The organism is Spirillospora sp. NPDC029432 (assembly GCF_040703975.1).
Lineage (GTDB): Bacteria > Actinomycetota > Actinomycetes > Streptosporangiales > Streptosporangiaceae > Spirillospora.
In genome coordinates this window covers 56,145-113,815 of the sequence record NZ_JBEZWH010000009.1, presented here as the reverse complement: position 1 = coordinate 113,815, position 57,671 = coordinate 56,145, and the positions used below count along the sequence as shown (strand labels likewise).

36 protein-coding genes and 4 tRNA genes (2 of these 40 cut by a window edge) are annotated in these 57,671 nt (G+C 71.6%); 23 read left to right on the top strand and 17 right to left on the bottom strand.

Annotated features, from left to right (window positions below; genetic code table 11):
• Positions 1–1,901: the 5' portion of an AAA family ATPase gene (locus AB0881_RS09850; protein WP_366615785.1), read on the bottom strand. 301 nt of this gene lie to the left of the window's left edge; the window shows 1,901 of its 2,202 coding nt (coding positions 1–1,901); it begins with the start codon at positions 1,899–1,901; the stop codon falls past the left edge of the window.
• Positions 1,902–3,378: 1,477 nt separating this feature from the next.
• Between AB0881_RS09850 and AB0881_RS09845 the strand changes: the two genes are divergently transcribed.
• Together AB0881_RS09845 and AB0881_RS09840 are read left to right on the top strand one after the other, a co-directional pair.
• Entirely contained in the window at positions 3,379–4,101 is a 723-nt protein-coding gene (locus AB0881_RS09845; protein ID WP_366615784.1) for a CBS domain-containing protein, read from the top strand.
• Between the two features lie 172 nt (positions 4,102–4,273).
• Positions 4,274–6,151, top strand: coding sequence for a DNA/RNA helicase domain-containing protein (locus tag AB0881_RS09840; protein ID WP_366615898.1), 1,878 nt, complete (start codon positions 4,274–4,276; stop codon positions 6,149–6,151).
• 713 nt (positions 6,152–6,864) lie between these two features.
• Here AB0881_RS09840 and AB0881_RS09835 read toward each other — a convergent pair.
• The 6 genes from AB0881_RS09835 to AB0881_RS09810 form a co-directional block, all read right to left on the bottom strand.
• On the bottom strand, positions 6,865–10,029 hold the full coding sequence (locus AB0881_RS09835) for a DEAD/DEAH box helicase (protein ID WP_366615782.1): 3,165 nt from the start codon (positions 10,027–10,029) through the stop codon (positions 6,865–6,867).
• Positions 10,001–11,347 (bottom strand): ATP-binding protein, encoded by a 1,347-nt coding sequence (locus AB0881_RS09830; protein WP_366615781.1) that lies wholly within the window; start codon positions 11,345–11,347, stop codon positions 10,001–10,003. The genes AB0881_RS09835 and AB0881_RS09830 overlap by 29 nt, the downstream gene beginning before the upstream one ends.
• On the bottom strand, positions 11,344–13,428 hold the full coding sequence (locus tag AB0881_RS09825; RefSeq protein ID WP_366615780.1) for a TerB N-terminal domain-containing protein: 2,085 nt from the start codon (positions 13,426–13,428) through the stop codon (positions 11,344–11,346). Before AB0881_RS09825 ends, AB0881_RS09830 begins: the two co-directional genes overlap by 4 nt.
• Before the next feature lie 884 nt (positions 13,429–14,312).
• A tRNA-Val gene (locus tag AB0881_RS09820) sits at positions 14,313–14,387 on the bottom strand.
• Between the two features lie 30 nt (positions 14,388–14,417).
• Positions 14,418–14,488, bottom strand: a tRNA-Cys gene (locus tag AB0881_RS09815).
• Between the two features lie 26 nt (positions 14,489–14,514).
• Positions 14,515–14,586: transfer RNA gene (locus tag AB0881_RS09810), tRNA-Gly, on the bottom strand.
• A 131-nt stretch (positions 14,587–14,717) separates the two neighbouring features.
• Between AB0881_RS09810 and AB0881_RS09805 the strand changes: the two genes are divergently transcribed.
• From AB0881_RS09805 to sthA, 10 genes are all read left to right on the top strand, one after another.
• Positions 14,718–15,398 carry a winged helix-turn-helix domain-containing protein gene (locus AB0881_RS09805; RefSeq protein WP_366615778.1) on the top strand — a complete coding sequence of 227 codons (681 nt, stop codon included), beginning with the start codon at positions 14,718–14,720 and terminating at the stop codon, positions 15,396–15,398.
• The gene (locus AB0881_RS09800; RefSeq protein WP_366615776.1) at positions 15,395–16,402 is read left to right on the top strand and encodes a chorismate-binding protein; all 1,008 of its coding nucleotides are present in this window, start codon (positions 15,395–15,397) and stop codon (positions 16,400–16,402) included. The genes AB0881_RS09805 and AB0881_RS09800 overlap by 4 nt, the downstream gene beginning before the upstream one ends.
• On the top strand, positions 16,365–17,189 hold the full coding sequence (locus AB0881_RS09795; protein WP_366615774.1) for an aminodeoxychorismate lyase: 825 nt from the start codon (positions 16,365–16,367) through the stop codon (positions 17,187–17,189). The genes AB0881_RS09800 and AB0881_RS09795 overlap by 38 nt, the downstream gene beginning before the upstream one ends.
• A 69-nt stretch (positions 17,190–17,258) precedes the next feature.
• A complete protein-coding gene (locus AB0881_RS09790; RefSeq protein WP_366615773.1) occupies positions 17,259–18,668 on the top strand; it encodes an extracellular solute-binding protein in 1,410 nt (469 codons plus the stop codon).
• Positions 18,640–19,584 (top strand): sugar ABC transporter permease, encoded by a 945-nt coding sequence (locus tag AB0881_RS09785; protein WP_366615771.1) that lies wholly within the window; start codon positions 18,640–18,642, stop codon positions 19,582–19,584. The genes AB0881_RS09790 and AB0881_RS09785 overlap by 29 nt, the downstream gene beginning before the upstream one ends.
• Positions 19,581–20,423, top strand: a complete 843-nt coding sequence (locus tag AB0881_RS09780; RefSeq protein ID WP_366615769.1) for a carbohydrate ABC transporter permease — start codon at positions 19,581–19,583, stop codon at positions 20,421–20,423. The genes AB0881_RS09785 and AB0881_RS09780 overlap by 4 nt, the downstream gene beginning before the upstream one ends.
• Complete coding sequence (locus AB0881_RS09775) at positions 20,423–21,553, top strand: ABC transporter ATP-binding protein (protein WP_366615767.1); 1,131 nt, start codon at positions 20,423–20,425, stop codon at positions 21,551–21,553. Before AB0881_RS09780 ends, AB0881_RS09775 begins: the two co-directional genes overlap by 1 nt.
• 8 nt (positions 21,554–21,561) lie before the next feature.
• Positions 21,562–22,803 carry a CehA/McbA family metallohydrolase gene (locus AB0881_RS09770; protein ID WP_366615766.1) on the top strand — a complete coding sequence of 414 codons (1,242 nt, stop codon included), beginning with the start codon at positions 21,562–21,564 and terminating at the stop codon, positions 22,801–22,803.
• Entirely contained in the window at positions 22,800–25,667 is a 2,868-nt protein-coding gene (locus AB0881_RS09765; protein WP_366615765.1) for an alpha-mannosidase, read from the top strand. The genes AB0881_RS09770 and AB0881_RS09765 overlap by 4 nt, the downstream gene beginning before the upstream one ends.
• Positions 25,664–27,067, top strand: coding sequence for a Si-specific NAD(P)(+) transhydrogenase (gene sthA / locus AB0881_RS09760; RefSeq protein WP_366615764.1), 1,404 nt, complete (start codon positions 25,664–25,666; stop codon positions 27,065–27,067). Before AB0881_RS09765 ends, sthA begins: the two co-directional genes overlap by 4 nt.
• Here the strand turns inward: sthA and AB0881_RS09755 are convergent.
• Positions 27,064–27,480, bottom strand: coding sequence for an SsgA family sporulation/cell division regulator (locus AB0881_RS09755; protein ID WP_366615762.1), 417 nt, complete (start codon positions 27,478–27,480; stop codon positions 27,064–27,066). The two genes, sthA and AB0881_RS09755, sit on opposite strands and share 4 nt — an antisense overlap.
• A gap of 306 nt (positions 27,481–27,786) precedes the next feature.
• On the opposite strand from AB0881_RS09755, the gene AB0881_RS09750 reads away from it, so the two are divergent.
• Together AB0881_RS09750 and AB0881_RS09745 are read left to right on the top strand one after the other, a co-directional pair.
• Positions 27,787–28,224: a PGPGW domain-containing protein gene (locus AB0881_RS09750; RefSeq protein WP_366615761.1), complete on the top strand. Its 438-nt coding sequence runs from the start codon at positions 27,787–27,789 to the stop codon at positions 28,222–28,224.
• A 74-nt stretch (positions 28,225–28,298) separates the two neighbouring features.
• Positions 28,299–28,370: transfer RNA gene (locus tag AB0881_RS09745), tRNA-Val, on the top strand.
• Between the two features lie 67 nt (positions 28,371–28,437).
• Here the strand turns inward: AB0881_RS09745 and AB0881_RS09740 are convergent.
• A complete protein-coding gene (locus AB0881_RS09740) occupies positions 28,438–28,581 on the bottom strand; it encodes a hypothetical protein (protein ID WP_366615760.1) in 144 nt (47 codons plus the stop codon).
• 368 nt (positions 28,582–28,949) lie between these two features.
• Between AB0881_RS09740 and AB0881_RS09735 the strand changes: the two genes are divergently transcribed.
• On the top strand, positions 28,950–29,480 hold the full coding sequence (locus AB0881_RS09735; RefSeq protein WP_366615759.1) for a hypothetical protein: 531 nt from the start codon (positions 28,950–28,952) through the stop codon (positions 29,478–29,480).
• Positions 29,481–29,482: 2 nt separating this feature from the next.
• Here the strand turns inward: AB0881_RS09735 and AB0881_RS09730 are convergent, their stop codons facing one another.
• A complete protein-coding gene (locus tag AB0881_RS09730) occupies positions 29,483–29,620 on the bottom strand; it encodes a hypothetical protein (protein ID WP_366615757.1) in 138 nt (45 codons plus the stop codon).
• A gap of 264 nt (positions 29,621–29,884) precedes the next feature.
• Between AB0881_RS09730 and AB0881_RS09725 the strand changes: the two genes are divergently transcribed.
• The 7 genes from AB0881_RS09725 to AB0881_RS09695 all read left to right on the top strand — a co-directional run bounded on the left by AB0881_RS09725 (position 29,885) and on the right by AB0881_RS09695 (position 39,919).
• Complete coding sequence (locus AB0881_RS09725) at positions 29,885–31,564, top strand: ABC transporter ATP-binding protein (protein ID WP_366615755.1); 1,680 nt, start codon at positions 29,885–29,887, stop codon at positions 31,562–31,564.
• Positions 31,561–33,330 carry an ABC transporter ATP-binding protein gene (locus AB0881_RS09720; protein WP_366615754.1) on the top strand — a complete coding sequence of 590 codons (1,770 nt, stop codon included), beginning with the start codon at positions 31,561–31,563 and terminating at the stop codon, positions 33,328–33,330. The genes AB0881_RS09725 and AB0881_RS09720 overlap by 4 nt, the downstream gene beginning before the upstream one ends.
• A 287-nt stretch (positions 33,331–33,617) precedes the next feature.
• On the top strand, positions 33,618–34,943 hold the full coding sequence (locus AB0881_RS09715; protein ID WP_366615753.1) for an FAD-dependent monooxygenase: 1,326 nt from the start codon (positions 33,618–33,620) through the stop codon (positions 34,941–34,943).
• On the top strand, positions 34,940–36,064 hold the full coding sequence (locus tag AB0881_RS09710; protein ID WP_366615751.1) for a class I SAM-dependent methyltransferase: 1,125 nt from the start codon (positions 34,940–34,942) through the stop codon (positions 36,062–36,064). Before AB0881_RS09715 ends, AB0881_RS09710 begins: the two co-directional genes overlap by 4 nt.
• A complete protein-coding gene (locus AB0881_RS09705; RefSeq protein ID WP_366615749.1) occupies positions 36,061–38,067 on the top strand; it encodes a phosphopantetheine-binding protein in 2,007 nt (668 codons plus the stop codon). The genes AB0881_RS09710 and AB0881_RS09705 overlap by 4 nt, the downstream gene beginning before the upstream one ends.
• Complete coding sequence (locus tag AB0881_RS09700; protein ID WP_366615747.1) at positions 38,064–39,140, top strand: saccharopine dehydrogenase NADP-binding domain-containing protein; 1,077 nt, start codon at positions 38,064–38,066, stop codon at positions 39,138–39,140. Before AB0881_RS09705 ends, AB0881_RS09700 begins: the two co-directional genes overlap by 4 nt.
• Before the next feature lie 23 nt (positions 39,141–39,163).
• Positions 39,164–39,919: a class I SAM-dependent methyltransferase gene (locus AB0881_RS09695; protein WP_366615745.1), complete on the top strand. Its 756-nt coding sequence runs from the start codon at positions 39,164–39,166 to the stop codon at positions 39,917–39,919.
• Positions 39,920–40,096: 177 nt separating this feature from the next.
• Here the strand turns inward: AB0881_RS09695 and AB0881_RS09690 are convergent, their stop codons facing one another.
• Positions 40,097–40,852 carry an alpha/beta fold hydrolase gene (locus AB0881_RS09690; protein ID WP_366615743.1) on the bottom strand — a complete coding sequence of 252 codons (756 nt, stop codon included), beginning with the start codon at positions 40,850–40,852 and terminating at the stop codon, positions 40,097–40,099.
• 70 nt (positions 40,853–40,922) lie between these two features.
• Here AB0881_RS09690 and AB0881_RS09685 point away from each other — a divergent pair, with 70 nt between their 5' ends.
• Positions 40,923–41,885 carry an NAD(P)/FAD-dependent oxidoreductase gene (locus AB0881_RS09685; RefSeq protein WP_366615742.1) on the top strand — a complete coding sequence of 321 codons (963 nt, stop codon included), beginning with the start codon at positions 40,923–40,925 and terminating at the stop codon, positions 41,883–41,885.
• A gap of 56 nt (positions 41,886–41,941) precedes the next feature.
• Here AB0881_RS09685 and AB0881_RS09680 read toward each other — a convergent pair whose 3' ends face one another.
• From AB0881_RS09680 to AB0881_RS09655, 6 genes are all read right to left on the bottom strand, one after another.
• Positions 41,942–44,428: a methyltransferase gene (locus AB0881_RS09680; protein ID WP_366615740.1), complete on the bottom strand. Its 2,487-nt coding sequence runs from the start codon at positions 44,426–44,428 to the stop codon at positions 41,942–41,944.
• The gene (locus AB0881_RS09675) at positions 44,415–46,655 is read right to left on the bottom strand and encodes an ATP-binding cassette domain-containing protein (protein WP_366615739.1); all 2,241 of its coding nucleotides are present in this window, start codon (positions 46,653–46,655) and stop codon (positions 44,415–44,417) included. The genes AB0881_RS09680 and AB0881_RS09675 overlap by 14 nt, the downstream gene beginning before the upstream one ends.
• Before the next feature lie 74 nt (positions 46,656–46,729).
• A complete protein-coding gene (locus tag AB0881_RS09670; RefSeq protein WP_366615738.1) occupies positions 46,730–47,665 on the bottom strand; it encodes an ABC transporter permease in 936 nt (311 codons plus the stop codon).
• A 44-nt stretch (positions 47,666–47,709) separates the two neighbouring features.
• The gene (locus AB0881_RS09665) at positions 47,710–49,227 is read right to left on the bottom strand and encodes an ABC transporter substrate-binding protein (protein WP_366615736.1); all 1,518 of its coding nucleotides are present in this window, start codon (positions 49,225–49,227) and stop codon (positions 47,710–47,712) included.
• Between the two features lie 44 nt (positions 49,228–49,271).
• A complete protein-coding gene (locus AB0881_RS09660; protein ID WP_366615735.1) occupies positions 49,272–55,862 on the bottom strand; it encodes an SDR family NAD(P)-dependent oxidoreductase in 6,591 nt (2,196 codons plus the stop codon).
• Positions 55,859–57,671: the 3' end of an amino acid adenylation domain-containing protein gene (locus AB0881_RS09655; RefSeq protein ID WP_366615734.1), read on the bottom strand. Its footprint extends 2,114 nt past the window's final position; only the last 1,813 of its 3,927 coding nucleotides appear in the window; the start codon falls outside the window, past its right edge — the gene reads right to left on this strand; it ends in the stop codon at positions 55,859–55,861. The genes AB0881_RS09660 and AB0881_RS09655 overlap by 4 nt, the downstream gene beginning before the upstream one ends.

The window sequence follows — 57,671 nt, the reverse complement described above, 5'->3', positions numbered from 1 at the left end:
GGCGGAGTGGACTCATCGCGTTCGGCGCCGGTGCCCGCTCCGGCGTCGGTGCGCCGGTCCGCGCCCTGGACCCGTACCCAGGTGCCGGGAGTGAGGTGGGTGAGGACGTCGTAGACATGGATGCGGTACCGGCCTTCGGGCGGCGCGTGGACCTTGGTCCGCATCTCGGCGCGGCCCTGGTCGTCGGTGGTGGCGGGCCGGACTCCGCTCCAGCCGCCGTCGAGAGCGGCCAGGCCCTCGAAGTGCAGCGGCTGGCGCGGCCGGAAACCCGTCGCCGTCACCGTGACCATGTCGCCCGGCGCGAGCACCGACGGGTGCGCGCCGACCTGCCCCGGGCCCTGCGGGGCCGGTGAACGAGGAGTCCTCGTCGGGGCGGCGCCGGTCGGCGCGGGATGCCGGGCCGAGGGCACGCTGGAGGCCACCGGTTCTGGTGCCGACACCGGGTCCTGCTGATCGCCACGGGTGGCGACGGCGCCCGCGACCGCGGCCGCTACCACCGCGGTGGCCACTGCCGCGATGATGCCCGGATGCGCCAGCGCGGCCGCGCCCGACGCCTGCGCACCGGAGGTCGCCGCACCATGCACCGCGAGCGTCGCGCCGCCGGCCGCGGCCCCCGCCGTCAGGCCGGCCAGCATGCCCAGCGCGCGGCGCCTCGCCCGGTCCTCCTGCTCGAAGTACTCCACATCGGCCGCCGACCCGCTCCGCCGGGCACAGTCCAGACCGATGCTCAGCACCCGCCGCCAGGTGCCCCACCGCAATCTCCGGTTGAACGCGGGCGCGGTGACCCTGGCCAACCGGCAGGCCGCCGCATCGTCGCCGCGCTCCGCGGCGGCGGTCAGAACGGCCAGCACGACCGGCCCCGCGGCCGCCGTCGTGCGCGGCGCCGCCGCCCGCGCCCATTCGATCAGCGCCTCGGCATATCCACCCGGGTCGGCTTCGCCCTCCAGGCCCGCGGCGAGCAGGTGACCACCCGGCCCGGCCACGGCCAGGCCGAGCCGTTCCAGTTCGGCGGCATCGGCCGGGCCATCCGCCAGGACGCCGAGCAACTCGGGCCCGACCGGCACACCGGGCAGGGCCCGCAGAACCTGCAGCGCGGCCCGGGCTTCGGCGTTCAGCCCGGCCACCAGCGCCCTGCGCAGCATGACCGGGTCGCTGCCCAGCGCCTCGGCCCGCCCCGCCTTCAGCGCCGCCGCGGCCTGCACCAGCATGCCCGGATGTCCGTGGCAGGCCTCGTACACGCAGCGGGCGGCATCCCGCTCCGGCTCGTCCAGCTCCCGTCCGAGCCTGGCGGTGACCAGCGCCAGAGCGTCCTTCTCAGCGAGCCCGCCCAGCTCCAGCGGCCATATGCTCTCGTCTTCGACGGCACCGGCCGTGTTCACCAGCAGCCGGCCCTGCGGCACCGTCTCGGCCAGGTCGGCGAGGTCCCTGGCCCTCCCCGCGAAGTCGTCCACGACGATCAGCGCCTGAATCGAGCTCATCAGCTCGCGAAGCCGCGCGGGAGCGGGCCGGTAGTCCTCCACGTCGTAGCAGAGCTCGAAGATCTGCTGCACGACGTCCTCACACGCCTGACCCGCCCCGCTGATCCACACCACGTCGCCGTCCCACACCGCCGCGACCTGGCGCACCAGCGCCGACCCGCCCACGCCCGGCGCGCCGTGCACGACCACCGACCGTCCTCCGCGGAGCCGGGACGCCACCTCTTGCAGCTCGCGGTCCCGTCCGACGAACCGGTCGTCCGGATCAGGCGCGTGCGCGTGGGCCGGTTCGGTCCGGGACCGGATCCGCGGCGCCTTCCCGGCTCCGATCGACACCGTCGACCCGTGCGCGTTGACGACCACGTTGCGGTCGCCGACGACCATCTGGCCGCTGACTTCCCCGTCCACCCGGACCCTGCCACGCATCGGCTCCCCGTCCCGCGCCTCACCAGTGCCGTTCCAGGGTCCGTCACCCAACGCGCATGGATCTGTACGATGAGAAAACATGGCCGGGCCCGGCCTCGGCCGGACACCAGGCCGCCCGCTGGGGTAAGAACCCGAGCTCACCACCAAGCCGCCCGGAGCCACCGCCATTCTGGGCGGCGAGGTGCGAAGCCGCGACCGGTCCGCGCTGCCTGGGCGGCGGGCCCCTGCCCTGCGAGGGCGGGGCAGGTCGGCGCACCCGGGCGGCGCGTGCTGTGTCCGGTCGTCAGTGAACGGTGAGCCGGTCAGTGCGGGTCACCGTCGCGGCGTCTAGGGCGGCACCCGCAGCCTCCAACTGCAGCCCCGCACCGCCGCCGATCGTCGGCAGCTGCGGTTGCTTGTCTCGCCGCGCACGGTGCTGCGCTGGCATGCCCGCCTGGTGCAACCGGTGCGTTCACGGTGAACTGGTCGGTGTGGGCACCGGGTGGCGCCCTCGACGGTGTGGAAGATTCTCAAGGACGCCGGTATCGGCCCCGCGCCTGCGCGAGCCGGGCCGAGCTGGCGCCGTTCCTGGCCGGCGTGGCCGCGCACCCGTTGGGGGACTGGGTGGCTCGGCAGGCCCGCAACCTGCTGATGGACCTGGGGCGCCGCGCGCCAACGCGATCACCGAACGCTGCGCCGGCAGTGTCCGCCACGAGTGCACCGACCGGAGGCCGCCAGAGAGGAACGCCGCCACCTGCGGCCAGCCGTACCTCCCGACTTCGCTCACCTGGCGTGACGCTAGCGGGCGGGTGGGAGACGATGATTAACCGGTAATCGTTCCAAAACGATCAAGGTGCCCGTCCCGGTCGTGGGACAGGCGCCTGAGGTGGGACTTCGCGGTGGGCGATACTGGGATTGAACCAGTGACCTCTACCGTGTCAAGGTAATGCACGATCTCCTCCGACCTGCGCAGTTGGGAGTCTGTGCACGTCAGAGCCGGTGGCTACGTATTGTTCCGCCGGTCATGGCAAGATCCAACGAAGAGATGATCTCCTATTCCCTCCAGATCCTGGGGAGAAGATCACCCCTGCAGGTAGCGATCTGCAGTTGGTCTGGAAGGACGTTCAACAGCACATGTAACAGCGTCGTGTCCGGGGCAAGTCGTACAGAGCTCTTGAGAGAGATGGACGCATCGCCGCCGCGTTGTCCGCGACAGTCCTTCACCGAGTTGCCCAGGGTGGTGTCGCGGATCCCTACGGCACTGGCCTACAAGTGCCAGGCGTGGGCCCTCCAGGACCATCCAGCAGCTCTAGCTTGTGCGCTCGGAAGGTGCGGATTGACACTAGTTCCGCTAACCTCTAGGGGCACGTACGGCCCGTCGGGCTTCCGCCGCACCCGTGGTTTAGGAAAGCCCCCACCCGTAGGAGTAGCTCATGCTGCCCATCCGCGTGTCTGTGGTGGCGCGCGCCCATCCGCGCCCGTGTTCTCAGGTCCACCGATGAGTATCGAAAGCAGCGTAACGCTGCGCGTCGGTCACCTTCCGTCTCTGCAGCAGCAGAACCTCGTCAGCGTTGTTCCCGAAGACAATGTTAGACGAGCGGAAAGTCTTATGTCGCTGCACTGCTTCAGCCAACTCCCAGTGATGCCTGATCAGTTCACCGTGATTGGTGCTGTCACATGGGAATCCATCGCCGCTGCCCGAATGGCTGGTAGAGAAGACTCCGTGACCTGTGCGATGTATCCGGCTGAAGTTGTCTCCGTGGATACCGAAATGAGGCAAGTGCACTCAGTGATCCAGCGGAGCGGGTTCATCTTCGTGCAGGACGAGCACGGTGTCGTCGATGGCATTATCACGCTCTTCGACGCTAATATGGCGGTCGAAAAACTCACAGGACCGCATCTGCTTATCGGCGAGATCGAGTGGCGGCTCCGCAACATACTCGACCGAGCGTACGAGCGTGCTGCTATCCAGCATAGCTCGCCCAACGGTCGCCTTACCCTCGGCAATATCGAGACCTCTTTTCGCAGTCGCGACATCTGGGAAAGTCTCGGGTGGAGAGTCGATCAGCAAGTGTTCGTCGATGAACTACGAAAAGTACGGGAAATACGAAATAAGTTCGCCCATTACGAGAGCGGCTGGCCGGAACCTCTCCCTGACGAGGAGTGCCAGCGGTTGAGCGGCTTCCTGGACTGGCTGAGGCGTCTAAATCCAGCTGGTTGAGCAGTTGATCTCGTAGTACCGCACGACGGAGGCGAACGCCTGACCGCCATAGCTGGCGGTCAGGCGGCACGTCCACCTACTGGGAGGCCTTGCCAGGTATGCTGGATGGAGATGTCCCTATAGCCCGCCTCGGATACTTGGCATATTATAGGAGCGGCTAATCTTGTCGACTGTGATTAGATACTCCGCAGAACAGCTTCTTCTGCAACAGGCCGACGCTGGTAGCGCCGTCAGTGAGGTCATTGCCAAAAGACTGACCGAGAGTAATGGCCTCATCGTCTCGAAAGCCGAACGTCGACTCTGGGATGAGGGCCTCTTTTCGCTGGCTAGCGACCTGGTTGATGCAGGGCGGGGCAAGGTAGAGATGCTCATCGAGTATCAGCTGCCCTTGACGAGTAAGCGCGCGGACGTGGTACTAGCTGGTGTTGACCGTCGGACCGGTGCTTTTAGCTACATTGTAGTGGAACTCAAGCAATGGACTAGTGCCGAAGTTTGGAAGGAAGATAGAAGTCGTGTCCTGGTCCGCAGTTCGGGTGACAGAGCTCACTTGCATCCGCTCCTGCAGGCGAGAGGCTACTGTGACTATATGGCGGATTTTCTTGAAGCGCTAGACGGTAATGTGAATTCCGTACATGCTGTTGCGTATCTCTATAATGCAGATCGTGACAGCGTTTACGACCTTCACGACATGCTCCAAGATAGCCGGTCCAAGCTGTTCACTCGAACTACGCGGAGGGCGTTCATTGGCTATCTGCGTGACCTATTTTCTGAAGCGCCAGGGAGTGTTGCAGCTGAGCGGCTCTTGAACAGCGCTGTGGCACCTTCAAGAAGTCTTCTCAAAAACGCTGCAACGGAAGTCCGCAATCGTCAGCAGTATACGCTTTTGGACGAGCAGCGATTGGCCTATGAGATGGTACGTCATGCCGTTTATTCTGCCCAGAGAAGAGGCGATAAGAGAGTAATTGTCGTCACCGGGGGACCTGGTAGTGGGAAGAGTGCGATCGCGCTTTCGCTCCTAGGTGAACTCAGCCGCCAAGGTTACTCTGTGCTGCATGCAACTGGCTCAAGATCGTACACTCAGGCGATGCGTCGATATGTAAGCTCGGGCTCCGCTTACACTAAAGCGATGTTCAAGTATTTCAACGATTTTAACGAGGCGGAACAGAATTCGATCGATGTGCTGATCTGTGATGAGGCGCAACGGCTTAGAGAAAGTTCAGGCACTCGGTTCGCTCCGGCGCACCTGCGCGAGAAGCGATCACAGGTTGATGTATTGATCCACGCGTCTCGGGTTCCGGTGTTCTTTCTAGATGAGCATCAGATTCTCAGGCCGGGGGAGGTGGGAACGCTCGACTATATCAAGAAACATGCAGAGAAAAGCGGCATATCCATGACCCATGTCCCACTGGATGAACAATTTAGAGTTGGCGGCAGTCACAAGTACGAGGATTGGGTCGCCAGATTTCTGGGATTGAGTGCTGGGCCGTTGGAACCGTGGGACGGCGATTCTTTCAAGCTTGCAGTTGCTGATTCCCCCCTGGGGGTTGAGAATTATCTAAGCGATAAGCTCGTAGATGGATATTCGGCGCGAATTACTGCCGGTTTCTGTTGGCCTTGGAGTGAGCCTGAGCGCAATGGGCTGGGGGAACTATCGCTTATCTCTGACGTGATTATAGGGGACTGGTCCCGTCCCTGGGCCGTCAAGGGGGGGCGCTCCATTGGCGATGCGCCGCCAGGAGATTTGTGGGCAGTAGATCCAGAAGGATTTGGACAGGTAGGGTCCATTTATGCAGTGCAGGGATTCGAATTTGACTGGAATGGCGTAATTATCGGACCCGACCTTGTCTATCGAGATGGCCGCATGGTGACAGTGCGAAATGCAAATAAAGATCCTGCGCTCCGCGCGCGCAGTGTTAACGATTCAGAGGCTGATCACTTCATACGACAAGCCTACTGGGTTCTTTTTACTCGCGCACTTTTGGGCACTGTCGTCATCTCTGCTGATAGTGAAACGCAAGATTATCTTGCGAAGATAATTCCGAGGATGTGAATATCGAAGTGTGTCATATGTCATAAAGCAACGTCCAGCAAGGCGCTCGATGTTCAGTGGTCTGATGGACATGGAGACGTTGCCGGAGAGCGCAGTGGTGACTGGGCAACTCACCTCCTTGGCGATGTCCGAGAGACGCGGGACGTCCGCGGGCGACTCGACGGCACGGCGGCTCGAGTGGCCGTAGGTGTCGAAACCGAGTCGCTGATGGCAGTCTCCGTTGGGCCGCCGATGGGGTCGCCGACCGCCGCGCCGACGCGCGGCGGGTGGTCGTCCGCCGCTGAGCGAAGTGGAGGTATAGAACGGCCCCATTTCGCTGGAAAGTCGTGTTCTGCCGGTGCCCGTGCTGATTTCGCGCTACCCGCGGGCCGACCGATATACGTACTCCGCGTGTCGATACCCGCTCGCTCCTGCCGGGAACACCGACACGAAACCCGAATGCCATGATACCTCTCGTCTCGAGCGGTCTCCCGCCCGTATTGAGCAAAACCGGTGTGTTCGCATCAGCAGCCAGCAGTGACGACCTAGCTGTCGCCGGCGACCGGTCAGTGGACCCTGGGCCGACGATTCTCGTCGGCCCAGGGGGCGTTCGGCGCCGTGCATTCACCGTGGCCGGCCAGCGCTCCAAGGTCGGTGCGGTCGCAGCGGCATGGTGCTGGGCAATGCTTGAGGTGACTGCCGGACGAGCGCGAGATGACGGGTACGAGCTTTACTCATCGGCGTTCCAGGCAGGCTGTCAGTTGCTCAAGAAGATTCAGGGCCTGCGAGTCGCTCTGCCACGCATTTTGCAGGCGTTGGTGTACCTGTGATCGGCGGCTTGAGTTCAAATCCAGTTTGAGTGCGGTGTCGCGAAGTATGGATATCTGGACGCTGTAGGTCTCGGGCATCAGAGCTGCGCGCGCGATGTGGTCTGCGTAGAGCGTCTCGGCGTGGGAGGCGAGGACGGGGACTGGCAGGCGGCGTCGCAATGCGGGTGCGGGTGTGTGACTGCGGGCTTGACGACGGTTGGACGCCCGCCAGGCAGCCCAGTTCTCGGACGGTAGTGCCCCGATGGCGCCGACTTCGTCGAGCCATTCGTGTCCAGTCTGCTGGGCCCGTTCCAGATAGCGGGTCAGCAGTTGGGCGGCGGCTCGCGCGTCATGGTCGGCCGTATGGGCGCGAGGCAATGGGGTGCCTTCTGCTTTCGTACAAGCCTCAAGCGTGAGGGAGTGGGGGTCCCTACCGAAGCGTCTGGCGAGGTTGAGGGTGCAGAGGGTGAGGAGATCGTCGGGTACGGCGCCGGCGCGTGCGAACTCGGCCAGCAGCATCGCGATGTCGAACATCGCGTTGTGCGCGACGATGACGGCTCCTTCGACAAGGCCGGCGAGGTCCCCGGCGATGTCGGCGAACGTCGGGGCACCGGCCAGGTCGCCGGCCGTCAGGCCGTGTACATGAGTGGGGCCGGGGCCAGTGTCGTTGTACAGGACCGTGGTGTAGGCGCGCTGCGGTGTGCCGTCCGGGCCGAGGCGGTGGACGGCGACTTCGACGATTCGATCCTGCGACGGGTCCAGGCCGGTCGTCTCGACGTCGATGACGGCGTAGGGGAGTGTGCCGATGCGATGCCGGACCGGCGCGGCTACCGGTGCTGTGGAGTGATGGGCAGGAGCGCTGGTACGGGCGGCTTCGGCGAGCTGGGGGAGCGCAGCCCATGTGGTCGGCACATCCAGTTTGCGGGCGGCGTATGCCATGGTGAGCAACTCGTCTCCGAGCACGTCGTCGTACTTGTCGATGAGTTTGTCGGGGACCAGGCCCGCGAGATCCTCCGGACGGGGAGCAGGGCTGCCGGCCAGGTCGCTCAGCAGGTCGGCGACGTGGTGAGGCGAGGCGTCGGAGAGGTTGAGGACGGTTCCCTGTTGTCCGACCGTGATGCCGCGCTGGTGCAGGGCCAGGGCGAGGGTGTTGACGATGGTGTCGCCGCGGAAGGGGATGAGGAGGGTCTCCTTGCCCCAGCCGACGATCGGCGTGCTCGACAGTTTGAACCGCTCGTAGGCGTTGCGGCCCTCGGTGAGCAGGTGCTGCGCTCCAGCGTCGAGGTAGATGGGCATGTCCGCGCTCTCGTATACCAGCCGCATCTCTTGCCTGACCCGGTCGTGGACGTCGGCGGCGATGCCGGTGAAGGACGGGGCGCGCCCGCCGCCGGCCGGCGTCAGCTGGACGACCTTGGCACGCTGGTCCACCGCGACGATCTTCCAGCGCTTGCCCGCGAAGATCAGCAGTCCGCCTTCCAGCAGCGGCTGGGCGGTTGGCAGGGAACCGAGCGTGCGGCTGCCGGTGACGAGCCGGTACTCCTCGGGTGAGGCGAAGGCGGCGAAGAAGGTGTAGTGGTTGGCGATGCGTTCACCGGCAAGGCCGTGCAGGAGCAGCCCGTCGGGTTCCTGCCGGATGAGGTCGGCGGTGCCGAGGTCGCGAAGCAGAGTGGCGTACAGCTGGGGTGTGATGTGCCGGAACGGACCGTGAGCGCACAGGACCTGGTAGGCGTCGCGCGGTGTGACCCCGCCGTGCTGGGAGATCATCGACAGCAGTTGCTGGATCAGCGTGGACAGATGCAGGCCGCCGGTGTCGGGCGGCTCGTACCAGCGGTTCAGGAGCAGGTTGACGGTGGCGATGACCTGTACCAGCTGGAGCCGCAGCTCGTCCTGGGGCGGCGACTTGGCTGTGATCTCCGGTTCGGGAGCGTACATGCGCAGCGTCGCGGGGCCGCCGCGCCGGCCTGCGCGGCCGAGGCGCTGGCGCAGTGCGGCCACGCCGGGTGGTGCACCGATCTGAGCGACCGACACGATGGAGCCGATGTCGATGCCCATCTCCAGCGTGGAGGTGCAGATGCCGGTGATGGGCAGCGACCGGTCCTTGAGACGGGCTTCGGTGTCCTCGCGGATCTCCTTGGACAGGTTGCCGTGGTGGGGGACGAACTCGTTGGGAACGCCGGCTCGCCGGCAGCGGGAGACCAGCATGTCGGTGAGTTCTTCGACGTTTGCCCGGGAGTTGGCGAAGACCAGGTTGTTGCTGCCGCGCAGGGCACGGAACAGGTGGTCGGCGATCGCGATACGCCCGATCCCGATGGTGTGCTCGGGATCATCACCGTCCTCGGCGCCGTCCTTGGTGTGGCGGGGGTCGGCGTTGAGGTAGCCGCGCACCTGCAGTCGCAGCTCTTGGGCGTCGGAGGCGGACGTGACGAGCTTGGCGGCGCTTCCGCGGCCCGGGCGTAGGAAGTCGGCCGCGGCGTCCATGTCACCGAGGGTGGCTGATAGGCCGATGCGCGGGATTGAGCGGCGGACGGCGAGTTCGAGCCGGTGCAGCAGTGACTGCAGTTGTGCCCCGCGTTCGGTTCCGATGAACGAGTGCAGTTCGTCGATGACGATGTGGCCGACCGGCTGGAACATCGCGGGAACCTGCGTTCCCCGATTGACGAACAGCGCCTCGAGCGACTCGGGCGTGATGAGCACGATGCCGGAGGGCTGCTTGACCAGCTTGGCCTTGCGGGAGGCGTCCACGTCACCGTGCCAGCGGTGCACGGGTATCCGGAGCTGCTCGCAGAGCTGCTCCAGCCTACCGAACTGGTCGTTGATGAGCGCCTTGAGCGGACCGACGTAGACCGCCCCGAACCCGGACCGCGGCGGGCCCGATGCCAGCGCGGAGCAGATCGGCAGGAAGGCCGCCTCGGTCTTGCCCGACGCGGTTGCGGCGGAGACCAGAACATCGTCCTGCGCGCCCAGGATGTGCGGGATCGCGACTTCCTGGGCGTCGTGCAGCGCCGACCATTGCTGCTGCCAGATCCAGCGCTGAACGCCTGGATGCAGCAGCCGGAAGGAGTCAGAGCCGGAAGGTGCTGAGGCCGTCATCGTCGTCCCCTGCCGCCGGTCCGGAGGACTCCTTCTCGTCGGCCGTCTCGTCCAGCGGTTCCAGATCGGGGTTGTGCTCTGGAGCAAGCGTGACCGTGCCGACCAGCTCCTTCCAGTCAGCCTGCGAGTTCTGCTCGAGTACTGCCAGCAGGTCGCAGAAGGTCTTGATGGTGGTGCGCGGAGTGCGGAAGTAGGCGTCACCGACCTTCTCCGAGCAGTGCCGCATGAACGCCAGGATCGCCTCGTCCGGAACCAGATGGGCGCTTTCGTCGCCCGAGGCGTAGACATGCCGGAGTTTGGTCAGCAGGACGTAGAAGTCCTCCTGTGTGAGCGGCTGCAGCCGCAGCACCGGCCCGGAAAGGTCTACCAGTCCTTCGGTGACAAAGGAGTTCTCGGCCAGACGCGACTGCAGCGCCGGGTAGCTGAAAAGCCCGCGCCTCGAATCACTGAGGAACTCGGGGGTGCCTCCGAAGAGGAAGCCCAGGTGGGCACTGTTGCCTTGCAATGTGTCGTTGAGGATGCGCAGGATCTGCTCGTAGTTGGAATTGCGGGCCCGGGTCGAGCCGAGCTTGTACAGGTTCACCATCTCGTCGGTGCAGATGAGCAGCCCGTCGAAGCCGGCGAGCCGGACGAATCTGCTCATCAGCTTGAGGTGGTCGTACATGGTGCCGTCATCGACGATCGTCCGTACGCCCAGTGCGGCGCGTGCGTCGGTCCGGGTGCTGAACTCCCCGCGCAGCCAGCGCACGGCGGCCGCCTTGAGGTGCTCGTCGCCGCTGTCGTGACCGCGCCAGTACGCGCCGACGACCTCGGCGAAGTCGTAGCCGCCCGTCAGCTCCGACAGGTGCGCCAGCCGCGCCCTGATCACTTGTTCGGGTGAGGTGCCCGTCTGCTCGGCCTCGCTCAGCGCCGTGGACACGAACCGCTCCACCACGCTGGCCAGTGCACCACCGTCGGGCTTGGAACGGGTGGACAGGTTGCGCATCAGTTCGGCGTACAGTCCTCGCGCCTGCCCTCCGGTGGCGTGCAGCCGACGATCAGGATTGAGGTCGGCATGCGCGGTGACCAGGCGCTTCTCCATCGCGATCGAACGCACCAAATGCAAGAAGAAGGTCTTGCCGGCACCGAAGTCGCCGATGACGAACCGGACGGCCGAGCCCCCGTCCGCGACGCGTTCGACATCGGCCAGCATGGCGCGGACCTCGGCCACCCGGCCCACCTGGACGTGGTGCTGGCCCGCCCTGGGAACGACCCCGGCGCGCAGTGACTGCAACAGGGCATCGCGTTCGCGTGGCCGGATCCGGGTCGTGGCGGTCACAGCATCGCTCCCAGCGCGTCGTGGTTGATCTCCAACGGGTCCTCTCCTTCGACCGCCGGCTCACCGGCGACCTCGAATGCGGCTTCGTTGATCCGGTCCAGCGCCCCGTCCGGCAGCACCCGGTGCGCGGCGGCCAAGTCCTCCCAGGCAGACCTCGGCAGTTGCTCCTGGGCCGCCAATTCGTGGACGAGTCTGGAATGCGGCATGTCCAGGCCGGTCACCGGCTTGTCGTCGACCGCAGCAGGCGTCGCCTGCTTGGCCGCCGGGGTTGCGGCAGGCTCCTCGTCGGCGAACACGGAGCCGAGCAACGCGGCGACTTCGGCGGCCTCGGCGACCCTGGCCGCCAGCACAGCCGGATCCAGCGTGAGAGCGGCCGTGCCGTCAGCACGCGGCTGCTCAGGGGGAGGCGGCGGGACGGCATGCCCTGGATCCGGCCGTCCTGGCCGGACGACGACGGGTTCGGCAGCGGGAGCTGCTCCGGCGGTCGCGGCCTGCAACCTGCGGTCCATCTCGCCGGGTGCGAGCTCCAGCAGCTTGGCGATGCGCCGCAGAGCGGCTGCCTCGGCCGGGTCGATCCGGCCGTCGGCCGCGGCGACGGCGGCGAGGAAGTCGGCGACGTGTTCGCGCTGCCCGTGGTCCATGCCCTGGACACGGCGCGACAGCCCGGACAACTTGATCTCGGTGGTGAGCAGCCAGCGCAGATGCGCCCGCAGCCGCCTGCGTTCACCTGCCGTCAGCCCCAGCGCCTGCTCCAGATGGCTGGTCAGAAGCTGTTTCTCTTCAACAGCGACGTGACCGTCGGCGGCGCTGACCGCCCCGCCCAGGTGCATCAGAAGCATCGCCGCCTGGTAAGCCTGTGAAGGCGTCGCCTCCAACCGCTCCTCGGCGTGGAACAACAGGATCGAGCCGGCCTGCGGGACCGGCCCGCCGAAGCGCGGATCCGGCTCCAGGCCGATCCCGGCGTGCTCGAGGATCTGTGCCAGGGCGATGACGGACTTCTTCGTCGGACGCTCTTCCTCGACCCAGGCCAGCCAATCGGCGACCGGCACCGTCGACATTGGGAATCCGCCCAGCCGTGAACGCGCCCAGTCCACGAATGTGGCAGCCGGCCCCGACTCCAGATCGATCAGCTCAGGCGGCAGCAAGGCCGTACCGGCCAGGCTGTGACGCAGTCCAGGGTCCCTGCCGACCAGACGGCTGAACGGATCCAGCGCCTCAGCGCACTCCTCGGCGAGACCCTTCAGCCTGCGCAACGGCAATGGCTGGTCGAACACATCCGGAGTGCCCGCACACGCCATCCGGAACAGCCCCTGAAAGCCGCTGCTCGCCGGACGGTAGACAAACGTCAGATCAGGTTCCGTGGGCTGGAGCCGGAACCCGTCGGGATGACGATCGTCGAAGCGAAGCGCGAAGAGGCGCGCGAACTCATCCGGGCACCTGGACACCACTGTCCGCGCAGCGTAGGTCGGATGTGACAGCACCCACGCCAACGCCCAATCGGCAGGCACCGGCCGGGCTTCCCTGGCCATCCTGCCCAGCCCCATGCGCAACCGCACCGACGGGTGCCCCCCTTCCACAGGAGGCGCGGGCAAAGTGAAAGGCCGGGTGTCCTGCAGCTCCACCGCGTCCAGCAGTTCGAGGAACTCGGTCGCGTACCCGTTGAACGATCGGTCCGAGCCGAAGAGCTCACGCAACCTGGCGACCTCCGCCCGGATGACCGGTACCTCTGCCGCACGCGCAGCCTGGTCACGTTCCAGATCGACCAGAACCCGCCGTTCAAGACCGTAGAAGAACAGGAAGGCATACCCGACCGACACGTCCCGGTGCCGGCGACCGGCCTCCAGCCAGCGCAGATAGGCCGCCCGGGACTCCGGGGTGAGCTCGGCGTAGGACGGCCAATAGTCCAGGTCCCGCCCGAACCAGTCCGGCGATCCCCACGCCACCGGCAATCCCGGATCCAGCAAGGCCGGCTCCACGACGTTCTTCACAGCCGCCCGCAGGCCCTCACCCACGTAGAGCATCCCGCCTGGCAACGTTCGGCCCGCCACCCAGGTGGTCTCACCAGGAGGCACCCAGCACATCGAAGGCCTCACCCGCGAAACCCCGCAACCATCGTTTTCAGCACCTTCCCCCGCAGTCCCCGCACCGCTCAAACCGTCCGCCGACCAGCCTGAGTCCCTGCCCCGACCGCCCGCCGTGCCATAGATGACGCTTCAATCAACACACTGGATGACAACCGAAGCAGAACCGAGCCCCAATTACAGCGGCCCCGAACGCGCCCTTGACGAACTTGTCCGACAGCGGCCGTGGACAGCCTCGATGGCACGAGCGCCCAGCACGCGGCCCTGGCCCTGTACAGACCAACGCGCCTAGGGCCTGTTTCTTGGTTCAGTTGCGTAGCCAGATGATCAGCGCGGCGGCGGTGATGGGTGATCGACCCACCGTCCACCTCGCCTACCAGTCGGCGGCAGCAACGGTGCCAGCCGCTCCCGCTGCGCATCGGTCAAATCACACGACCCATCACCCACGGCGACCCGACCAACGCCCACTGTCAGCCGATCCGCGAAACAGGGCCCTAGCAGCGCGTCCACCTGGGAGAACCACGCCGCTGTCCGATTCTGCACAGAGAATTGAACAGCCACGCTTGGTATGGCGGCACGGACGTCACGAGCACAGCGTCCTGACATGCGCTGATTCAGCGAGCCCAGACCGGGCGGCGCAGGAGGCACGGGTCGGGTGGAGATGTATATGCCGCGGGATTGGGTCCGGCGGAAGATCTGGGATCCGGCGGCCGAGAGGCTGGGATCGGCCGGAAGGTGCGGGTGCGGGAGCTGCGGCACGCGCACACCCGCAACGGCATCCGCCCGCCCGTTGGATGACGGCGCGGTTCACGGTCAGATGACAGTCAAACGATCAAACCCCGGTCACCTGGCGCGATGACCGGGGCTGTGATGTGGGGTGTTGGTGGTGGGCGATACTGGGATTGAACCAGTGACCTCTACCGTGTCAAGGTAGCGCTCTCCCACTGAGCTAATCGCCCGCGATCGAGCCCCGGGGGGCGCGTTCGTCGAGGTGGAGACGGGATTTGAACCCGTGTACACGGCTTTGCAGGCCGTTGCCTCGCCTCTCGGCCACTCCACCAGAGCGAGACTGTTGCCTCACCTCAGAGCGGAAGACGGGATTCGAACCCGCGACCCTCACCTTGGCAAGGTGATGCTCTACCACTGAGCCACTTCCGCTTGTCCTGCTCGGGGGCGTTCCCCCCTCGCGGCGACGGGGAAAACATTAGCGCGTTCCGGCCGCTTCCCCAAACTGGGTTTCGCGGACGCTTCCATCGGGGGCGAAGGATGGGGCGCATAGGGTCGGGGTTATGACCGGGTTTCAGGCGGACATCGCGCCCGTAGCAGCCCTTATGGCGGACCGGGGGCGGGCGGCGATGCTGACGGCGCTGCTGGACGGGCGGCCGCTGGCGGCCGGGGAGCTCGCGAGGACGGCCGGGGTGAGCGCGCCGACGGCCAGCGCGCATCTGGGACGGCTGCTGGACGGCGGGCTCGTGACCGTGGTCAAGCAGGGACGGCACCGGTACTACCGGCTGTCGGGCGCGGACGTCGCCGAGGTGATCGAGGCGCTGAGCCGGATCAGCGCGCCGGTGGAGGTGCGGAGCCTGCGGCAGTCCCGGCATGCCAGGAGGCTGCATCGGGCCAGGAGCTGCTACGACCATCTGGCCGGCGAGGCGGGCGTCGCGCTGTACGCGGCGCTGATGGACGGCGGGTCGCTCGACGAGGAGTTCGAGGTGACCGAGAAGGGCGCGGAGACGTTCGCCCGGCTGGGGATCGACGTGGGCTCCCTGAGGAAGGCGCGGCGGCGGTTCGCGGGGGAGTGCCTGGACTGGACGGAGCGGCGCCCCCACCTGAACGGAGCGCTCAGCGCGGCCCTGCTGGCGCGGTTCGTGGAGATCGGGTGGATCGAGCGGGGCGGCGACCGGGAGCTGCGGGTGACCGAGGCCGGGTGCGCGGGGCTGGCGGACTCGTTCGGGTGCGTCCTGCCGTGAGGTTCGCGTACGCGGGCGGGCTGCTGGCGACCGGCCTGCGGGACGTCACGAGCGATCTGGGCGCGCTGGAGTCGCGCGGCTGGTGGGCCGTGGCCGTCACGTACGAGGGGAAGGTCACGTGCGCGCGGTTCGACCGGGTCGAGCGGGCGCCGCATCCGGGCGGGCGGTGGGTGCCGCCGGGGGAGTGGTCGTCGTCGCTGGACGAGGCCGCGTACGTGCGGGGCGTCGAGCGGATCCGGGCGGCCATCGGCGACGGGATCGTGTACCAGGCGAACCTGTGCCGGATCCTGTCCGCCCCGCTGCCGGACGGGGCCGAGATCGCCGGTCTCGGGGCGCGGCTGGCGCGGGGGAACCCGGCGCCGTACGCGATGACGCTGGACGTGCCGGGGCTCCGGATCGCCAGCGCCTCGCCGGAGCTCTACCTGTCCCGGGACGGGGCCGTCATCGAGTCCCGGCCGATCAAGGGGACGGGCCGGACGGAGCGGGATCTGCTGCCCAAGGACCGCGCCGAGAACGTGATGATCGTCGACCTGGTGCGGAACGATCTGGGCCGGGTCGCCGAGGTCGGCTCCGTCGAGGTGACGGAGCTGTGCGCGGTTGAGTCGCACCCCGGGCTGGTGCATCTCGTCTCCACGGTGCGGGCGCGCCTGGACCGGGGTTACGGATGGCCGGAGCTGATCGACGCGACGTTTCCTCCCGGTTCGGTGACCGGTGCGCCGAAGTCGAGCGCGCTGGCCTTGCTGGATGAGCTCGAACCGGTTCCCCGGGGCCCGTACTGTGGGGCCATCGGCTGGGTGGACGCGGACTCCCGGCGCGCCGCCCTCGCGGTCGGGATCCGGACGTTCTGGGCGGAGGACGGCCTGCTCCGGTTCGGTACCGGGGCGGGGATCACGTGGGGGTCCGACCCGGCCCGGGAATGGCGCGAGACCGAGCTCAAGGCGGCTCGGCTATTGGAGGTGGCTTCCGGTGACGATCTGGCTGAACGGCGAGCTGGTCGATCCTGAGAAGGCGACGGTGTCGGTCCTCGACCACGGCATGCTGGTCGGGGACGGGGTCTTCGAGACGGTGAAGGCGACGAACGGGGAGCCGTTCGCGCTCACCCGGCACCTGCGCCGGCTGGCCCGTTCGGCGGCCGGGCTGGGGCTGCCCGAGCCCGACCAGGACGCGCTGGCGCACGGGGTGCTGGAGGTGCTGGCGGCGGCGCCGAAGTGGCCGCTGGCGCGGATCCGGATCACCTACACCAGCGGCCCGGGCCCGCTCGGCTCCGACCGCGGGAACGCGGGCCCGACGGCGAGCATCGTCGTCGGCGAGCAGAAGCCGTTCCCGCCCGCGGCGGACGTGACCGTGGTGCCGTGGCCGCGCAACGAGCGCGGCGCGCTGAGCGGGCTCAAGACGACGTCGTACGCCGAGAACGCGCTGTCGCTCGCCTACGCCAAGGAGCGCGGCGGCGGCGAGGCGATCTTCGGGAACCTGGCCGGCAACCTGTGCGAGGGCACCGGAACCAACATCTTCGTCGTGCGGGGCGGCCGCCTGGTCACGCCGCCGCTGTCGGCGGGCTGCCTGGCGGGCGTGACGCGCGCGCTGGTGCTGGAGTGGTTCGGCGCCGAGGAGGAGGACGTCCCGCTGGACGACCTCTACCGCGCCGACGAGGCGTTCCTGACCTCGACGACCCGCGACGTCCAGCCGATCCGCGCGGTGGACGGCACCGCGCTGCCGGCCGCGCCGGGCCCGGTCACCGCCAAGGCGATGGAGGTCTTCGCGGCCCGCGGCGCCGAGCTGATGGATCCGTGACTCTCCGTCAGAGGGTCTTTACCTGATCGGCTTCTTGGGTCACGTTAGCGGTGACGCTAGGAGGTCATCGTGGACTTCTCCCGGAGGCGGATCGGGGCGCCGGCGGCACTCGCGCTGGCGCTGGCCGCGGGCGGCTGCGGGGGCGGTGACGCCCCCGCCGACCCCGATCGCGGCGCGGGCGACAGGAGCTACACCCTGACGATCACCCGGAACGCGATCGAGGGCGGCAAGAACACCGAAGAGGCCGAGTGGATCACCAGGACGGTGATCCCGCGGTTCGTGGCGGCGCAGAAGGCCAAGGGCGTCACCGCGAAGGTGGTGTTCCAGGGGCAGGGCGTCGACGACGAGCCGTACAAGACCAAGCTGGCGCTCGACCTGAAGTCGCGGTCGGGCGCCGACGTCATCGACGTCGACGGGATCTGGGTCGGGGAGTTCGCACAGGCCGGGTACCTGCGCCCGCTCGGCACGGTGGTCGGCGCGCGCGCCGACTCCTGGGACGGCTGGGCGCACATCCCGCGGTCGGTGCAGGGGCTGGCCACGTTCGAGGGCAAGCGGTACGGGATCCCGCCGGCGACCGACGGCCGGGTGCTGTTCTACAACAAGCGGCTGTTCGAGCGGGCGGGCCTGCCGGCGAACTGGCAGCCGAAGAGCTGGGCGGAGATCCTGGCGGCGGGCCGCGCGCTCAAGAAGGTCCCCGGGGTGACGCCCATCCAGCTGAACGCGGGGACGGCCATGGGCGAGGCGACCACGATGCAGGGCGTGCTGCCGCTCCTCGCCGGCACCGGCACGGAGGTCCACTCCGGCGGCAAGTGGGCCGGCGGCGGGGCGGCGGTCCGGCAGGTCCTGGGCCTGTACGAGACGATCTACCGGCGCGAGGGCCTGGGCGACCCGAGGCTCCAGCAGGAGGCGCAGGGGCGGGACAAGTCGTTCGCCGAGTTCGCCGCGGGGAAGATCGGCATCCTCGCCGAGGGCGACTACTTCTGGCGGGACGTCATCAACCCGGAGACGGGCGTGGCGAAGATGAAGGACCGCGACCAGGCGGTCGGCTACGCGCTGATCCCGGCGGTCTCTCCTGGAAAGGGCATCAGGGGCCAGTCGTACGTCAGCATGTCCGGCGGGTCGGTGAGCGTGCTCAACCCGAACACCGACCATCCGCAGCAGGCGTTCGAGCTGCTGGCGTTCATGAACTCGGCGGAGATGCACAAGGCGCGCACGGCCGGCACTCCGGAGATCACCGCTCGTACCGATGTCAACCGGGAGATCCTGGCCGGCGATCCGTTCCTGTCGTTCGTCTCCGAGAAGGTCCTGCCGGTCACCGCGTACCGGCCCGGCCTGGCCGTCTACCCGCAGGTCTCGACGGCGCTGCAGGAGGCGACCGCGGCCGTGGTGTCGGGCCGGAGCGCGGCCGAGGCGGCCGCCGCCTACGGGAAGAAGGTGGAGGGAATCGTCGGTGGCGCCGGCAACGTCTCCACCGGCTGAGGCGCCGGGCCGGGCGGCGCCGGCGGACGACGCCGCCGGGCTCGGCCGCGCCCGCGCGGCGGCGTTCGTCGCCCCGGCGCTGGTGCTGATCGCGGTCTTCCTCGTCTTCCCGGCGCTCTGGACGCTCTACCTCGGAACGACCGACTACCGGCTGACCGGCGTCGCCGCGAGCGATCCGCGCTTCGTCGGCCTCGACAACTACACGGGCGCGCTCGGCGATCCGGAGTTCCACCGTTCGCTGTGGCTGACGCTCCAGTTCGTGCTCGGCTCGGCGATCCTGGGCCAGACCGTGCTCGGCTTCGCGATCGCGTGGGTGATGCGCGACCGTACCGGCCCGGTCCGGCGGCTGGTGGAGGCGCTGGTGCTGCTGGCGTGGATCCTGCCCGGCTCGGTGATCGCGTTCCTGTGGATCGCCCTGCTGGACCGGGACGCGGGCACGCTGAACGCGCTGCTGGGCACCCCGGGCACGGCCTGGCTGCTGGACCACCCGATGCTCTGCGTCATCGTGTTCAACGTCTGGCGCGGCACGGCGTTCTCGATGATGCTGTACGGCGCGGCGCTGGGGAACGTCCCGCCGTCCCATCTGGAGACCGCGCGGCTGGCGGGGGCCTCGACCTGGCAGACGCTGCGGGACGCGGTGTTCCCGAGGATCCGCGGGCACGTGCTGACGAGCCTGCTGCTGGTCAGCCTGTGGACGTTCAACGACTTCACGCCGTTCCTGATCACCGCGGGCGGTCCGGACGGCCGCTCGGAGATCATGTCGGTGTACGTCTACCGGACGGCGCTGGACGACGGCCGGCTCGGCTTCGGCGCCGCGGTCTCGCTGCTGATGATCCTGGTCAACCTGGTGATCGCGCTGGTCTACCTGCGGGCACTGCGCCGCCGCGCCGCGGAGCGGGCGGGAGGCATGGCGTGAGCGGGGGGCACGGCGCGAGCGCCGTACGGGAGACGCTGCGCCGGATCGGGCTGGCGACGTTCGTGTCGGCGCTGCTCGGGTTCTTCTCGCTGCCGCTGCTGTGGCTGGCGTTCGCGCCGTTCGACGCCGGGCCGGAGCTGACGGCGTCGCTGCCGGAGTTCACGCTGCGCAACTTCGAGGTCCTGCTGGACAACCCGTACGCGCTGGCCTCGCTGCGCAACTCGGTGCTGCTGGCCGCCGGGACGGCCGCGCTGGTGGTGGCGAGCGCGGCGCTGGCGGCGTACGCGCTGAGCCGGGTGCGGGTGCCGGGCCGCGACGCGCTGCTGTACGCGCTGCTCCTGCTGTCGTCGATCATCACCGGTACCGCCGCGATGGTGCCGGTCTTCCTGCTGGCGTTCAACCTCAACCTGATCGACTCCCGGCTGGGGGTGATCCTGGTGCTGACCGGCGGGCTGCTGCCGACGGCGATCTTCATCCTGAAGGACTTCACCGACGCCACGCCGCCCTCGTACGAGGAGGCCGCCCGGGTGTTCGGCGCCTCGCCGTTCCAGGTCCTGCGGCACGTGGTCGCGCCGGTGATCCGGCCGGGCCTGGCGACCGTGACGGTGTGGACGGTGGCGCAGGTGTGGGGCGACTTCCTGATGCCGTTCCTGCTGCTGCGGAATCCGGACAAGGCGCCCGCATCGGTGATCATGTACACCTTCTACACCGAGGGCGGCCAGCCGAACCTGGCGCTGATCTCGACGTTCTCCCTGCTGTACTCGCTGCCGGTGGTGGCCATGTACCTGTTCGTGAGCCGCCGGTACGGCTTCCGCTTCCACGGAGGGATCAAGCGCTGATGGCGGGCATCACCCTGCGCGGGCTCACCAAGGACTACCCCGGCGGGGTGCGCGCCCTGGACGCCCTCGCGCTGGAGATCGCGGACGGCGAGTTCTTCGCGCTCCTCGGCCCCTCGGGGTGCGGCAAGACGACGCTGCTGCGCACGATCGCCGGCCTGGAGACCGCCACGCGGGGCTCCGTCCATATCGGCGACGCCGACGTGACGCGCCTGCCGCCCGGACGGCGCGACGTCGGCATGGTGTTCCAGGACTACGCGCTGTTCCCGCACATGACGGTCACCGACAACATCGCCTACCCGCTCCGCATCAAGAAGCGGGGCCGGGCGGAACGGCACGAGGCGGCGGCCGGCGTCGCCTCCTCGCTCGGGCTCGACGGCCTCCTGCGGCGCCGTCCCGGCGAGCTGTCGGGAGGGCAGCAGCAGCGCGTCGCGCTCGCGCGGGCGATGGCGGCGCGGCCCCGCGTCTTCCTCCTGGACGAGCCGCTGTCCAACCTCGACGCCCGGCTGCGCCTGGAGGCGCGCACGTTCCTCAAGCGCCTGCAGCGGGAGCTCGGCGTCACGACCGTCTTCGTCACCCACGACCAGGCCGAGGCCCTCGCCATGGCCGACCGCATGGCGGTGATGGAGGCGGGGCGCGTACGGCAGGTGGGGACGCCCGCCGAGGTGTTCCGCAGGCCGGCGAGCCTGTTCGTCGCCTCCTTCATCGGCTCCACCCCCATGAACCTGCTTCCGGGACGCGTGCGCGGCGAGCACGTCGTCCTCGGCGAGGAGACCGTCCTGCCCCTGCCGGAGGGAACGCGCGGCACCCTCGCGGACGGCGATGAGGTCGTGTACGGGATCCGCCCCGAATACCTGGACTTCCTCCAGGACACGACCGGCGCGGGCAAAGGGACGTTCACCGGGCGGGTGGCCGTAGTAGAGAACCTGGGTAGCAGTTCGCTCGTGACCCTGGAGGCCGCGGGCGGGCTCGTCCACGTGGTGGTGGGGGAGGGGCGCGAGCCCGCGGCGGGGGACCGCGGCCGGGCCCGTCCCCGCGCCGGCCGCGCCCTGCTGTTCAGGAACGGCGGGTTGGTGAACGGTGGCGGAGACGCCATGACGGAAAGCGCTGCGATGGGGGAACGACCGGGATGAAGGCCGTCGTGCACCGAGGACGGTGGACCCTGGAGGACCGGGTGTCGGCGCCACTGCGCGAGCTGCCCGTCGAGCTGCCGCCCGGATGCGCGGCGCTCACGGTCGAGCTGTCGTACGAGGGCGGCGTCGTCGACCTGGGCTGCCACGGCCCGGACGGCTTCCGCGGCTGGTCGGGCGGCGCCCGCCGCACGTTCACGATCGCGGCCGGGCACGCGACGCCCGGCTACCTGCCCGGCGAGCTCGAGCCGGGCCTGTGGCACGTCTGGCTGGGGCTGCACCGCGTCCCGCCGGAGGGCGTCGAGTACGAGGTCGTCGCCACACCGCACCGCACCGCACCGGCCGCGCCGCCCCCGGATCCCGCGCCGCCCGTGCCGTCCGTGCCGCGGCGGCCGCCGTCCCGCGACGGCCTCCCCGCGCCCGCCGGCATGCGCTGGCTGGCCGGGGACCTGCACGCCCACACCGTGCACAGCGACGGCACGCTGACCGTCACCGGGCTGGCCTGCCTGGCCGCCTCGCGCGGGCTGGACTTCCTGGCCGTCACCGACCACAACACCGTGAGCCACCACGCCGAGCTGCCCGCGGCCGCCGCGTACGCCGGGATCGCGCTGCTGCCGGGCCAGGAGGTCACGACCGACCTCGGGCACGCCAACGTGTTCGGCGGCGAGGGCCGGCCGGCCTGGATCGACTTCCGCCGCACGGCCGCCGAGTGGGCCGCGGCGGCCGCCGCGCGCGGGCAGCTGATGTCGATCAACCATCCGCTGGCCGCCGACTGCGCCTGGCGCCTCCCGCTCGACGGCGGGGGCGCGGGCCCCGACGCGCCCGCGCGCCCGCGGCTCGCGGAGATCTGGCACCCGTCGTGGTGGGATCGGCGGTGGGGAGCGCCGCTGTCCTGGGCGCGGCTCTGGCGGCCCGACGCCGTCCCGCTGGGCGGCAGCGACTTCCACGATCCGGCGCAGGCGCAGCGGCTCGGCGAGCCGACCACCTGGGTGCTCGCCGAGGACGGCGACGTCCTCGGCGGCCTGGCGGCGGGCCGTACGGCGGTCGCGGCGGCGCCCCCGCAGGAGGGCGCGCCCCTGCTGCTGCGTGTGGAGGACGACCTGTTCGCCTTAGGGGCCGGCGGCACGGTCCTCGTACGGCCGGACGGGCGGCGCGAGGTCGTGCGGGGCGAACGGGTCCGGTTCCCTGCGGCGGACCCCGGAATGCACCACCTGGAATCCCATGAGAACGAGGTGATGGCGCTGTGCGGGTGACCGGCACCAGCGAGTTCGCAGAGACCGGCGGGGCGGCCGATCCCATCGTCGTCGTTCCCCACACCCATTGGGACCGCGAGTGGTACCTGCCGTTCCAGCGCTTCCGGTTGCGCCTGGTGTCGCTTCTGGACGAGGTGCTCGAACGCATGGAGCGCGACCCGCGCTGGTGCTTCACCCTCGACGGCCAGATGGCGGCGGTGGACGACTACCTGGAGGTACGGCCGGAGCATCGGGACCGGCTGGCCGCCCTCGTACGGGAGGGCCGCCTTGCCGTAGGCCCCTGGCAGATCCTGCACGACGAGTTCCTCTGCTCGGGGGAGAACATCGTCCGCAACCTCGAAATGGGCCTGTGCAGAGCGGCGGAGCTGGGCGCTGCCATGGAGGTCGGCTACCTGCCCGACCAGTTCGGCCACTGCGCGCAGATGCCGCAGATACTGCGGCAGGCCGGGATCGAGCACGCGTGCCTATGGCGAGGCGTGCCGTCCGCTGTGAACAGCCACGCCTTCGCATGGGAATCGCCGGACGGATCGGTCATCCGCACGACGTACCTGCCGGAGGGTGGTTACGGCAATGCCGCCGGGATGTTCGAGGCGGCCGCGCCGCACGGCGACGGCCGCCGCCCGCCGCTCCAACGGAACGCGGCCGAGTTCGCCGTCCGGATGCGGCCGTGGCGGCCCGAGGGCGGGGCCCTGCTGGCGATGTACGGCGCCGACCACACCGCGCCGGCCGCCGACCTCGCCGACCAGATCGCGGCGGCCGGGACGGCCATGCGGCTCGACACCCTCGCGGGCTACTTCGCCCGCGAGGACACCTCGGCGGACGGACTGGTCCGCGTCCGCGGCGAGCTGCGCTCGCACGCCCGCGCGAACATCCTGCCCGGCGTCATCTCGGCGCGCGTCCACCTCAAGCAGGCGATGAGCCGCGCGGAGCGGCTCGTGGAGCGGCACGCCGAGCCCTTGGCGGCGCTGTGGCACGCCGGGGAGTCCCGGCGCTTCCTGGACATGGCCTGGCGCCGCCTGATCGAGGTCAGCTGCCACGACTCGGTCACCGGCTGCGGCAGCGACGAGACCGCCGCGCAGGTCGCCGCGCGGATGGCCGAGGCCGAGCAGCTCGGCCGGGCCGTGTGCGACCTGGTGACGGCCGAGCGCGCCGCCGCCGTCCCGCTGGACGGGCACCTGGTCTTCAACCCCAGCCCGGCGCCCCGCGCCGGCCTCGTCACCCTGGACGTGCCCGTGGACGCCGGCGCGGTGGACGTCCGCGGCCATCCCGTCCTCCGCACGGCCGCGGGACGCCGCATCCCGACCCAGACGCTGGAGACGGCGCCCACGGTGCTGGACGACGCCGTCCACCCCGCGTCCGAGCTGCCGATCGTTCTCGAACGCGTCTACGGGCGCGTGCTGTTCGGGCAGGAGATCCGCGACTGGTCGGTCTCGGAGGAGGGCCGCACGCTCACCTTCCACGTCACGCGCCGCGCGGAGACGCACTTCTCCATCGCCGACGTCAAGGAGCGGCTGCGAGAGGCGACAGGGGACTGGCGCGTACGGATCCTCGCCGATCCGCGCTGCACGGTGGCCGCGCTGGTGGAGACACCGCCGCTCGGCTACACGACGGTGGGGCCCGCCGACTCGCCCTCGGACGAGGTCGCCGTCCCGTTCGACATGCCCGTCCAGGCCGAGACGGAGACCGTCGCCCTGGACAACGGCCTGCTGCGCGTAGAGGTACGGCCGGACGGCACGCTTACCCTGCGCACCCCCCACGGGGAGGTCTTCGACGGCCTCGGGCGGCTCGTGGACGGCGGCGACCTCGGGGACACCTACAACTACGCGCCGCCGCGGCGCGACCGCCTCGTCGACACCCCCGCGTTCGTCCAGGTCGAGCCGGTATGGCCGGGCCCGCTCGTCGGCGCGTTCGACGTCGTGCGGACCTACCACTGGCCCGCCGCCGGAGACGCCGCCCAGGGGACGCGCTCCAAGGCGGAGGAAGAGGTCATCGTCACGACACGGGCCGAGCTGAGAGCCGGGGAGCCGTTCCTGCGCCTCTGGGTCACCTTCGACAACCGCTGCGACGACCACCGCGTACGGCTCCACTTCCCGCTGCCGGACGCGGCGCGGTCGTCGTTCGCCGAAGGGCAGTTCGCCATCGTGGAACGGGGCCTGACGGCGGAGGGCGGCTTCGGGGAGAAGCCGGTGCCGACCTTCCCCGCCACCGGCTTCGTCGCCGCCGGGGGGCTCGCCGTACTGCTGGAGCACGTCAGCGAGTACGAGCTCGCGTCCCAGGGGAGCGAGCTCGCGGTCACGCTGCTGCGCTCGGTCGGCTACCTGTCGCGCGACCGCAACGCCCACCGCGACCAGCCCGCCGGCCCGCAGCTCGCCACGCCGCAGGCCCAGTGCCGCGGCGAGCGCACCGCCGGCCTGGCGATCATGCCGTACCTGTCGGCGGAGCCCGGCCAGGACGTGCTGGCGGCGGCCGAGGCGTACCGCCACGACCTGCTGTCGGCACCCGGCTACGGCCCCCGTACCGCGCCCCTGCCGCCCGCCCGGATGGGCATCGAGGCGGGCGGTCCCGGCGTGGTGATGACGAGCCTGCGGGAGCGGGACGGCTGGCTGGAGGTGCGGCTGGTGGCCGAGCAGCCCGCGCCGACCACCGCGTTCGTCCGCGGCGGCTTCACCGAGGCCGTCCGGACCGACCTGCTCGGCCGGCCTGGCCCGGCGCTCGGCGTCGGCCCCGGCGGCACCGTGACGCTGCCGCTGCGCCCCTGGGAGATCGCGACCGTACGGATCCGGGCCGCACGACCCGATCGACGGATTGATTCCGCTCAGGGGCTTATGACGGACCCCCCAACACGGTCAGACTGGGCTACGTGAACGATTTCGATCTTCTCGTGCTCGGCTCCGGGCCCGGCGGCCAGCGGGCGGCCATCGCCGCCGCCAAGCTCGGCCGGAAGGTGGCCATCGTCGACCGCCGCTCCATGATGGGCGGCGTCTGCATCAACACCGGAACGATCCCGTCCAAGACCCTGCGCGAGGCCGTCCTCTACCTGACCGGCCTCAACCAGCGCGAACTGTACGGCCAGAGCTACCGGGTCAAGGACGACATCACGGTCGCCGACCTCGGGATGCGCACCCAGCACGTGATCGGGCGCGAGGTCGACGTGATCCGCAGCCAGCTCGCCCGCAACCGGGTGACCGTCATGTCCGGAACCGGACGCTTCCTGGAGCCCAACACCATCGGCGTGGGCAACGGCCAGGACCGCGAGCAGAAGATCACCGCCGACAAGATCGTCATCGCCACCGGCACCCGGCCGGCCCGTCCCGACACCGTCGAGTTCGACGACCGCACGGTGATCGACTCCGACGGCATCATCAACATGGAGCGCATCCCCGAGACCATGGTCGTCGTCGGCGCGGGCGTGATCGGCATCGAGTACGCCTCGATGTTCGCCGCCCTCGGCACCAAGGTCACGGTGGTGGAGCGGCGCGAGCGCATGCTCGACTTCTGCGACCTGGAGATCGTCGAGGCCCTCAAGTACCACCTGCGCGACCTCGCCGTCACGTTCCGGTTCCGCGAGTCGGTGGCCTCCGTCGAACGCATGGCGCACGGCGCGCTGACCGTCCTGGAGAGCGGCAAGCGGATCCCCGCCGACACCGTCATGTACTCCGCCGGCCGCCAGGGCATGACCGACGACCTCGGCCTGGAGGCCGCCGGCCTGGCCGCCGACCGGCGCGGCCGGATCAAGGTCGACGAGAACTACCGCACCGAGGTCCCGCACGTCTACGCCGTCGGCGACGTGATCGGCTTCCCCTCGCTCGCGGCCACGTCCATGGAGCAGGGCCGGCTCGCCGCCCACCACGCCTGCGGCGAACCCGTCCACGAGCTGCACGAACTCCAGCCGATCGGGATCTACACCATCCCCGAGATCAGCTTCGTGGGCCGCACCGAGGACGAGCTGACCGAGGCCAAGGTCCCGTTCGAGGTGGGGATCTCCCGCTACCGCGAACTCGCCCGCGGCCAGATCATCGGGGACTCCTACGGGATGCTCAAACTCCTGGTCTCACCCGAGGACCGCCGCCTCCTGGGCGTGCACGTCTTCGGAACGGGGGCCACCGAACTGGTCCACATCGGGCAGACCGTGATGGGATGCGGCGGAACGGTCGACTACCTGGTCAACGCCGTCTTCAACTACCCGACACTCTCGGAGTCCTACAAGGTGGCGGCGCTGGACGCGATGAACAAGATGCGCCACATCGCCCGCCTGACCGGCTAGCTCTGCCAGAGCAGGTTCTGCAGCTCGGTGTCGATGTCGATGTACTCGGCCTCCCGCCCCGCGGGCACCAGCTCGTGCGTACGGTGCAGGAACTCGGCCAGCGCCGCCAGGGGGGCCTCGAAGAGGGCGTTGCCGAACGGCGAGGACAGCGCCAGGTTCAAGGTGTCGTCGTGGGTCCCCGACGGCCACACCTCCACGTCCCCGTCCCCGACCTTGCGCACGATCCCGACGGTGAGCAGCTCCCGAGCGAAGATCCACTCGACCGGCTCGTCCTCGCCGACGTAGAACGCCATGCGGATGGCGTACGGGTCGTCGGCCGTGTACTCCACCCGGGCGAGCAGGGGGACGGTCGTGCGGTCGGGGACGACGAGACGAAGGCCCAGCTCGGCCGAGACGGTGGTGCTGCTGTTCATGCTCGATCCTTCGGTCGTCGGTCCCGCTTGCGCGCGGGCGGTCCGAGGAGCTCTCCCTCATTCGGATGTCCCCGCGATCTATGACGCCTAACTGACACCGGCCGGACGAACATTCCGTCACCCCCCGTGTATGTGACCCAACTCACGTTCGCAAAAAGGTGATCTGACCTGGGCAAAAACGGATCAATCAGGACGCCACGCCATCCCTGCCCCCGGACACGGACCCCTGTCCTATGTGACGATCGGACCGGCCCCGTTGGTTGCCGCCAGGCCCGAAACGGCCACCTCGTGGCCTAAAGTAAAACCGTGGCGATTAAGCATGAAAGAGAGTCCTCGCCCCCTCAGGAGGCGAAGGACCCGGGGGTCTTCGTGAGGTTCCGCGAGTACATCCGCCGGAACGCCCTGCTCAACACCACCTGGCGCATCGGCGTCTTCACCGTCGGGGCGACGGTCCTGGTCGGCGGCCTGATCATGATGATCGCTCCCGGCCCCGGCATCCTGGGCATCATCGTCGGCCTGGCCATCCTGGCCACCGAGTTCGCCTGGGCCCAGCGCGCCCTCCACCGCGCCCGCGCCGCCGCCGAGAAGGCCAAGGAGAAGGCCCTCGACCCGCGCACCAAGAGGCGCAACACCATCCTCGCCATCATCGGCGGCCTCCTCGCCGGCGCCGCCGTGATCGCGTACCTGGTGGTCTACGACTTCACGCTCCCCTGGGACGTCCGGGATTACACCCCCTGGAACTGAACGCGTTCAATGCACGAACGCCCCCCAGGATGCGCTAGAGTCTTCACGTCGGAACGCCCCAAGGCGGACCGCCCGGGCGATTAGCTCAGTGGGAGAGCGCTTCGTTCACACCGAAGAGGTCACTGGTTCGAACCCAGTATCGCCCACCCCGACACCACAGGCCCTTCCTCGCCCCAGAGGGAGGGCCTGAGACGTTTCACTCCGACTCTGTCCTCAGGCGCTCAGAACCCGGATCGCCGGGCCCGGCTCCCTCGCGGCATGCCCCAAGAGCTCGTTGAGGATCGGCACGGGCGAGGAGCCGCCGAACCGGAGCCGCTCGGCCAGCGAACTCTCCCACCGCCGCTGCAGTGAGGTCATCGCGCATCGCGTCCGAGACATGCGTGTAGACGCCGCGCATGCCCCGCACAGTTTGGCCCAGCCGTTCGGCCTGGAGGATCTCGGAGATGCCGTCCTCGGCCATCCACGTCTTGTGACCGTGGCGCAGCCCATGCGGCGGTGAGGTTCTCCAGCAGCGGCAGCCAGACGGACGCCGGGACGTCCGGCCCGATCACCTGGATGTCCTTGCCTCGAGGTGGCTGGAATGGCTCCCCGGGACGGCGTCAGCGAGAACGGCCCTCCAGCGCCGGGTTATCTGTCGCTCGCTTGGCCCGATGCGGCCGGACTGCGAGCTGGAGAGGGTGGAAACTTTGGTTTCCATCGACCGGTTTGGGAACTATAGTTGTCGCATGACGGTCTCTGAGATCACCCAGAAGGAACAGGCAGAACTCGAGAAGGCGCTGTACGACGCCTTGCATCCGCTGGCCTGGGCGATTCGGTCCCGACAGACCGGGTTGCCCGCTGACCGTGCGTGGGAAGCCGATCCCGTCGAAGTGGCACTGTCGGTCCTGGCCGCTTGGAAGGTGGTGGATGCCGAGGTCAGGCGGTTGACCGCGCGCGCGGCGGCAACCGCTGGTTCCTATGGCGCCAGTTACGAGCAGATGGGGGCCGTCTGGGGCATCACCCGGCAGGGTGCCCGTAAGAAATGGCCCGACGCCGTCAGGCGCTCAGCGCCCGCGACAGCGGGCAGGAGCACGCTTGCGCTCTTCGGGGGGACTGCCGAGCTGGTGCAGGCGCCTTCCGGTGAGTGGGGCTGGTCAGGTGTGGGCGCTGACGGAACATCCGCCGCGGCCACCGAGGAGACGCGCTACGCGACCGCGGAACAAGCAGCAGCTCATGCGGGCGCTTTTCTCAAAGAACACGCCCTCGACCGTTCCTAGCATCAGGCAACGTTCGCCCTGTTCACGACCCTGCGGAGGTGTTCGTTGGCGGCGTGCTTGTTCCGCCCGATGATGTAGCGGCGGATCATGCTGCCCTGCTTGGCGTGGTCGGTGCCGTCACCGCCGTCCAGCAGGGTCATGCGCGGCGCGTGGAACGTTTGAGGGTGATCGCGCCGGTTGGTGTCGGCGGTCGCGGGCGTGTCCAGGGGGTGGTGGGGGCTCGATCCGGTCGATGCACGAGAGGCGTGGATATGACAATCATTTTCAGCTAGCTTGATTCCCCTCAGCATCCGATCTGGTGCAGATGAGGCGGGGTTCGTATGTCCACACCCATGACCGCGTCCGAACGGGCGGCTCCCTCCGTGTTGGCGCCGGCCCGCGTGACCTTGGCGGGTGCCGGGGTCGTGACCGCTGTGAGCGCGCTGGCAGGGATGGCGCCGCTGATCGCCGTGGTGGAGATCGGACGCAGGTTGCTCGCCGGCGACACCGATGTGTGGCCGATCGTCGTGGTCGCCCTCGTCGCCCTGGCCGTCAAGCAGCTCGGCACGTTCGGAGCCGTCGTCCTGACCCACTTCGCCGACATTAGGGTCTCCTTCCAGGTACGGCGGGAGCTGCTGCGCAAGATGCGCCGGCTGCCTCTCGGCTGGTTCACCGACCGCAACTCGGGGACGGTGAAGAAGACCGTCGAGGACGACGTCGCGGCACTTCACCAGCTCATCGCGCACTCGGTCGTCGAGGTGACGGCCGCGGCCGTCCCGCCCGTCGTCGCGGTGGTGTACCTGTTCGTCGTCGACTGGCGGATGGCTCTGATCACCCTGGTGCCGCTGGTGTCGGGCCTGGTCTTCTACCAGCGCGCGATGGCGGGGGCGGGAGGCAAGTATCCCGAGTTCATGGAATGGCTGGCCCGCCTCAACGGCGCCGCGGTCGAGTTCGTGAACGGGATCGGCGTGGTCAAGGCGTTCGGGACCCCGGGGGTGGCGAGCCGGCGGTTCCAGGACGCCTCCCGGAACTTCGCCACGTTCTTCCTCGACTGGGCCCGGCAGACCACCCGCGCCAGCATCATCGCCGAGATCCTGCTGTCACCGCCCAGCGTGCTCGCCGTGATCGCCGTCGCGGGCGGCGCGCTCACCGCCGCGGGCCATCTGCCGCTGGTGAGCCTGCTGGCCTTCCTGGTGTTCGGCACGGTGACGACGGCCGGATTCATGACGCTCATGATGTCGGTGCATCCGCTGGTCACCGCGCTCGGCGTGGCGCGCGACATCCGTACGCTGCTGTCGGCTCCCGAGCTCGCGGTGCCGGACGCCCCCGTCGTCCCCGATCCGGCCGCTCCGGGACCGGTCGTCCGGATCCGCGGCGTGCGCTTCGCCTACGGCGACACCGTCGCGCTGGACGGCGTGGACCTCGAACTCGAACGCGGAACGGTCACCGCGCTGGTGGGGGCCTCCGGCTCGGGAAAGAGCACGCTGGCCAAGCTCCTGCCCCGTTTCGACGACCCGCAGGAGGGCTCGGTGGAGCTGTACGGGGTGGACCTGCGTTCGATCGACCCCGCCGAGCTGTACCGGCACGTCGCCTTCGTGTTCCAGGAGGGGGCGCTGCTGCGCATGAGCGTCCGGGACAACATCCGCCTCGGACGTCCGGACGCCCCCGACGACGCCGTCCGCGACGCGGCCCGCAGGGCGCAGATTCTCGATCGGCTCGACCGCCTGCCCCGCGGCCTGGACTCGGTGGCGGGGGAGGACGCCGAACTGTCCGGCGGTGAGGTGCAGCGCGTCTGCGTCGCCCGCGCGATCCTGGCCGACCGTCCGGTACTGGTGCTGGACGAGGCGACCGCGAGCGCCGATCCGGAGAACGAGGCGCGCATCCAGGACGCGCTGAGCGAGGTCGCCAGGGACCGCACCGTGCTGGTGATCGCTCACCGGCTCGGCACCGTGCGCGGCGCCGACCGGATCGTCGTGCTGGACGAGGGACGCGTGGTCGAGCAGGGCGCCCATGAGGACCTCCTGGCCGCCGGCGGCCGCTACGCCCGGCTGTGGGAGCACGACCAGCGCGCGCACGCGACCGAGGAACTGGAGACCGGCCGATGATCACGATGCTCCGCTACCTGGCCGAACTGCTCGACGCCGACGGGCGGCGGCACCTGCGCACGATGATCGCCGCGCAGGCCGGGCAGGGCGTCCTGCAGGGCGTGGCCTTCCTGCTCGTCGCGCCGCTGCTGGCCGCCCTGGCCGACACCCCGGTCGACGGCGGGCGGGCCGCCCTGTGGGCCGGGGCGATCCTGGCGGCCGTCGTCCTGCACCACGTCCTGCTCGCGTGGAGCACATCGCTGGGGTACGTCGTCGGCACGGATGTGCTGACGAGTTTCCACTCGCGGATCGGCGGCCATCTGGCGACGCTGCCGATCGGCTGGTTCCGCGGCGACCGTACGGGCCCGATCGGGCGGATGCTCGGCAAGGGGACCATGGACGTCGCCAACATCCCCGCCCATCTGACCCGGCACGTGGTGGTCGGCATCACGGCCCCGGTCACGATGATCGCCGGAAGCCTGCTGCTCGACTGGCGGGTCGGTGCCGCCCTGGCTCTGGGGGCCGTGCTCTGCGCGCTGTGCCTGCGGCTGCTCATGGTCCTGGTCAAGCGCAACGACGACGCCTACGAGCACGACATCGGCGTGTCCGCGTCCCGCATCGTCGAGTACGCCCGGCAGCAGCCGACGCTGCGCGCGTATGGCGTCCTCGACCGTCCCGAACTCGGCACTCTGGAGGACTCGCTCACCCGCCAGCAGGGGTCGCAGTCGCGGCTGCTGGTCCGCGGCGCGTGGGGCATGATCGCCTTCTTCGGCACGCTGCAGCTCGTCGTCACCGCGATCATCGGGCTGACCGTCGCGCTCGCCGTGGACGGCCGCGCCACCGTTCCGGTCATGATCGGGCTGCTGGTCGTCGCGCTGCGGCTGCTCGACCCGCTCTCCCAGCTCGGCGAGCTCGCCGGCACCGTCCAGATCAACTCCGACGCGATCCGGCGCGTCCGGGAGCTGCTCGCGGTGCCGCCGCTGCCCGAACCCGAGAAGCCCGCCGAGCCCGGCGGGGCCGACGTGGAACTCCATGAGGTCCGGTTCGGCTACGACGGTGGTCCGGCCGTGATCGATGGGGTGACCGCGCACCTGCCCCAGGGCACGCTCACCGCCGTCGTGGGCCCGTCCGGAGCGGGCAAGAGCACCCTGCTCAAGCTCGTCGGACGCTTCTTCGACGTCGATGAGGGCACCGTCCGGATCGGCGGCCAGGACGTCCGCGACCTCGGCAGCGCCGGCGTCTCCGCGCTGACCGCCCAGGTGTTCCAGGACGTCTACCTGTTCGAGGGCACCATCGCCGACAACCTGCGCATGGCCGACCCGGACGCCACCGACGCCGACCTCGAACGCGTCGCGCGGACCAGCCGGCTCGACGAGGTCGTCGACCGGCTGCCCGACGGCTGGGAGACCCGGGTCGGCGAGGCGGGGACCACCCTGTCCGGAGGCGAACGGCAGCGCGTCTCCATCGCCCGGGCACTGCTCAAGGACGCGCCCGTCGTCCTGCTGGACGAGGCCACCGCCGCCCTCGACCCCGTCAACGAGGCCGCCGTCGCCGACGCGCTCGGTGATCTCGCCCGCGACCGGACCGTGATCGTCGTCGCGCATCGCCTGTCCACCGTCGTCGCCGCCGACCGCATCCTGGTGCTGGAGGACGGCGGGATCACCGAGGACGGCGATCACCACACGCTGCTGTCCGCCGGCGGCACCTACGCGCGCTTCTTGGACGAACGCCTGCGTGCCCAGGGATGGCAGCTCCGCCGACAGGCGCCGGCCGACATCGGCGGATGACGCTCGGCCACGAAATGGGCTGCGACGAAGAGCGCGTGGTGCGGCGTACGTAGGTACGTCTGTTCCGGCTCGGTGACGTCGCGGTGCCTCACCGGACAGGCGGTGCGGGCGGTGCCGCGCCACCGGCGCGTCCAGGCCCATGCGCTCCAGGTTCTCCAGCGCCTCCGTGCGGGCTTGGCCGGACGGGGTGTCACTCCTCCGGGCTCGTTCCTCATCGGCGGTTCCCTGTACCGCCAAGGCGTGATATTTGTAATGATAACGGTTTTCATTCTTGGGTGGGGAGTGGCGTGGAGAGACGGGAGCATGCCGTCGTCATCGGGGCGGGAATCGCGGGGCTGACGGCGGCCGCGGCACTGGCCGGACGCTTCGAGCGGGTCACGGTGCTGGAACGGGACGCGCTCCCTGATGGCCCGGAGTTCCGGCCGGGGATCCCGCAGAGCCGCCACCTGCACTCTCTGATGGGGGCCGGGCAGCGGGCCTTGGACGAGTTGCTGCCCGGGTTCACCGAGCGGCTGTACGAGGCGGGCGCCGTCCCGCTGCGAACGCCGTACGATCACCTGTGGTTGAGCCCGGCGGGATGGTGTCACCGATTCGCGCCGTCGCACACGGTGCCGTCGGCCACCCGCGAACTCGTCGAGCACGTCGTGCGAAAGTCGGTGGCCGGACTCGGCGGTGTGGACTTCCGGGACCGTACGGAGACCGTGGGGCTGGTCGGGGACGCCGAGCGCGTCACGGGTGTGCGGGTGCGGGGCCGGGACGACGATCGGGCAGAGGAGTTCGGCGCGGATCTGGTCGTGAACGCCTCCGGGCGCCGGTCGGGCGGCCGCCGCTGGCTGCGCGAACTCGGCCTGGACGAGCCGGAGGCCGAACGCGTCGACTCCCGGCCCGGTTACAGCAGCCGGCTGTACGCGCTGCCGGACGACTTCGCCGACGAGTGGCGGATCATCTCGATCCAGCCCGGCGAGGGTCAGCCGCTGCGGGGCGGGGCGCTGGTCCCGGTCGAGGGCGGCAGGTGGCTGGTCTCGCTGTACGGCTACCTCGACGATCATCCGCCGGTGGACGAGGCGGGCTTCCTGGAGTTCGCGCGGAGCCTGCGACATCCGGTGCTGTACGACATCGTCCGCGAGGCCGTCCCGGCCGGTCCCGTCCACGGGTTCCGGCACATGGCCAACGAACGGTACCGGTATGAGGATCTGCCGGTATGGCCGGACGGCCTGCTGCTCGTGGGCGACGCGGTCTGCGCGGTCAACCCGGTGTACGCCCAGGGCATGTCGATGGCCGCGATGACGGCCGTGCTGCTGCGCCGCCTGCTGGGCGAGGGGGCCGGCTGCCGCGCGGTGCAGAAGGAGATCGCCGCGGGGAACGAGCGGGCCTGGCGGGTCGCCACCGGCGCGGACCAGGCCTACCTCGGAGACACCGGGGACGAGGCCGCCCGAGAGGCGGGGGAGTACATGCGGCGGCTGATGGAGCTGGCGCTGGTGGACGCCGAGGTCAACCGGACCTTCTTCGACGTGATGATGATGCTCGCCGAGCCGGACGCCCTCTCGTCCCCCGAACTGGCGGCGCGGGTCGCGCGAGGCCCGGCGCGTCCGCCCGCCGGCCGGGTGCGATGACCGGTTCGGCGCACCGGGCGGGCCTGGCGGCGCTCGGTCACGCCTCGCCCCAGGACTTCCCGGACTTCGTGCGGCGCCTCGATCTGGCGGTTCTGAACGGCATCGCCGCCTTCCTCGGGGAGGCGCTGGAAGGGACGGGCCCGCGGACGGCGGAGGAGATCGCGACCGAACTGGGCCCGGCCCCTCGGCACCGCTGGATCGTGGGGCACTGGCTCGACGCCCTGGTCGGCGAGTCGCTGATCGAGTGCTCCGCGTCCGGACGCTTCAGCGGGTTCCGGCGCCGGCGGCGGTCCGAGCTGATCGCGTTGCGCCGTGACCTTGACGATGCCCGCCGCGGGCTCGGGTACCCCGAGGACCTGACGCGGTACCTGCTGGACTCGCTGCGCTCCCTTCCCGGCCTTCTCGCCGGCGAGGCGAGCGCGCAGGCCATGCTGTTCCCCGGAGGGGAACTGGGCACCGCCGAAGCGATCTACCGCGACAACCCCGTCAACCGCTACCTCAACGCCGCGGCCGTCGACGTCGTCTGCGGCCTGCCGGCCAAGCGCCGGGTCCTGGAGTTGGGTGCGGGCACGGGATCGCTGACCTCCGACCTGCTGCCCGTCCTGGCCGGGCACACCACCGAGTACCTGTTCACGGACCTGTCACCGTTCTTTCTGGAGGCGGCGCGGGAGCGGTTCGACGCCTACCCCTTCCTGCGGACGGCGGTCGCCGACTTCGGCGCCGATCTTGCCGCGCGGTGCGGGCCCGAGCCGTTCGACCTGCTGATCGCGGTGAACGCGGCGCACAACGCCCCGCACGTGGGCGAGCTGCTGGAGCGTATTCGCGCGATGCTGGCGCCCGGCGGCGCGCTGCTGCTCATCGAGACCTGCCACGAGCACCACCAGTCGCTGGTCTCGATGCCCTTCCTGCTCTCGGCCCCGCCCGGCGGGACCTTCCCCGAACGCCTGGACCGGCGCGCCGGGACCCGCCGCACCTACCTCACGCGCGAGGAATGGGCCGCGGAGCTCGGTGCCGCGGGGCTGGCGCCGCTTCTCGAACTTCCCCGTCCCGACCATCCGATGGCGGCGTTCTCCCAGCACCTCCTGGTCGCCGCGCCCGACTCCCGAGGGAGAGTCCGTTGACCGTTCACGCTTCCACCGGATCCCGGCCCGACACCGTACGGGAACTCGCCGGAATCTGGAGCGAGCTGCTCGACCTGGACCCGGACGCGATCGATCCGGACGCGAGCTTCCTGCGGCTGGGCGGCGACTCCGTCCTTGCCGTCCGGATGTCGGCGCTGGTGCGCCGGCGTCTGCTGGTCGAGCTGGCCCTGTCCGACGTCACCGTGGAGATCACGCTGGCGGCACTGGCCGACCTGGTCGCGCGCCGGTCCGCCGGGGACGGCCGCGACGCGCGGGCCCTTCCAGTGGAGATCGAACGCCGCGCCGACCCGGCGGCGCCGTTCCCCCTGATGCCGCTCCAGCAGGGCTACTTCGTCGGCCAGCAGGACGGCTGGGAGCTGTCCTACGCCTCCGCGCACTTCTACAGCGACGTCGGCCTGAGCGACATGGATTCCGACGAGGCCGAGGAGACCCTGGCGGACGCGCTGCACCGGCTGGCGCTGCACCAGCCCACCCTGCGGGCCCGGCTCACCGCCGAGGGGGAGCAGTACGTGATGGCGCCGGACGCGCCCGGCGCCATCCCGCGTCCCCGCGTGTACGACCTGCGCGAGGCCGGGGAGGAGGAAGCCGCCGCCACGCTGGAGGAGATGCGCCGGGAGATGGGGACCACCGGTCCCGATCCGCTGACCGGGCCCGGCCTGGACGTACGGCTGACCTTGCTGCCCGGCGGCCGGGGACGCCTGCACACCGCGATGAGCCTGATCTCCATGGACGGCTGGTCGGCGACCGTCCTGAACCGCGAACTGCTCACGCTGGCCGCCGACTGGAACGCCGTACCGGCGCCGCTGGAGGTCGACTTCGGCGACTACGTCCGCTCGATCGGGCGGCTGCGGCAGACCGGCACCTGGGCCGCCGACCGTGACTGGTGGTGGGAACGGCTCGACGCCGCGCCGTCGCCCCCGGCGCTGCCGCTGCGCGCCGACCCGCGCGAGGTGGCGCCCGAGCTGATGGACACCCGGGAGGCTCGGCTCTCGCCCGAGCGCTGGGAGGCGCTGCGGGCCCGGTGCGCCGAGCGGGAGGTCACGCCGTCGGCCGCGATGCTCACCGCGTTCGCGGTGGTGCTGGCGCGCTGGGCCGGGCACCGCCGGATGCTGCTCAACACCCTCCAGCTCAACAGGCTGCCGCTGCATCCCGACATCCACCGCACGATCGGCGCGTTCGCCGCGACGATGCTGGTGCCGGTGGACCTGGCGGCCGGCAGCACGTTCGCCGAGCTGGCGGCCGCCCGGCAGCGCGGTTTCGCCGACCATGCCGCGCACAATCTCATCACGGGCGTGGAGGTGTCGCGCGAGCTGGCCCGGCGGCGCGGGACCACCCGCCCGGTCGCCCCCATCGTCTTCCAGAGCACGCTCGGCATGGACGCGGCGATCGGGGAGCGGCAGGCGACGTCCGCCGGGCCGCTCGGCGATCTGGACTTCGATGACTTCTTCCACCAGCTCCGCACCCCGCAGGTCGCGTTGGAGGCCCGCTTCTGGGAGATGAACGGCGCGATGGCGGTGGCGTTCTCGCTGGTCGGTGAGCTGTTCGAGCCCGGTGAGGTGGACGCCGCGTTCACCGGTCTGGTGGAGCTGATCGGCGCACTCGCCGACGGGCCCGGCTGGGACCGGGTCGTCGAACTCCCCGAGGCGGCCGAGCCCGCCGCCGGCGCGGAGGACGGGCTCCGGATCGGTGCCGGAACGGCGCCTCAGGACGGCGAGCAGGCCGGGCCGCCCGCGGACGAACTGGAACAGCGGATCGCGCTGCTGTGGGAGGACATCCTGGAGGTGCCCGTCCTGGACCGCGCCACGTCGTTCTTCGCCCTGGGCGGCGACTCGCTGCTGGCCGTCCGCACCGTGGCCCGCCTGGCGAAGGACGTCGGGGCCGGTGTGGGAGTGCGCCGGTTTCTGGACGCGCCGACCGTCGCCGGGCTGGCCGCGGCCGTCCGCGAGAGCCAGGCCGCCGAGCTTGCGGGCACAGGGCGATGACCCAGGTCGGCGTCCTGGGCGGGTCCGGGACGGTGGGCCGTATCGCGGTGGAACGGCTCGCCGGGTGGGAGGTCGGCTCCCTGCGCGTCGGCGGCCGCGACCTGGACCGCGCGGCGGAGGCGTGCACAGCGGCGACCGGCGTGCCGGCCGAGCCGTTCCGCGTGGACCTGGACGACGACGCCGCGTTGCGGGACTTCTGCGCCGGCTGCGACATCGTGATCAACTGCGCGGGTCCTTCGTATCGCGTGCTGGATCGCGTGGCGCGCGCCGCGCTCGCCGGCGGCGCGCATTACGTCGACGCGGCGGGGGACCTGGTGGCGATCGACGCCCTGACCGCGGGCGGTGCCACTGGACTCGACCACCATGCCGCCGTGTTCTCGGCGGGCCTGATGCCGGGCCTGTCGGGGCTGCTGCCCCGGCTGCTGGCGGTGGACGGGCCGCTCGCCCGGCTGGACGTCTACGTCGGCGGCGCCGCCGCCATCGGCCCGCTGTCGGCGGTGGACGCGCTGCTGACGCGCGGGCCGCGCTTCGGTACCGCGCTGGCCGCGTGGCGGGACGGCCAGATCGTGCCCGGGGCGCTGAAGCCGCTGCGGTCGGTGGCGCTGCCGGGATTCCGGGACCGGGTGCACGCGTGGCCGTTCCTGTCGACGGAGATGTCCCGGCTCGCCGCCGAACTGGGCGTGGACGAACTGCGCAACTACACGGTGTACGTCACCGAGGCCATCCCCGAGGCGCTCGCCCGCGCGTGGGCCGATGACGAGGCGGCCCTCGACGCGCACGTCCCTGCGGTCGTCGCCGCCGCCGGCACCGACCTCGCGGCGGCCGGGCCGTACTACGCGATGCTCTTCCAGACCGTGCCCCGCGATCCCGCCCCGGGACGCGCGCGCCGGCTGCTGCTGCGGACGCCCGACTCGTACGCGCTCAGCGGTGTCGTCGCGGCGCTCACCGCCCGCGAACTGCACGAGGGCACGATCCCGCCCGGCGCCCATCCGGCCTCCGACGTGCTGTCCCCGTCCCGGACGCTGACCGCGCTGCGCGACGACCCGCTGGTCACCGGCGTGGAACTGTCCTGACCCCCGAGAGAAAGGTGCCGATCATGACCGATACCGCCGTCGACGAGGCCGCGCGGGCGGAGCGAGGCGAGGGGTACGGGATCAACGCCCCGTACTACGACCTGATCATTCCGCACGAGCACTGGACCGCGGTGGCCGGGACGCTCACCGGGATCCTCGAAGGCGCCGGCGCGATCGCGGAGATCGGTGCCGGGACCGGCTTCTACACCCGGGCGATGCTGGAGGCGCTCGGGCCGGACGCCGAGATCTTCGCGATCGAGCCCGCGCGGATCATGCGGACCGGCCTGGTCACCCGGCTGGCCGGGCTGAGCGCGGACGCGGCGACTCGGGTGACCGTACTGCCCGAGGACGCGCTGAGCGCCGAGCCGGGCGTGCCACTCGACGCGGTGGTGCTGCTCAACTGCGTCATGCACTTCGGGCCGGAGGAGCGGTCGCGGTTGTGGCGGCGGTGGGCCGAGCGGCTGCGGCCCGGCGGCCTGCTGGTGGTGGAGGCGCAGTACCCGCAGCGCGCCGAGGAGGTCCCGGCCTCCGTCGTCCCCGGTGCCACCCTGGGCCGGTACCGGTACGAGACGCACTCGCGCGCCGAGGTCGTCGACGACGGCATGATCCGCTGGATCAACACCTACCGCACCCTGGCAGGCGACCGCCTCGTCCGGGAGGAGACCGCCGAGTTCGACTGCCACGTCATCTCCGACGAGACGCTCGCCGCCGAACTGGCGGCCGCGGGGCTGGAGCCCGCGGCCGCCGGCGCGCCCGGTCTGCACGTCTGGCGACGCTAGGCCGTGCCCCTCGTTCCCGGCCCAGGATGCCCGCCTGGCGGCTCGCATCCTGAACGTGCCTCCGCGAGCGGGGCATCGCTCCGCGATCTGCCCGAGGGGTCCCGCCTCCGGCATCGCGCCCCCGGGCAGGTAGCGCGCTCGCGCGACGGCCGGGGTCTCTGTGAGACGGACCTCCGGTCAGCGGGTGCCGTGCCCGGACAGGATCTGCCGCAGCGCCGCCAGCACGGCGGCCCGCTGCGGCACCAGGTAGAAATGGTCGCCGGAGAACAGCCGCAGCTCCGCCCGGGCGCGGGTCGCACGCCGCCAGCCCAGCGCCTCACCGGGCGCCAGGTCGGGGTCCCGGTCGCCCAGGAACACCGTGACCGGGCAGTCCAGCGGCGGCAGCGGCCGTGCCCGGTAGGTCTCGATGATCCGGTAGTCGGCCCGGACGTACCCGAAGATCATTTTTCGGAGCTCCGGGTCGCCCAGCACCTCGGGCGGCGTGGCACCCAGCCGCGCCAGCTCGGCGCGCAGGTCCTCGTCGTCCCCGCGGTGCACGCCGCCGCCCCGCTCGTCGTGCGGCGCCTCCCGCGCGGACGCGATCAGGTGCGCCGACGGGCGGGCGCCCCGGGCCCGGAGACGCTGGGCGACCTCGTAAGCGACGGTGGCGCCCATGCTGTGGCCGAACAGCACGTACGGGCGGTCGAGGAGGGGCGCCATGTCATCGGCGAGCGCTCCGGCCAGCCCGTCCATGTCCGCCGGTACAGGCTCGCCCAGCCGGTCCTCACGACCCGGGTACTGCACCGCGACCGGCTCGACGGCCGGCGGCAGTGCCCCGGCCCAGTCCGCGTAGGCACTCGCCCCGCCCCCGCCGTGCGGGAAGCAGAACAGCCGCAGCGCGGCGCCCGGCCGCGGTTCGAAGCGGCGCAACGCGCCGCCGCCTTCCTCGACCACCTTCAGCCCTTCCTTTCGACACGAATCAGTACGACCCAGTACGACTCAGCACGACCGACTGGAGACGCAGATGCATGACGTGATCGTGATCGGCGGCGGCCCCGCCGGACTCAGCGCCGCCCTGGTGTTCGGGCGCCAGCGCCGCAAGGTGCTGGTCGTCGACGGCGGGAAGGTCCGCAACGCGCCGGCCTCGGAGATGCACATGTACCTGAGCCGGGACGGCTTCCCGCCCTACCGGCTGCTGGAACTCGGCAGGGAGGAACTGGCCGCGTACCCTTCGGTGGAGGTCCGCCCCGGGAGCGTCCTGGCCGCGAGCGGAACCAAGGGCGACTTCACCGTCGAACTCGCCGACGGGACCACGGAACGGGCCCGGCGGCTGGTGCTGGCCACCGGGCAGGTGGACGAGCCGTACGACATCCCCGGCCTGCCGGAGCGGTTCGGGCGCAGCGTCTTCCACTGCCCGTTCTGCCACGGCTGGGAGACCACCGGCAAGAGCCTGGCCGTCGTGACCTCCGTACCGCACGAGGCGATGCTCGCCCTGTACGTCGCCGACCGCTTCAGCGATGACGTCGTCCTGTGCACGCACGGCCCGCTCGACCTCCCCGACGAGATCGCCGCGCGGCTCGCCGAGCGCGGCATCGAAGTGATCGCCGAGCCGATCACCGAGATCGCCGGGGAGCTGGACGACCTGCGGCTGCACTTCGCGGGCGGGCGGGTGCTGGAGCGCCAGGCGATCTACCACCGGGCCCCGACCCGGCAGCACTCCGAACTGGCGGCGCAGCTCGGCTGCGAGATCCTCGACGACGGCACCGTGCGCGTCGACGAGCTGCAGGAGACGACCGTGCCGGGCGTCGCCGCGGCGGGGGACACCGCCAAGCTCCCGGCCGTACCGGACGCCGCGACGCTGGTCTCGCTCGGGGCGGCCGACGGCGTGCGCGCCGCGCTGTGGATGGACGGCGACCTGTTCCGCTCCGGCCTGGCGGAATCCCAGAAATCCCAAGAATCCCAGGAATCCGAGGCGTCCAGAGCCTGAGGCCATGGGCCGGTGGCCGGGTCCGCGCACCCGGCCACCGGCCTCCCGGGCCTCCTTCACCGGAGCTCACGGCGGGCCACGAAAAGGCGCAGCCCCGCACCGGCCAGCGGATGGTCTTCGGCGGGGAGCCGGAACCAGGGGCGCAGCCCGCTTCGCTCCAGCAGTCCCTCCCATTCGGCGGCGGTGAGGAAGACGCGGTCCCCGGCGGCTCGGAGATCGGCGGGATCGAGCCGTCCGGCCCCCGGCGCGGCGGACATGAGGAACTGCATCGACGCCAGGATCGCCGGCATCTCCCGTACGGTCTCGACGAACACGAACAGCCCGCCCGGCCTGAGGAGCCGTCCCAGGCCGGCGAGCATGCCGGCGGCATGGCGGGCGTTGTGCAGGACGTTCGCCGACAGCACCACGTCCAGCGACCCGGCGGACACGCCCTGCCCCTCGGGATCGCCGTTGATGTCGAACGTCGCGAACCGCACCCCGGCCCTGTCGCCGAACCGCTCGCGCCCCAGCGACAGGAAGTACCGCGAGACATCGGTGAACAGGTAGTCGATCTCCGCGTCGGCCAGGGCGTCCAGCGCCCCGGTGGTGGTGCCGCCGACGCCCGCGCCCAGCTCCAGCACCCGCAGCGGGCCGCCGTTGCCGCGGTCGCGGCCCGCCCACCTGAGCACCTCGCCCACCGCGGCGTTGAGGTGGCGGTTCACGCCGTTCTCGCGGTACGCGCCGTCGGCGGCCGCGGCGCCGTCCCCGCCGAAAAGCAGCTGCTGCACCTGTATCTCATCGCGGAGCAGCTCGGGAAGGCGAGCCATCGCCGACAGCATGAACGCCGTCGTCTCGGCCGGATACCCGGCCCGCTCGCCTTCGTCCGCCAGCCCGCGACCGGCCATGGCGACCCGCGCCCGGGGCACATGGCGGAGCCGCCCGTACCGGTCGCCCCCGAGCGGCGACAGATGCCCCGCACCGACCAGCGCGGCGAGCCATCGGCGCAGGATCCAGCGATGCCGCGCGGCGACGCGGAGGTCGTCGGCGATGTCCGCCGCCGTGAACCCGCCGGATTCGTCCTGCCGCGCCGAGGCCGCCGGGCGCAACGCGGCGCACATCGCCATGAGCGCGACCTCGTCGAGCCGCCGCAGGAAGGCCGTCAGCGCGTCCGCGCCCGTCCCGGTCGCGGCGGCGGCGGCCTCGGCCGCGCGCACGGGCAGCCCCTCTTCCACGGCGTCCGGCCGGTCGACGAGAACGGCCGCCTTGGTACCGGCCCTGCGAAGGATCGCCGCGGCGACCTCCGTGAGGCGGCGGTCGACGAAGGCGGCGAACGGCTCGTGCGCGGAGACCGGGTACGGCGCGATCTCCTCGACGGGGACGGCGGCCGAAGCGGCGGGGGACACCACCGCCAGGCTCGCCGGGTCGTGCGGATCGGAGACGATCGCGGTGTCCGTGCCGGCGATGTCCCGGAGCCGGGCGGCGGTCATCGCGCCGGGACCGTCCGACAGCGGCGCGAACGGGATGCCGTGCACGCGCACCGGCCCGCGTCCGAGCAGGGCGGGCAGCGCGGCGCTGCGGTCCGCGGGCAGGTCGTCCCAGCTCACCTGGCCGGGCTCGGGCGAAGCCGGGGCGTCCACGCGGAGGATCGCGTCGAACCGGTAGCGGGTGAGCTCGGTGTCGGCGCGCATGGTCTTGGGATGGACGCTCATCCGTATCCGCCGTCCGGTCTCCGCGCCGATCCGTTCGGCCAGGCCGGCCAGCAGCGGCGGATCGAACAGGAACTCGGCCTCGCGTGCGGCGCGGCCGGACGCACGGATGTCCAGTTCCTCCGGCGCGGCCTCAGGTGCCGACGCCGCCTCGATCCAGTGGCAGAACGCGTGGAGGAGGCGGGAGTCCCGCACGTCACCGACCAGGACCGTCCCGCCCGGGGCCACGGAATCGACGGCGCCGCGCAGGACGGTCCCCAGATACGCGGCGTTCGGGAAGCACTGGGTCACCGAGTTCAGCACGACGAAGTCGGGCCGCGCCTCGGGGAACCGGAGGCGCTCCAGGGCGGCGCGGACCCGCGGTGCGGCGAGCTGGTGCGCGGCGGCCCGGACGAACGCCGTGTGCGGGCTCGCGCCGGTGCTCAGCCGGTCCACCGCGGCCTCGGCCACGTCGGTGCCCACGTACCCCGCCACGTGATCGCGCAGCCGGTGCATGAGCAGGCCGGTCCCGCAGCCCAGTTCAAGAACATGGCGCGGGTCGTGGGCGAGGATCAGCTCGACGGTGTGCCGGGCCCAGTCGCGCATGTGGTCCGGCGGGAACGGCTCGCCGCTGTCGGAAGCGCGCCAGCCGGACAGGTCGAGGTCGTCGGCGTGGCGGGCCTCGCCCTTGGTGTACGTCCAGTCGTAGACCTCGCTCCAGTGGTCGAGGAACTCTTCGACCAGCCCGCCGGGCACGGGCCGTACGGCGAGCGCGGACGGAGCCGGGCGGATCCGTACCGTCCGGCCGTCGCCGTCGAGCCGGGCGGCTTCGATCCAGGGATGCGCGTCGAGCAGGGCGGGCACGTCAGGCACGGTCATCGTTCTCCAATCGGGAGGGAATGCGTTCGCGCAGGGCACCGTCGTGCAGGCGCAGGACGCGGTCCGCGCTCTCGGCCACGGTCGCGTCGTGGGTCACCAGCAGCACGGCCAGGCCCTCGGCCCGCAGTGCGGCCAGCAGCCGCAGGACGCCGGCGGCGGACGCGGCGTCCAGCGCGGAGGTGATCTCGTCGGCGAGCAGCAGCACGGGCCGAACGGCGAGCGCGCGGGCGATCGCGACCCGTTGGCGCTGGCCGCCGGACAGCTCCCCGGGCCTCCGCGTGGCCAGGGCCGGATCGAGGCCCACTTCGCGGAGCAGGCGGGGAACCTCCTCGCGGGCTTGCTCGCGGGTCCTTCCGGCCGTGCGGACCAGCGCCCGGGTGAGGGCCGTCCCCGTGCGGTGGGCCGGGTTCAGCGCTCCGGCCGGGTCCTGCGCGACGAGCTGGACCGCTCGCAGGGACTCATGGTCCCGGTCGGCCAGCCGCCAGGGGAGGGGACGGCCGATCAGGCAGGCCTGCCCGCCTGCCGGGGTATGCAGACCCGCGAGCGCGCGCAGCAGCGTCGTCTTGCCACAGCCGGAGGGGCCCGTGACCGCGACCAGTTCGCCGCGCGCCACGCTCAGCTCCCCGCCGTCCAGCAGGAGGCCGGGCCCGCGGCGCAGTACGAGCCCGCCGGCCTCCAGCACCGGTCCGCCGGACGGCCCCGCGCCACCGGCGGCTTCAACCGGATCGTTTGCCGGGTACCCCAGGTCGTACACCCGGTCGGCGACGCGGTCGACGAAGGCACGGTCGTGGGAGATGACGAGGGTGACCGAGCCGCCGCTCTCGCGGCGCCGCGCGAGCGCCTGCTCGACACGGTCGAGCGCCGCGGGGTCGAGCCCGCTGGTGGGCTCGTCCAAGACGAGCAGCGCCGGATCGTCCAGGAGCGCGCGGGCGAGCGCCACCCGCTGGGCCTGGCCGCCGGAGAGCCGGTGCGCGCGCCTGCTCCAGAGCCGTCCGGCGTCCAGGCCGAGTGAGGTCAGCAGGGCCTGCGCCTCCGCCTTGCGAATCCGCCGCCCGTCGAGGACGGCCGCTCCCACCGTCTGCAGCGGGTCGAGCGTGCCCGCCGGGTCCTGGTCGACGACGGCCACGTGCGTTCGCCGCCAGCGCCGACCGGCCCGGCCGCGGGGAACCGGCTCGCCCCGCCAGCGCAGGTCGCCGCCGACCTGCCGGAGTCCGGGCGGCAGCAGGCCGAGCACGGCGCGGACGACCGTCGTCTTGCCGCCGCCGGACGGCCCGGCGAGCGCGACCACCTCGCCTGGCCGGGCGTGCAGCGTCAGCGGACCGATGATCGGCGCGCCTGAGGCGTCCTGGACGGTCAGCCCGTCCACCGACAGCCCCCCGTTCGCCTGCGCGGGACCGGGCTCGTGCTCGTCAGGGGAAAACGCCGGGAAGTGTCCCGTACGATCGCCGGTCGCGGGCACGGTCCTGGGCATGGTGATGGACCGGGCCAGCAGTGCGGCGGCCACGGCCAGTAGGGCCAGCGCGATGGCCGGTGCCGCCAGGGCCGCCGGGTTGAGGGCGGCGCCGGGAAGGTTCTGCCGCAGCATCACGCCCCAGTCGGCGTCCTGCGGCCCGGCACCGAAGCCGAGAGCGGCGAACGCGGTGGAGATCTGGAGCGCCATGACGAACCGCATGACCAGCTCGGCGGTCGCGGCCCCGGCGATCGACGGCAGGACCTCCCGGACCAGGATCGAGGGGACCCGTTCGCCGCGTCCCAGGGCTGCCTCGACATAACCGGAACCGCGGGCGCCGCGGACCAGGTCGCCGATCATCCGCAGGCCCAGTGGTGCGCCGCCGCAGACCGTCGCGGCGAGTACCGCCGCGCCCGGCGGCAGCGCGACGGCCAGCACCAGCGCCAGCAGCAGGAACGGCACGGCCAGCAGCAGGTCGGCCGCGCCGGTCAGGACCCGGCGGGCCCGCCCGCTCGACCAGCCGGCCGCCAGGCCGCCCGCCGTGCCGATAGCGGCGGCGGCCAGTGCCGCGGCCAGCGCCGACAGGGTGAGGTCCCGGCCGCCGGCCAGCAGCCGGGACAGCACGTCGCGCCCGGCGTCGTCGGTCCCCAGCGGCGTGCCGGGGCCGGGCGGGCTCCATGGCGCGCCGATCGACGCCGCGGGATCGTGCGGTGCGAGCGCGCCCCCGAACAACGCGGCGCCCAGCACCACGATCCCCAACACCACAGGAGCCGGCACCACAGGACCGGACGGCGCGAGCCGCGACAGTACAGCGGCCGGCCGCGCCGCCGGTCGCCGAGCGGGCGGTGCCCTCATCGGGCGTCCTCGGTACCGGTGGCGGCGGCCAGCGCGTCGGCGAGCAGAAGGCCGCCGAGCACCGTCACCGCCGCCAGCATCGCCACCGCCTGCACGACGGGCAGGTCCCGGGTGCCGATCGAGCCGACCAGCAGTTCACCGAGCCCGCCGTACCCGAAAACCGTCTCCACCACGGCGGTGGAGGCCAGCAGCCCGCCCGCCACCAGCGCCAGGACCCGGGCGGCGGGCGCGGCCAGGTGCGGCAGGACGTGCCGTACGGCCACCCGGAGACGGGGCACGCCGCGCGCCACGGCGGCGGTCACGTGCGGGCGGCGCAGCGTGTCCGCCACGCCTCCGCCGAGGAGCACCGCACCGTACGCGGCGGCCGGGACGGCGAGCGCGAGCGCGGGCAGGACCAGGATCTCCGGTGCGGCCAAGGGCGATCCGGCCGCGGGCAGCAGCGAGACCGGGGGCAGCCGGCGCAGCAGCCCGGCGAAGAGGACGGCGAGGACCGCCGCGAACACCACCTGCGGTACCGCCGCCAGCCCGGTGATCAGCCCGCCGGTCAGGCCGGCGGCGCGGGAGTCCCGGTGCGCCGCCGTCCCGGCGAGCCAGGCGAGCGCGAGCAGAAGCGGCACCGTCACGGCCAGCGCGCAGCCCGCCAGCACGAGGGTCGCGGGCAGGCGCTCGGCCAGGATGTCGCTCACCGGACGCTCCGTCACCAGGGAACGCCCGGCGTCGCCGCGCAGCAGCCCGCCGGCCCAGCTCGCGTAGCGCTCCCAGGCGGGCCGGTCCAGGCCGAGCCCGGCGCGCAGCGCCGCCTCCTGCGCGGCGGAGGCCCTCCCGCCGGAACGCGCCTGCGCCGCGTCCGACGGGAGGAGCTCGGTGGCCCCGAACACCGCGACCGAGACCAGGAAGAGGACCGCCACCGGCCGCAGCACGAGTCGCGTCATGAGCCTCGGCACGGGACGGCGCGGCGACCGGGCCACCGGTGCGCTCACGAGGTCAGCCGGGTCCGCTCGATGAAGCTGCTCTCGAAGCCGGGGCCGGTCGGCAGGTCCGCGACGCGGGAGGAGGTGAGGTCGAGCCCGTCGCCGGTGGCCCAGACGACATAGCCGCCCTCGTCGCGGATCTGCCGCTGGAGCTCGCCGAGCGCGGCCTTGCGGCGGCCGGGGTCGGCGGTCGCGAGGGCTTCGGCGTACGCCTTGTCCCAGGCCGGGCGCTTCCACGCCGTCTCGTTGGTGGGGGCCGAGCTGAGCAGCGATACCCGGGTCACGTCCAGGAACGGGATGCCGCCGAAGTAGCCGGTGTAGAAGTCGCGCTTGGCGAACACCTTGGTCCAGTAGGTGTCCGGCGGCTCGTTGACGACCTTGACCCTGATGCCTGAGGGCTCCAGTTGCTTGGCGAACAGGGTGGCGGCGGTGTCCATCCCGGGGTAGGAGGTGGTCGTGGCCAGGGTGAGGTTTAGGCCGCCGCCGTGTCCGGCCTGCCGGAGCAGTTCCTTGGCCTTGGAAAGGTCGCGGGTTCGTGGCGGGATGCCGGTCGGGCTGGTGGGATCGTTCGGGGTGAGCAGGTCGTCGCCGACCTTGCCGTAACCGAGGAAGACCTTGTCCAGCAGCTCCTGCCGGTCGGTGGCGAGCTTGATCGCCTCGCGTACGCGAGGGTCGTCGAACGGCTCGCGGTCCAGCCGCATCACGAACGGGTACATCACGGCGCCCGCGCGGCGCACCACCTTCACCGCCTTGTTGCCCCGCGCCTGCTTGGCGGTGGCCGGGTTGACGCTGGAGGCGACATCGGCCTGCCCTGACAGGACGGCCTGCGCGCGGGCCTGCGGGTCGATCACGGCGCGGATCTCGACGCGCTCGGTGGGCGGGCGGCCGCCCCACCATTTGTCCTTGCGCTCCAGCACGGTGTTCTGGAGGTTGCCTCCGGCCATCGCGTACGGGCCGGACCCGGCGGGCGCCTTGTCGAAGCTCGTGGTGCCCTCCGGGACGACGAACGTGATCGACTCGAGGGCCCGGGGCACCTCCGCGTACGGTGCGGTGGTCCTCAGCTCCAGCGTGTGGTCGTCGACCACCTTGGAGCCGGCGACGTCGAACATCGTGAAGCGGCCGAAGTTCTCGGCGGACTTGGCGTGGATGCGGCGCAGCGAGAACAGCACGTCGGCGGCGCGCACCGGGCGGCCGTCGCTGAACGCGGCGTCCGTGCGCAGCTTGACGGTCCAGGTGGTCAGCTTGTCGTCGGGGGTGATGGCGGTGGCCAGCCGCAGTTCGGTGGTGCCGTCCGCGCGGGGCTTGGCCAGCACGTCGTACATCAGCGCGAACCGGACCAGGTCGGACTGGTTGGGGATGCCGCCGTGCGGGTCGTTGGTCGCGGCCGCGGCGGCGCCGACGGTGACGTAACGCAGCGTCTTTCCGGCGGGCCGGGCGGCGGTGTCGCCGCTCCCGCACGCGGACAGTGCGGTCACGGCCAGGCCCAGCGCGGACACGCCGGCACCGGCGCGAAGGCGTTTCATGATCGTGGGTTCCGTTCTTCTGGAAGGGGGAGGGGCGGCCGGGCTCAGGAGCGGGGCAGAGCGCGGTCGATCAGGGCGGCCAGTTCGGGCAGCGCGGGCGGGCGGAGCAGGCCGTAGTGGTCGGTGTCGAGGCCGTGGACGTCGAGCGGCCCGGCCAGATGGCGGCTCCAGCCGAGGTCGGGCAGGCCGGGCGGGGTGTCGTCCACTCCCATGCCGATGCCGGAGTTGCGGGTGGCGGGGCGGTCGGCCCGGACGAGGAGCGTATGGACGCGGTGGTCGCCGATCCGGCCGGGCGTGTGCGCGGCCAGGCCGCGCAGGTGCCGGGCGAACACCGCGATCCGGTCCCGGACGTCCTCGCGGCGCCCGAGCAGCCGGTGACCGCGCAGGCGGCGGGAGACCTCGGTGTATCGCGCGTCCGGGGCCAGCGCACGCAGCGTCGCCCGCTCCGCCTCGGTGCCGGTGCCGAGGTCGATGCCGCCGAACGCCTCGTACGCGGCCAGGAGCCGTACGGCCGCCTCGGCCTCGGCGGCATCGGGCGTGGGCGCCTCGATGGGGGTGATGTAGGTCGGGTCGTTGGCGTCGAACATCAGCAGCGTCTCCACGTGCTGCCCGCCCTCGGCCAGCAGCCGCGCGGCCTCCTGACCGAGGCTGCCGCCCATCGACCAGCCGCCCAGCACGTACGGTCCGCCGGATCGCTCCCGGATGGCGGCCAGATAAGCGCCGGCCAGACCGGTGAGGTCGTCCGGCGCGGCGTCGCCGAGCAGGCCGGGATCGGTGACGGCGACGACGGAGTACCGCTCGTCGATCAGTCCGGACAGCCCGACGTAGCACATGACATCGCCGCCGGACGGGTGCAGCAGGTAGAGCGTGCGGTCGCCGGTGCCGTCCCGCAGCGGTACGAGGACGTTGTCGTTCACGACGGCCGTGCCGGTTCCTGCCGCGGCCGCGGTTCGAGGGCCGGTGCCCGTCGCCTCGCCGGCCGGCTCGTCCCAGGCGGCGGGATCGACGGCCAGGGTCCGTACCCGGTCGGCGTACGCGGTGAACACCCGGTCCACCTGGTCGGCGGGCAGCAGCCCGTCGACGGCGTCCCATTGCAGCAGCAGTTCGCCGCGCTGGACGAGCGCCTGGTGGTCGAGCCAGACCTGCGGCGTCTGGCTCAGCGCGTGCACCTGCTCGCCCACCCATTGCAGGTCGGGTTCGCCGCCTACCAGGTCCTCCAGGCCGAGCGCGCTGGTGAACACCACCGGGATCGAGCCGACCTCGCCGGTACGGGCGGCGCGTTCGGAGAGCAGCTCCAGGGCGGAGTACTCCCGGTGGTCCAGGTCGGCGAAGAGGCGTTCGTGGACGGCGCGTACCCACCCGGCGAACGTGGCCGGCTCGCGGCGGTACACCTCATGGATCAGCAGCGAGGTGAAGTCGCCGACGACCGAATCCACGTCGGCGTGGATCGGCGGGCGGTCGAACAGCGTGAGCGTCAGCGCGAAGTGCGCACGGCCGGACCAGTCCGCCAGCGTCTCGGCGTACGCGGCGAGCAGCACGGCCGTCGGCGTCGTGCCGTGACGAGCCGCCTGGGCGCGCAGCCCCTCCCACTCCTCGGGAGAGAGCCGGGCGGTACGGCGCTTGAACACCGGGGGGCCGTCCAGGGAGCCGACCGGGAGCGGCGGCGGCCCCGGGATCGTGTCCAGCCGGTCCCGCCAGTACCCGGCGGCCCGGCGCCACGCCTCGCCTCCTCGCCGCGCCTCCATCGTCCGGGCGCAGGCGGCGAAGCCGACGCCGATCTCGGGGAGCACCGCGTCCGGGTCCTGGTAGAGGCGCCGGACCTCGCGGTCGATGATCCAGTAGCTTCCGGCGTCGCAGATCAGCACGTCCACGCCGATGAACAGCCGGACCCCGCCGCCGGGCAGCCGGGCCGCCTCGACGTGCACCAGCGGCCAGCGATCGGACGGGCCCGGGTCGCGGGAGAGCCGGGCCCGCAGCCGGGCGAGCCGCGCCTCCTGCCCGGCCTCGTCCAGGCCGGTCAGGTCGTGGACGCGGATCCGGTACGGGGGAACGTGGTCGAGTGTCCGCAGCCGTCCCCGGGAGGTGGTGACGGTGCGGAGCATCGGATGGCGTTCGATTACCTTGCGCCAGGCGCTCTCGTACCTGGCGACGTCCAGGTCAGGGCAGTCGTACTCCAGGTAGAAGTGGCAGGCGATGTCGCCGAGCGCGTAGCCGCCCCCGCGCCCGACCCAGTAGGCATGCTGGACGCGGGTCATCGGGAACGTGCCGTCGTCCTCGTCCTCGTCCTCGTCCTCGTTCTTGTCCTCGCCTTCGGCCTCCTCGGATACGGGCGCGCGGGCCGGCGGGGCGGCCTCGGTGGCCGGTGCCGTCGCCCCGTTCGCCGAGAGCAGTTCGGTGAGGCCGCCGAGGGTGGGCCGGGCGAGCAGGTCCCGCAACCTCAGTTCGACGCCGAACACCCGGCGCAGCGTGGTCAGCATCCGGGTGGCCAGCAGCGAGTGGCCGCCGAGGGCGAAGAAGTCGGCCTCGGGCGAGGACACGGGGACGCCGAGCAGGTCCGACCACACCTCGGCCACCGCGCGCTCGCCGGGGGCCAGTTCCGCGCCCTCGCCGGCGTCGCCCGGGGCGGCCGGTTCGGTGTAGGCGGCGGTGGCGGCGCGTTCGCGCAGGTCGGTGGCCGAGACCGCCACCACCGGTGGCGTGCCCGGTCCGCCGGCCGCCAGGATGCGGTCGAGGGCGGCCATGCCGGTCGGGGCGTCGAGGGCGAACGTCAGCCGCACCTGGCGCTCGCCGCCCATCGGGCCGACCTTCCAGGCGTCCCAGACGGCGCTGACCCAGCGCGGCCCGTCATGCCGTGCCGCCGACAGGGACTCGGCCAGCGCGTCCAGGTAGCGGTTGGCGGCGCAGTACGGGCCCATGCCGATGCCGCCGAGCAGCGTGCCCGCCGACGACATGAGCACCACCGTCTCCGGGCGCCGGTCCGGCGGCAGCGCGTCGAGTGCCGCGCGCAGGGCGAGGGCGCCCTGGACCTTGGCGGCGACGTGTCCGGTGACGTGCTCGGCGGTGACGTTCCGCAGCGGTCGAAGGTCGGCGGAGGCGACGACCCCGGCGGCGTGCACGACCAGATCGATCGGGGCGCGAGCGGCCAGTTCCGTGACCAGCGCCGCGGTCGCCGCCGTGTCGGCCGCGTCCACCTGCCGTACCTCGATGTCCAGGCCCTCTTCGGCCAGCAGCCGCAGCCAGCCGGCCCGGTCCCCGTCCTGGGGCGGACCGCTCCGGGAGGTGATCACCACGCGCATGCCCCGGCGGGCCAGGTGCGCGGCGGTGGTGAGGCCGACGTCGCCGAGCCCGCCCGTGATGAGGGCGACGCGGCCGCGCCGGACCGCGGCGTCCTCCGGGACTTCGGGTCTCCAAGACCGGAGCCCGCGCACCCATCGGACACCGCTGCGCACGGCCGCTTCGACCCCGGACTCCTGGCCGGCGGCCAGATCGCCCAGTTCGTCCAGGACGGTGATCGTGTCGTCGGAGCGGTCGTCCAGGTCGAGGGCGCGCCATCGCAGGCCGGGACGCTCTTGGGCGAGGATGCGCGGCAGTGCCAGCGCGGCCGCCGTTCCGGGATCGGGCCGGTCGGCGCCTTCGACGCGCTGTGCCGCTCGGGTGACCAGCAGCAGGAAGGCGGGCGCGGTGTCCGCCTCGGCGAAGGCCCGGGCCACCTGAGCGTGCCGCAGCACGTCGCCGGTCACGCCTTCGGCGTCCCCGGCGAGCACGATCGCGCCGGTCCACGCGCCGGGAGCGGGGTCGGGCGCCTTCTTCGTTCCGGTCAGGACGGTGATGTCCGCGCCGGCCTTCGCGAGCGCGGCGGCGAGCCGTTCCGTCGCGGCACCGGCCGGACCGGCGACGAGCCACCGGCCGTCGAGCGCGCGGCGCGGCGGGAGCGGTGGGGTCTGGTGCCACACCGGGATCTGGAGCGGTTCGGTCTCGTCGGGCGCATCCCCGGCTTCGAGCCCCGCCGAGCGGCGCGGCGGGTCGATCCAGAAGCGGCGCCGCTGGAACGCGTACCCGGGCGTGGCGATCCTGCGCCGCCCCGGCCGGTGCATGGCGGCGAAGTCGACCGCCACACCGTGGGCCCAGAGCCGCCCGGCCGCGGCGCGCGCGCTCGCGAGGTCGTCGCCGCCGGACTCCACGGCGAGCGCGGGAACGGTGGCGGTCAGGGACTCCATGCGGTGGGCGCGGGTGAGGGCGGCCAGGGCCGCGCCCGGCCCGACCTGGACCAGCACTGCGGGCCCCGCGGGCTCGCCGTCCTCGATCGCCGTGCGCACCGCGTCGGAGAAGCGCACCGGGTGCCGCAGCTGGCGCACCCAGTGGTCGGCCGTGCCGAGTTCGGCGCCCGCCGCCTTCCCGGTCACCGTGCTGATCGTCCTGATCGCGGGGGTACGCCCGGCCAGCCTGGCCGCGGCGGTACGCATCGCGGGCAGCGCGCCGTCGATCAGGCGCGAGTGGGCGGCGCCGTCGAAGCGGAGCCGGGACGGCTCCAGCCCGGCGGCGCGCAGTTCCGCCTCCAGCGCCGCCACCGGGGCGCGCGGCCCGGACACCACGCACGCGTCAGGGGCGTTGACGACCGCCAGGTCGACGTCGGGATGGCGGTCGAGCAGCTCCCGCGCCGACTCCTCGGGCAGCGGTACGGCCAGCATCGCGCCGTCCCCGGCGGCCTCGGCCATCGCCACCGAGCGGGCGGCGATGAGCCGCGCGGCGTCCCCGGTCCGCAGCGCGCCGCCGACGACGGCCGCGGTGTACTCGCCGAGGCTGTGCCCCAGCACCGTGTCCGGCACGATCCCCCACGAATCCAGCAGCCTGGCGGTGGCCAGCGACACCGCGAACAGGGCGGGCAGCCCGTGTACGGGCCCGTGGGCGCGTTCGGCGTCCCCGGCCCGTACGATCTCGCGGATGTCGTGCCCGAGGAGGTCGCCGAACAGGTCGGCGCACTCGTCCACGCAGGCGGCGAAGACCGGTTCGGCGTCGTACAGCGCGGCGCCCATGCCGGGCCTGGCGCTGCCGCCGCCGGGGAAGGCGAACACTACGCGCGGCACTGCCGTCACAGGGCCGATCGGTGCCGCCGAGCCGAGCTCGCCGTACGAGACCGCCGACAGCCGGTACGGCAGGTGCTCCCGTCCCTCCTGCAACGTGTGCGCCAGGTCTGCGCCGTCGGACTCGCCACCCCGGGCCGCGAGCGCGCCGGCCGCCTCGCGGAGGGCGGCGGGACCGTGCGCCGACAGGACGATCGGGTGCGGGCGCGGATCCGGCGGACCGGGGGCGCGCTCGGGCGCCGGGCCGAGGATCGCGTGCGCGTTGGTGCCGCCGATCCCGAACGAGCTGACCCCGGCCAGCGGCGGGCCGTCCCACGGCCGCGTCCCGGTGACCACCTCGAAGGGTGACCCGGTGAGCCCGAGCAGCTCGTTGATCGGCCGCGCGTGCAGCGAGGCGGGCAGCGTCCGCTCGCGCACCGCCAGCACGGTCTTGATGAACGAGGCGATCCCGGCGGCCGCGTTGGTGTGCCCGATGTTGGACTTGACCGAGCCCAGCCCGCACCAGGCCGGGCCGGTCTCACCGAACACCTTGCGCAGTGCCGCGACCTCGATCGGATCGCCGATCCGGGTGGCCGTTCCGTGCGCCTCGACGTACCCGATCCGCCGTGGCCCGATCCCGGCGACGGCCTGCGCCTCGGCCAGCACCCGCGCCTGCCCCTGGACGGACGGTGCGGTGAACCCGGTCTTGGCCGCGCCGTCGTTGTTCACGGCCGTTCCGTGCACGACGGCGAGCACGGGATCGCCGTCCTCCAGCGCCTCCCGGAGGCGGCGCAGCACGACGACGCCGACCCCCTGGCTGTAGACGATGCCGGTGCCCTCGGCGGAGAACGCGCGGACGCGCCCGTCGGTCGAGTAGATGCCGTCCGGGGTGGACAGGTAGCCGCGCCCCTGCGGGACGATCAGCGAGACCCCGCCCGCCAGCGCCGTGTCGCACTCGCCCGACAGCAGGGACTGGACCGCCATGTGCACGGCCACCAGCGAGGTGGAGCAGGTGGTGTTGACCGCCACCGCCGGGCCGGTGAGGTTCAGCCGGTAGGCGGTCTGGAGAGGCAGGTAGTCGGTCTGCGTGGCGATCGCCGTCTGGAGGCTGCCCGCCGGATCGGCGCCACCGCCGGTCGGATCCCACCGGTCCCACAGATTGGAGGCCAGGTAGGAACTCTGCGCCGCGCCCGCGAACACGCCCACCGCGCCCGCACCGCGGCCGCCGCCATGACCGGCCTGCTCCAAGGCGCGCCAGGCGCACTCCAGGAAGAGCCGGTGCTGCGGGTCGAGCAGCGCGGCCTCGGCGTCCGTGAACCCGAACGGCTCGGGATCGAACAGGTCCTGCCCGTCGATCAGCCCGGCGACCGGGACGTAGGCCGGATCGCGGCGCAGCGCCCTGGGCACGCCGCTTTCGGCGAGCCGGTCGTCGGTGAGGCGGGTGAGGCCCTCGCGTCCTTCGGCGAGCAGCCGCCAGAACGCCTCGGCGTCCGGGGCGCCCGGGAAGCGGCAGGCCAGGCCGGTGACGGCGATGGTCGTGTCCTGGTCCGGTGCCGTGTCGGCTTCGAGGGTCATCGGGTGACCTCCGCGGCCCGTCGGCGAGCCTCGCGCCGGGCGTCGCCGCGCCGCGCCGCCGTACCGGTGGGCGCGTCGGAGGGTGGTGAGGGCGCCGCGGACGCCGGTCCGCCGGCTCCCGCACCGCCTCTCCGGTGGGCGATCCACGCCGCCAGCTCCCGCACCGTCGGCCTGGTGAACAGATCCACCACCGACAGATCCGGGTCGAGCCGTTCCACGAGCCGGGCATGGGCCCGCACGAGGGTCAGCGACGTGGCGCCCAGCCGGAGGAACGGCGTGTCGACCGCTATGGGGGCGCCGTTGAGCAGCTCGCCGAGGGTCTGGACGATGACCCGTTCGACCTCCGGATCCGATGTCGCCGCAGGCTCCGGCTCGGAAGCGGGCGTGGACGGGGACGCCGCGACCGGCTCCGGTACGGTCTCGGGCACCAGGACGGGCATCGGCACGGGCACCGGCGCGGATCCGGGGACGACGCTCAGCTCGATCAGCCCGTCCATCGGCAGTCGCTGCTGGAGGGCGAGCCCGCGCCGCTCGGCCGTGCCGGCCAGGCGCGCGGCCCATTCGCCCGCGGCCGCCAGCGCCTGTACCGGAGCCAGTGCACCGCCGGAGACGCGCACCGCCACGTCCAGACCCAGTTCGGCGGCCTGGCCGAGCAAAGCGGCCAGTTCGTCGCCTGCGGGAGCGGGCGCCGGCACGGCGGTGGCCGTTACAGGGACGGCGGGCTGCTGGGTCGGCGGTGCCTTCTCGGCCGGGCGGCGGTAGGGATTGGGCAGCGCCTTGTAGTCGATCTTCCCGTTGTCGGTGACCGGGAACTCCTCCAGCCACAGGACGCGAGTGGGCACCATGTACTCCGGTACCCGCTCGCGCAGATGGACGATGAGCTCCTCGTCCGGCGGCTGCTCCCCGCCGCCCGACGCCACGAGGTAGGCGACGAGCCGCGGCCGGTCGTCGGGGCCGCGGACCGACAGCGCCACCGACTGGCGCACGCCGGGCGCGCGGTTGAGAGCCGACTCGACCTCGCCCAGCTCGATGCGGTGCCCGCGGATCTTCACCTGGCGGTCCAGCCGTCCCAGGAACTCGATGTTCCCGTCGGTCCGCCATCGCCCCAGGTCACCGGTCTTGTACAGGCGCCGCCTCAGGACCGGATGGGTGACGAACCGCTCTCGCGTCTGCTCTTCGTCCCCGATGTACCCGCTGGCCAGGCCGTCGCCGCCGATGTGGAGCTCGCCCACCTCGCCGACCGCGCACGGGCCGCCCCGCTCGTCCAGGATGTGGAACGACTGCCCGCGAAGCGCGCGCCCGTACGGGATGCTCGCCCATTCCGGGCGCACCTCGCCGATCGGGTAGCAGATCGACCAGATCGAGCCCTCGGTGGCGCCGCCGAGGCTCACCACCGTCGCGTCCGGCGCGAGCGCACGGATCCGGTCCGGCAGCGTCACGGGGATCCAGTCGGCGGACAGGAACACCAGCCGGAGCGGCGCCAGCACGGCGCGGGCGCGTTCGAGCTCGATCTCGGCGTACTCGACCAGCATCTCCATCAGCGCCGGAGCGGTGTTCCAGACGGTGACGCGGTGCCGTTCCATCAGATCGAGCCAGTGCCCGGGGTCGCGCTGCCGGCCCGGATCGGGCAGAACGAGCCCGGCGCCGGTGCCCATGACGCCGAAGATGTCGTGCACCGACAGGTCGAAGCTGAAGGCCGACAGCCCGAGCACCCGGTCGTCCGGGCCGACCGGGAAGCGGTCGATCAGATCGTCGATGGTCGTACGGGCGGCCCGGTGCTCGATGGCCACGCCCTTGGGGCGGCCGGTC

Bases quoted from the DNA above. Each gene is read 5' to 3' on its own strand.
- AB0881_RS09845 (WP_366615784.1), top strand. From the start codon at position 3,379: ATGAGTATCGAAAGCAGCGTAACGCTGCGCGTCGGTCACCTTCCGTCT.
- AB0881_RS09835 (WP_366615782.1), bottom strand. From the start codon at position 10,029: ATGACGGCCTCAGCACCTTCCGGCTCTGACTCCTTCCGGCTGCTGCAT.
- AB0881_RS09825 (WP_366615780.1), bottom strand. From the start codon at position 13,428: ATGTGCTGGGTGCCTCCTGGTGAGACCACCTGGGTGGCGGGCCGAACG.
- AB0881_RS09805 (WP_366615778.1), top strand. From the start codon at position 14,718: ATGACCGGGTTTCAGGCGGACATCGCGCCCGTAGCAGCCCTTATGGCG.
- AB0881_RS09775 (WP_366615767.1), top strand. From the start codon at position 20,423: ATGGCGGGCATCACCCTGCGCGGGCTCACCAAGGACTACCCCGGCGGG.
- AB0881_RS09755 (WP_366615762.1), bottom strand. From the start codon at position 27,480: ATGAACAGCAGCACCACCGTCTCGGCCGAGCTGGGCCTTCGTCTCGTC.
- AB0881_RS09740 (WP_366615760.1), bottom strand. From the start codon at position 28,581: ATGACCTCACTGCAGCGGCGGTGGGAGAGTTCGCTGGCCGAGCGGCTC.
- AB0881_RS09735 (WP_366615759.1), top strand. From the start codon at position 28,950: ATGACGGTCTCTGAGATCACCCAGAAGGAACAGGCAGAACTCGAGAAG.
- AB0881_RS09730 (WP_366615757.1), bottom strand. From the start codon at position 29,620: ATGACCCTGCTGGACGGCGGTGACGGCACCGACCACGCCAAGCAGGGC.
- AB0881_RS09720 (WP_366615754.1), top strand. From the start codon at position 31,561: ATGATCACGATGCTCCGCTACCTGGCCGAACTGCTCGACGCCGACGGG.
- AB0881_RS09710 (WP_366615751.1), top strand. From the start codon at position 34,940: ATGACCGGTTCGGCGCACCGGGCGGGCCTGGCGGCGCTCGGTCACGCC.
- AB0881_RS09700 (WP_366615747.1), top strand. From the start codon at position 38,064: ATGACCCAGGTCGGCGTCCTGGGCGGGTCCGGGACGGTGGGCCGTATC.
- AB0881_RS09695 (WP_366615745.1), top strand. From the start codon at position 39,164: ATGACCGATACCGCCGTCGACGAGGCCGCGCGGGCGGAGCGAGGCGAG.
- AB0881_RS09685 (WP_366615742.1), top strand. From the start codon at position 40,923: ATGCATGACGTGATCGTGATCGGCGGCGGCCCCGCCGGACTCAGCGCC.
- AB0881_RS09680 (WP_366615740.1), bottom strand. From the start codon at position 44,428: ATGACCGTGCCTGACGTGCCCGCCCTGCTCGACGCGCATCCCTGGATC.
- AB0881_RS09670 (WP_366615738.1), bottom strand. From the start codon at position 47,665: ATGACGCGACTCGTGCTGCGGCCGGTGGCGGTCCTCTTCCTGGTCTCG.
- AB0881_RS09665 (WP_366615736.1), bottom strand. From the start codon at position 49,227: ATGAAACGCCTTCGCGCCGGTGCCGGCGTGTCCGCGCTGGGCCTGGCC.
- AB0881_RS09660 (WP_366615735.1), bottom strand. From the start codon at position 55,862: ATGACCCTCGAAGCCGACACGGCACCGGACCAGGACACGACCATCGCC.